This is a genomic window from Rhodococcus sp. LB1 (assembly GCF_001583455.1).
GTDB classification, from domain to species: Bacteria; Actinomycetota; Actinomycetes; order Mycobacteriales; family Mycobacteriaceae; genus Rhodococcus_F; species Rhodococcus_F opacus.
Window position 1 is genome coordinate 1 of sequence record NZ_LTCZ01000224.1, and the last position, 57,671, is coordinate 57,671.

Genomic DNA, 57,671 nt, shown 5'->3' on the forward strand with positions numbered 1-57,671 from the left:
GAAGGGCCAGGCTTCCTCTGTTTAATCCGGTGAACGCAATTCGCTGCTCCTCGCGGGCGGTTTCGCGCCCGCCTTCCCGGAGCATCGACTGTCGGATGTGCCGATGGCGTCGATCGCCGATGCCATCGGGAAGATCCTCACCGCGCATTCCCCGTACCCGGCGGTGGTCGTCGACCGGCACTGGAACATGGTGGACGCCAACGACGCGGTCGCGGTGCTGACCGAGGGGTGCGCCGCGGAATTGCTCGAGCCGCCCGTGAACGTCCTGCGATTGAGCCTGCACCCGGACGGCATGGCACCGCGCATCCTGGACCTGGCGCAGTGGCGGGGGCATCTCCTGCACCGGCTGCGGCATCAGATCGCGGTCACCGGCGACGACGGACTGCGTGACCTGCTGCGGGAGTTGGAGGGCTACCCCGGTGGCACCGTCGGCAGCGCCGAACTGCCGGGGTCGCTCGTCGTGCCGCTGCGTATCCGGCACCACGACACGGTGCTGGCGTTCCTCAGCACGACCACGATGTTCGGCACTCCCCTCGACGTGACGGTCGCGGAGCTGGCCATCAAATCGTTCTTCCCCGCCGACGCGGTGACAGCGGCTACCCTCCGCAGTAGCGTGAGCAGCGACTGAGGAGGTAGGTCTGATGGACTTGACAGCAATTGGTGTCGGTTTCGGCTACGTGGTCGTAGTCCTCACCATTCTTGTCGTCGTGGTCGGGGTGTCGGCACTGTTCGTGTTCTCGATCAAATCGGATTTCATTCCGCCGGAATCCCCGGGGACTCCCACGGGGCGGAAGCGGATCGGCAGGGCGGAATAGCCGCGTACGCACCGGAAGGCGGGCGGTTCCTCACGGAGGGGCTGCCCGCCTTCACGTATGGCCGGGCCGCCGGTTTCTGGATCGATTCCGCTGTGCGGGCGGGGCGAAGCAACGCTTACTGAGACGCTCGGGGACAAGGCGACTACCGTGACAGGAGTCGTCTATTTTTCGAGGAGCACGGAATGAGTATCAAGTCGGTTGAGTCACGCCGCCATCGCGTCGTGGTCATTGGATCCGGCTTCGGTGGGTTGTTCGGCACACAGGCGCTGAAGAATGCCGATGTCGACATCACCATGATCGCGCGCACCACTCACCATCTGTTCCAGCCATTGCTGTATCAGGTGGCGACCGGCATTCTCTCCGTCGGCGACATCGCTCCCGCCACCCGGTTGGTGCTGCGGAAGCAGAAGAACACCAAGGTTCTGCTCGGCGATGTCGACAAGATCGATCTCGAGGCGAAGACGATCACCTCCCGGTTCCTGGACCGGACCACCATCACCCCGTACGACAGCCTGATCGTCGCGGCGGGCGCGGGCCAGTCCTACTTCGGCAACGATCATTTCTCCGAGTTCGCGCCGGGCATGAAGACCATCGACGACGCCCTCGAACTGCGCGGCCGCATCCTGGGCGCGTTCGAGCAGGCCGAATTGTCGAACGATCCCGCCGAACGCGCCCGGCTCCTGACGTTCGTCGTCGTCGGCGCCGGTCCGACCGGTGTCGAGCTCGCCGGCCAGATCGCGGAACTGTCGCGGCGCACCCTGTCGGGGGCGTTCCGCAACATCGATCCTCGTGAGGCCCGCGTGATCCTGCTGGACGGCGCGGACGACGTGCTGCCCGTCTACGGCGGCAAGCTGAGCCGCAAGGCCCGCCAGCAGCTGGAGAAGCTCGGCATCGAGATCCAGCTGGGGGCGATGGTCGTCGACGTCGACGTCGACGGCCTCGTCGTCAAGGACAAGGACGGCACGCAACGCCGGATCGAGTCGCAGTGCAAGGTGTGGTCGGCCGGTGTGCAGGCGAGCCCGCTGGGCAAGCAGATCGCGGAGCAGTCGGACGCCGAGATCGACCGGGCCGGTCGCGTCCTGGTCAAGCCGGACCTGTCGGTGCCCGGCCACCCCGAGGTGTTCGTGATCGGCGACATGATGGCGCTCGACAAGTTGCCGGGTCTGGCGCAGGTCGCGATGCAGGGCGGCAAGTACGCGGCCAAGCAGATCAAGGCCGGGCTGAGCGGTCAGAAGCCGGAGGACCGGCCGCCGTTCAAGTACTTCGACAAGGGCAGCATGGCCACCATCTCGCGGTTCAGTGCGGTGGCGAAGGTCGGGAAGCTCGAGATCAGCGGTTTCATCGGCTGGGTGGCCTGGCTGGCGATCCACCTGATGTACCTGGTCGGGTTCCGCAGCCGGCTGTCCACTCTGCTGTCGTGGACGGTGACGTTCCTCGGCCGCGGGCGCGCGCAGATGGCGTCCACCGAGCAGTGGGTGTTCGCCCGCAACGCGATGGAGCAGCTGGAGCGGCACGAGCGGGAGAGAGAGGCCGAGAAGTCGTCCGGCGGCGCGCAGCGCAAAGCCGCGGGGTGACGCAGGCGCGCCCATGACGTGAACAGAGCGGAGGGGACGGACCTGTCGGGTCCGTCCCCTCCGCCGTGCGCGTGGGTGGTCGTCAGTTGCCGAGGCGTCCGGTGTCGGTGATGTTCGCGAGCCGGACCTGCCCCTTGGAGACGAGTCGATCCTGTTCGTCGGTGATCCGGACCTCCCACAGCTGCTGGGTGCGTCCGCGGTGAACGGGACTGGCTTCGGCGGTCAGCGTGCCCTCCCGCGTCGCGCGAAGGAAGTCGGTGTTGTTGTTGACACCGACGACGTGTCCGCGTCCGCCGAGCCACACCGTGCCCGCTGCGCTGGCCACCGATTCGATGACGGAGCAGTAGACGCCGCCGTGCTGGATTCCGGCCGGCTGCTGCAGGTCCGGGGTGACCGTCCATTGCGCTCGCACGCGGTCGGGTGAGAGTTCGGTGTATTCGAGCCCGATGAGGGCGTCGAAGCCCTTGCCCAGTTGATCGGCCAACGCGGCAGTGTCGATCCGCCCGTCACCGTTCGATGCCTGCTGTTCCCCGGAATCCACCATCACACTCTCCATCGGATCGCTGTGCGCTCTCGCGGCGCACCCGATCTCCTGCCTACACGACGGGAAGGGAGGCGGGAAAAGCAGGTGGGGCAAACGGATCGGCGGGCCTCACACTGTGTCAGCGTGAGGCCCGCCGTGGGATGGACCTGGGAGTCACTGCAGCCCTCAGGACTCCGGCGCGGTCCGGTAGTTCGGTTCTCGGCGCCGGCATTTCTGCTCGGCGCCTGGAACGAGTATAGGCAAGGCTGCCCTAATTAAGCAAGCGCTTCCTGGCTTGCCCGAGTCGGCCGCAGTGCGGGCGCGTGATCCGGCTCTTCGAGCGGACCGGCACCCCGGCGGCCACGAAGGCGTCCAGGATCCCCTGCCCGCGGCGCTGCGCGGCCGCCTCGCCGCCACCGGCGAGGATCGGCACGTACGTCGCGGCTCCGAGCACGGCCTCCCCCACGAGTCCCCAGAAGCGGGACGCGTCGATCGGCGTCAGCCGGGCGATGGCGTCGAACACCGCGTGCAGCGACGTGAGACTGCGGTGCACCGTCCAGAGCAGCAGCGCCCGCTCGCAGGGCACGGTGACCGTCCGGGGTGCGCCGGCGTACGGGTCGTCCGGCAGCACGCGCATGGTGTCGTCGGCGACACCCGCCCAGTCGATGCCCTCGTCGCTGTCCATGTGGATCCACAGGTTCTCGAGCCCCGGGTCCCACGCGCGGCCCTCCAGGACGACGAGCGCGGTGACGCGCCCGACCACGGCGTGTATGAGCGCGGTGGCCACCTGCATCGCGGCGACGTCCGGGTCGGTAACGTCCTCGAGCGAACGGGCCCACATCCGGGGCACCCGGTCGCCGCCGAGGTCGTCCGCCAGCGACCACCACCGGCGTTTACCCTCGTCTGCCATCGTCGCGACCGCGTACATGCGCGGATATTCGGCGTTCAGCGCGCGAAGTCGCGTGCAGGACACGTCCAGTGCGGTCGCGGGGGCGGACAGGGTCGAAGTCACCGTGCACTCCAATCGGTCGGGATGGAACACACCAAACATAGGTGAGCCTAACCAAATATCAAGACTTGACATCATGTGATGTGAGGCACCCCCGTCGACCGCAACGCCCGGGACGTCCCGCCGGATGTGGCATCAGAGATAGGGTTCCGTAACCTAAGTAGTTGAATTCGGTGCAGATCCGGTGCACAGGCACACACGTCAGGAGCTTCCCCCGCCAGTGACGACGACGAGACAGTTCGGCAGCGACATCCCGCACCTGCCGACCGACGAGCCCTACGGGAAGCGCGACGTCCCGCGCGGTCCCGCCCCGCTGTACCTCCGGGCACTCGCGGGACTGCTCGACATCGGGATAGTGGCCATCCCCCTCGTCCTCGGCTGGTACATCGTGGAGTCCCTCCGCGAAGACAACGGCGGCGGGCAGGCGGACCGGGTCGTGTTCGGCGGCGCCGCCGTCGCGATCGCCCTCGGACTGGCCCTGTGGAACCGCGGTTTCCGCGAAGGCAACACCGGCCAGAGTTCGGGGAAGGGCTGGGTCGGCCTGGTCACCCGCGACACCCACACCCAGGACGCGATCGGCCCGAAACGGTCGCTACAGCGGGTGTTCCGGCGTTCCGGAACCGAGGTCGTGCGGGAGAGCACCGCGTCCGACGAGGGCTTCACCGTCCGCGAGAAGGACGTGTCGGTCGCGGCGATCCGGCGACGTCGGCTCGTCGGGCTGGGCGTCCTCGTGGTCCTGCTCGGGTTGGTGCTCCTCGCCAGCGTCGCCGTCGGGGCGCGGCCGCTGTCGTTCGCGGAGATCTTCCATGCACTGTTCGACGCGGACGGTTCGCAGACCGACATCATCGTGCGCACACTCCGCGGCCCGCGCACCGCACTGGGACTCATCGTCGGAATGGCGCTCGGTGTCGCGGGCGCCCTCATCCAGGGGCACACCCGCAACCCGCTTGCCGACGCCGGCCTCCTCGGTCTCAACGCGGGCGCCGCATTCCTCGTGGTGCTGTCGATGTACCTGTTCGGGTTCAGCGCGCCCAGCGAATACCTGTGGTTCGCGTTCGCCGGGTCGTTCGCGGCGAGCGTGGTCGTGTTCGGGCTGTCATCGATCGGGAACGGGGCGGCGAGCCCGCTGAGCCTGGCCCTGGCCGGCGCCGCCGTCGCGTTCTTCCTGCAGGCGATGACCAACGCAATCATCATCGTCGACCAGTCCAGCCTCGACTCCTACCGCTTCTGGGTGGTCGGGTCCGTGGCCGGCCGCGGCTTCGACGTGCTGTGGCAGGTGCTGCCGTTCCTCGTCGTCGGACTGATCCTCGCCCTCGTCAGCACACCGGGCCTGAACGTCCTCAGCCTCGGCGAGGACGTGGCACGGTCGCTGGGCACGAACATCGCGGCCAGCCGCGCACTCGGCATCGTCGCGATCACCCTCCTCACCGGTGCGGCCACCGCGGCGTGCGGTCCGATCGCGTTCATCGGTCTCGTCGTCCCCCACGTCGCGCGGGCGATCACCGGCCCCGACTACCGGTGGCTGGTCCCCTACGCCGGGCTCCTCGGCGGCGTCATGCTCGTGACCGCCGACGTCATCGGACGCGTCGTCGTCCGGCCGGGTGAGTTGCAGGTGGGGATCGTGCTGGCCGTGTTCGGTGCACCGTTCTTCATCGCGTTGGTTCGGCGCAGAAAGTTGGCAAGCCTGTGAGCACTCGCGACGAAGTGCGCCCCGACCTCGGGGCCGCCCCGGCGTCCCGCGTCCCGGCCCGCCCCGCGTTCCGGCTCGGACCGATCTCGCTGGTCCTGCGCCCCCTCGGCATCGCCGTGAACGTGGCCCTGCTGGTGGCGCTGTTCCTGGTGCTGTGCCTCAACATCGGCCGCGGCGACTACCCGCTGTCGATCCCCGAGGTCACCCGGGTGCTGTTCGGCGGCGGCACGAAGGCGCAGAACTTCATCGTCATGGACCTCCGGCTGCCGCGGTCGCTGACCGGGGTGTTCATCGGCATGGCCCTCGGCTTGGCCGGCGCCATCACCCAGTCGATCGCCCGCAACGCCCTCGCCAGCCCGGACATCCTCGGCATCACGTCCGGTGCCAGCGCCGCCGCGGTCGCGCTGATCGTCCTCGGCGGCGGCGGCAGCTTCGTCGGCCTCCTCGCCACCCTGGGCATCCCGCTGGCCGCCCTGTTCGGCGGACTTCTCACCGCGCTGGTCATTTACCTGCTCGCGTGGCGCGGCGGGGTGGAGGGTTACCGGCTGATCCTGATCGGCATCGGCATCAACGCCATGCTGATCGCCGTCACCGGCTGGCTGCTGATCTCCGCGGACATCAACGACGCGTCGCGGGCCCAGGTGTGGCTCAACGGGTCCCTCAACGGCGCCGCCTGGAGTCAGGTGTGGCCCGTCACGATCGCCGTCGTCCTCGTCGGCGGCTACGCGGTGATCTCGTCGTTCACGATGGGCGCCCTCCGCCTCGGCGACGACAACGCGGTGTCGCTGGGTGTGCGGCTGCAGTGGTCGCAGGCCCGGCTCCTGCTCATGGCCGTCGCCCTGGCCGGCATCGCGACCGCGGCGGCGGGTCCGGTCGGCTTCGTCGCGCTCGCCGCGCCGCAGGTGGCGCTGCGGCTGGTGCGGTCCGCGGGACCGCCGCTCATCGCGTCGGCGCTGACCGGCGCCGTGCTCGTGGTGGGCAGCGACGTCGTCGCCCGCACGATCCTGCCCGTCGAACTGCCGGTGGGTATCGTCACCTCCGCACTCGGCGGTCCATTCCTGCTGTATCTGCTGGTGCGCAACAATCGGAAGGTCTCGGCATGACCGTGCAGACTGACTCTCGACTGATCGCCGAGAACCTGAGCCTCGGGTACGGCGACCGGGTCATCGTCGACCACCTCGACCTCGAGGTGAGGACCGGGGTGATCACCACCGTGATCGGACCGAACGGCTGCGGCAAGTCCACCCTGCTGCGCGCGCTGGGGCGGCTGCTGAGGCCGCGCAACGGTTCGGTGCTGCTCGACGGCAAGGCCATCGGCTCGATGCGCACCAAGGACGTCGCCCGCACACTGGGCATGCTTCCCCAGGCGCCGCTGGCCCCCGAGGGGCTCACGGTGGCCGACCTGGTGGCCCGCGGCAGGCACCCGCACCAGTCGTGGCTGCGGCAGTGGTCGTCCGACGACGAGGGCGAGGTCGCCGAGGCGCTCGCGCTGACCGGGGTGTCCGACCTCGCGGACCGCCCCGTCGACCAACTGTCGGGTGGTCAGCGTCAGCGGGCCTGGATCTCGATGGCCCTCGCGCAGGGAACCGACATCCTCCTGCTCGACGAGCCCACCACCTACCTGGACCTGGCGCACTCGATCGAGGTGCTCGACCTGGTGGACCGGATGCACGAGGAGTTGGGCCGCACCGTGGTGATGGTGCTCCACGACCTGAACCTCGCGATCCGCTACAGCGATCAGCTGATCGTCATGCGGGACGGCACCATCGTCGCGGCCGGCGCGCCGAAGGACATCATCTCCGCCGAACTCCTGCTCGAGGTGTTCGGTCTCGAGGCCGCGGTCATCGCCGACCCGGTGTCCGATCGCCCGCTGGTGGTGCCGATCGGCACCCGCCACGTGTACGGCGCGGTCGGCGGACCGGAGTCGAAGTAGCGGCCGTCAGCGTCGGCCGCCGATCATCGTCCGCACCAGGCGGTAACTCTGCCCCAGCGACACCGTCGGCAGGTACGCCCTGCCGACGGCGTTGCCGATGCTCGGCAGGGCCGCCGGGTCGGCGAACGTCATGTGCATGGCCACGTACCGGGGCTGGAACTTCGACTTGAACGCCAGCAGCGAACGGAACCCGTACACCGGTTCCAGGGTCCGGCCGAGCAGATCGAGGACGCTGTCCATCACCGCCGACAGGCTCGACGACTCCGACCGTTCCCGCTCGTCGGCGTCGCCGTCCGGTTGCTCGACCTTGGCGAGCGGGGCGCCGGACAGGCTCAGGAACTGCGCCCCCTCCTCCTCCAGTTTCAGCGCCGCCGACGCGATGAGGAACTCCATCGCCGGGCGGAACCCTTCCGAGCGCCGCCGCATGAAGTCGAGGGTCCAGCCGACCACCCGCCCGTCCTGGTACACCGGCAACCAGGACGTGACGCCGTGGACGGTGCGGTCCTCGTCGACGGCGACCAGGCAGCGCACCTCCGGGTCGTCGACCTCGTCGAGTCCGCCGAGCGTGAAACCCATTTCGGGCATCCCCTTGTCGGCCACCCATTCCTCGGAGATCGCCGTGATCTGGTCGGTGATCGACCGGGGGGCGCTGGGGAAGCTGACCCATTCCGCGGTGATCCCCGACTTCTTCGCCTTGTTCAGGGCGGTCCGGACGTCCTGGAACCGTTTGCCGGTGAACGCGATCTGCCCCAGATCCAGCACCGTCTCCTCGGCGACCTGGATGCCGCTCCAGCCGAGGGCGTCCGTGACGGCGCGGACCTCGCCGGTCACCGAGTAGAAGCACGGGATCCACCCGTTGGCGGCGGCGAATTCGGCGAAGTGTTCGACGTTGTCCCGCAACCGGTCCGGCGGGCCGACCGGGTCGCCGGTGGTGAGGGCGACACCGGCGAGGACCCGGTACGCGACGTAGCCGGTGCCGTCGGCGGAGAACCAGTAGTTGTTGCCGCGCCACGTCGTCATCCAGGACAGCGGGCTTCCGCTCCCCGACTTCAGCAGGGCGCGTGCGCGTTCGGCGGACTCCGAGTCCGATCCGATGGCGGGACTGAGGAACGTCGCGGCGACGAGCGCGCACGCCGCCACCCAGAACACCACCCCGGTCCACTCGTACAGCAGGGTCGCGGGGATGCTCACCGGCAGCAGCCGGGGGTCGAGCCACTGTAGGTACACGGGCGGGATGAGCCGCTCCGGGAAGTCGGCGACCAGCGTCGCCATGCCGGGCCTTGGGTCGAAACCGTTCCGCGCCCACAACCCGCCCAGCAGGTAGAGGACGGCGAGCCCGGCGAGGACGGACACCAGGACGACGGCCAGCCGCCGGTAGGTGCCGGCCGGGGCGGACACGTCGAAGAACCGCCGGGTGGCGAGCAGCACGATCAGGATCGCCAGCGGTGTCAGGAACGGCACCAGCGTCCGGTACAGGTTCGGGTCGGCGAGACCGTAGAACAGGGAGTCCTCGTCGAGGGAGTCGACGAACCGGACCGCGAAGTTCAGCAGCGACAGCACCAGCAGGATCACCTGGGCGATCACGGACGCGACCCACGCGAAGCGACGGCCCCGTCGGAGGCCGTCGCTGAGGGTGAGGAGGAACAGGGACGGCATCAGGCTCAGCAGGGTCGGTCCGACCCCGGACAGACGGAGTTCGAGCAGCCCGCGCCGGCATTCGGGGTCCGACGCCGACACCTCACACAGGTCGCGCACTTCGCCGGCCGTGTAGGGGATGCCGCGGAACAGGTCGCGGAGCACGGCGAGGGGACCGACCGCCTCCGCGGACAGCGCCGCGATCATCGGACCGATCGCGCTGGCCGCCACGATGATCGCGACGAGCACCCGGCCCTCACGCTGGGTGCCCGCGATCCGTTCGCCGCGCGCGGAACGGCCGACGATCCAGCGGCCGATCACCAGCCCGACCACGGCCGCGGCGAGCCGGACCACATCCTGCAGCGAACCACTGAACAGTGCCAGGGTGATGGTGAACACGAGGACGCCGACGCGGATCCGCCGACGCCACAGCGTGCCCATGTTCGAACTGGCCACCATCGCGGCACCGACGATCCACGTGCTCGGACCGACAGCCATGCCCACGTGCAGCCGGAAACCCCAGTTCGCGTCGACGACCTTCGCGACGGCGGCCACCGACAGTGCGAGCAGCCCGCCGAGCACCTGGGTGGCGACCGCCGCCAGCGCGAACCGCGCCGACCCCATGCGGCGTTCCAGCGGCGCGGCCACCACGAGGACGAGAACAGTCGTCGACAGGTACGCCAGGACGTCGTCGCCCCACAGCCCGGCGGTCAGCAGGGTCCACACCCAGCCGTTCTGGAACGCCCGGATCCCGATCGCGACGTGCTGGGACAGGTCGTGGGAGGGACCGCTGATCACACTGGACGTGGCGATCGCGAGGATCCAGATCACGACCAGCAGCGCGATGCTGACCGGCGCACCCCGCACCCCGCCCCAGACCCGTTCCGCCGCCCGCCCGGTCTGACCCTTGACCCTGGCCGCCGGACCGTGCCCGGTCGCCGCGCTGTCGTCGGTCTTCATCCGCCAGGTCCCCACTCTCCGCGATGTCGAGAACGAACGCTTGCCCGGCGGGTCGGCCGCTGCCAACCCGACCGTAATCCACCCGTTCGGAGTATGGCCAATACCACACGCCGTGACGCAGTTTTACTACTACCAGTAGTACGTATCTGCGTCGTCGTATCCGTAGAATCAATTTATGGCTGGACTCGGCGAACTCGAACGCGCAGTGATGGATCACCTGTGGTCCACATCGGAACCGCAGACGGTACGGCAGGTACACGAGGCACTGGCGGCACGCCGTGAACTCGCGTACACGACTGTCATGACAGTGCTCCAACGACTGGCGAAGAAGCACCTCGTCATTCAGCAGCGCGACGACCGCGCCCACCGGTACCTGCCGGTGCACCAGCGCGAGGAGCTCGTCGCGAGCCTCATGGTGGACGCCCTGCAGCAGGCTGACAAGTCCGGAAGCCGCGCCGCCGCACTCGTCCACTTCGTGGGGCAGGTCGGCGCCGACGAGGCCGACGCGCTCCGCGAGGCCCTCGCCGCGCTCGAGGCCAAGGAGCGGTCCACCGGAGACAATCAGTCGGGAACCGTTCGCGCCGGCTGACGTTCGTCATGCATGATGAGTAGGACATGGACGCCACCACCGCGCTGGTTTTCGGAGTACTCGCACTTCTTCTCGCAGGGCCTGTCCCTGCGCTGCTGAGTCGTGCCCGATGGCCGCATCGCGCCCCCCGAGCAGCCCTCGTGCTGTGGCAGGCAATCGCCCTCGCCGCAGTTCTGTCCGCGTTCAGTTCGGGTCTCGCGATCGCCAGCCAGCTGCTGGTCCCCGGACCGGACGGGCGCCCCACCACGGCACCGGTCGCCGAGATCGACGCCCTGGGCCTGCCCCTGTGGCTGCTGTACGTGGTGGTCTTCGCGCTCACCCTCCTCGTCGGCGCCAAACTGATCTTCTCGATCGTGCAGGTCGGGGTCCGCACCCGGCGCAGACGCGCCCGGCACCGCATGCTCGTCGACCTCCTCGACCGCTGCGACTCCTCGTCGCCCCTCGCCCGCACCCCCGACCTGCGGGTCCTCGACGTCACCGAGCCCATCGCCTACTGCCTGCCCGGTCTGCGCCAGCGGGTGGTGCTGAGCCAGGGCACGTTCACCAACCTCGACGACGCGGAGATCACCGCGATCCTCACCCACGAGCGGTCCCATCTGCGGGCCCGGCACGACCTCGTCCTCGAGGCGTTCACCGCCGTCAACGCCGCCTTCCCCACCGTGGTGCGCAGCAAATCCGCGCTGGGGTCGGTGCAGCTGCTGGTCGAGATGCTGGCCGACGACTCCGCCGTCCGCGCCACCGGGCCGACCGCACTGGCCCGCGCACTCGTCGCCTGCTCGGGGTCGATCGCCCCGAAGGGTGCCATGGCCGCGGGTGGTCCCAGCACCCTGCTGCGGGTGCAGCGCCTGGCCTCCTCGGAGGCGGGCACCCCGGTGGCTCTCGCCGCCTACGCCGCGTCGGTGGCCATCCTCGTGGTGCCGACCATCGCCGTCGCCGTCCCCTGGCTCACCGAACTGAGCCGGTTGTTCAGCGCCGTATAGTCACCCAGCTCACAACCCGCCGCATTCGATAACCGGGCGCCCCGTCGCGTACACTGGTCGACGGTCGCCACTGCGGCCCATCAACACTGAAACGGCACACAGCCCAATTCCCCGCACTTCCGCGAATGGATTGACCAGGTGACATGTGCCCTGGCTCGTCCCTTTGTGCGTGCTGCATGACAGCCCCCGCTCCGCGACGCGCCCTATGCCCGGAGAGGTATTTGCGTGACCAACGCTGTCCAGACGACGTCTGCCCCACTAGAGCAGACCGAGACCGAAACCCCTGATCAGAACGCCACCGTGACGTTCGCCGAGATCGGCCTGCCCGCCCCCCTGGTGCAGGCCCTCGCCCGCAACTCCATCACCGTCCCGTCGCCGATCCAGGCGCTGGCCGTCCCCGATGCGCTGGCCGGCACCAACGTCCTCGGCCGCGCACAGACCGGATCAGGCAAGACCCTCGCATTCGGCCTGCCGATGCTCACCCGCCTGTCCCGCCACGAGGACCGGCCCGCACCCAAGCGTCCCCGCGCACTGGTGCTCGTGCCCACCCGTGAACTCGCATTCCAGGTGGTCGACTCCCTCAACTCGTACGCCGGCGCCATGGGCCTGACCGTCCGCCCCGCCGTCGGCGGCACCCCGTTCTCCAAGCAGGTCGACCAGCTGCGCCGCGGCGTCGACATCCTCGTCGCCACCCCCGGCCGGCTGAACGACCACCTGCGTCAGGGCACCTGCATCCTCGACTCGATCGAGATCACGGCGCTCGACGAGGCCGATCAGATGGCCGACATGGGCTTCCTGCCCGAGGTCCGGGCCATCCTCGGTGAGACCCGGGCCGACGGCCAGCGTCTCCTGTTCTCGGCCACCCTGGACCGTGAGGTGCAGTCGCTGGTCCGCCAGTTCCTGCCCGACCACGTGCAGCACTCCACCGAGGACGGTCGCGCCAGCGTCGACACGATGGAGCACTACGTGCTGCTCGTCGACCGCGGCCAGAAGGACAACGTCCTCGCGGAAATCGGTGCCCGCGACGGCCGCACGATCATGTTCGCCCGCACCAAGCTCGGCTGCGAGGGCATCACCGACCGCCTCCGCGCGGTGGGCATCGCCGCCGAGGCGCTGCACGGTGGCAAGGCGCAGAATCAGCGCACCCGTGTCCTCGAGCGGTTCAAGAACGGCCGCACCCCGGTGCTCGTCGCGACGGACGTCGCCGCCCGCGGCATCCACGTCGACGGCATCGACCTGGTCGTGCACGTCGATCCGCCCGCCGACCACAAGGACTACCTGCACCGCGCAGGCCGGACCGCCCGTGCAGGTGAGAAGGGCACCGTCGTCGCGATCGTGCTCCCCAACCAGAAGCGCACGTTCCGCCGCCTGACCGGGATGGCCGGCGTCGACGCCACCGCCGTGCCCGTCACACCCGGCTCGGAGAAGCTGGCCAGCATCACCGGCGCCAAGGCGCCCAGCGGAGAACCGGTGCGCGACACCTACTCCCGCGGCGAGCGTGGCGGCGACCGCAAGTTCGGTGACCGCGGACCCCGCCGTGATGGCGGATACGCCGGCCGCGACGGCGGCGGCTACCGCGGCAATCGCAGCGACCGTGGTGAGCGCAGCTTCGGCGACCGTCCGTCGGGTGGTCGCAGCTTCGAGGGTCGTGGCCCGCGCCGCGACCAAACCGACAACCGGTCCGGCGGCTACCGGGGCGACCGTCCGCAGCGTGACGGTGACAACCGTGGCGGCGGTTACCGCGGCGACCGGGACAACCGGACGTTCACCGATCGGGCCCCGCGCCGCGACTTCGGTGACAGCGCACCCCGCCGCGAGTACGGCGGCGGCAACAGCGCACCGCGCCGCGACTTCGGTGACCGCGGCGACAGCCACCGCGGTACCGGCGAGCGCAGCTTCGACCGCAGCGCACCGCGCCGCGATTTCGGCGACAACCGCGGTGCGGCGGGCGGGTTCCGTCGCGACGACCGCCGTGACGATCGCCGCCCCGCGGCCGCGTCGGAGCGGCGCCCCGCGTCGACCGGTGGCGGGTTCCGCAGCCGCACGGACCGTCGCTCGTACGACGGTTTCGACGGCCCGCGGCGTGAGCGCCGCAGCTGATCGATCGCTGATCGGACAACCGAATAACGAAGTGTGAGAGAAGGCCGGCCGTCGCATGTGCGACGGCCGGCCTTCGTATGTTTGGCTTAGGCGGTTGAGGTTTTCGTAGCCGCCGATTTCACTACCGCCGAGCGAGAGGGAATGCTGTATCCATGACTATCGACAACACTGAGGGTGCCCGCGCCCAGATCGGCGTCACGGGACTGGCCGTCATGGGCTCGAACATCGCCCGCAACTTCGCCCGGCACGGTCACACGGTCGCGCTGCACAACCGCAGCATCGCCAAGACCGACGCCCTCATCGAGGAGCACGGCAGCGAGGGCGACTTCGTCCGCACCGAGACGATCGAGGAGTTCGTGGGCGCGCTGCAGAAGCCGCGCCGCGTGCTGATCATGGTCAAGGCCGGCGACCCCACCGACGCCGTCATCGAGGAACTCGCCGCGGCGATGGAGCCCGGTGACATCATCATCGACGGCGGCAACGCCCTGTACACGGACACGATCCGCCGTGAGGCCTCCCTCCGGGAGCGTGGCCTGCACTTCGTCGGCGCCGGCATCTCCGGCGGCGAGGAGGGCGCGCTCAACGGCCCGTCGATCATGCCGGGCGGACCGAAGGAGTCCTACGCGGCCCTCGGCCCGCTGCTCGAGTCGATCGCCGCGCAGGTCGACGGCACCCCCTGCTGCACGCACATCGGCCCCGACGGGTCCGGTCACTTCGTGAAGATGGTGCACAACGGCATCGAGTACGCCGACATGCAGCTCATCGGCGAGGCGTACAACCTGCTCGGATCCGCCCTCGGATACGACGCCGGGAAGATCGCCGACGTGTTCACCGAATGGAATGGCGGCGACCTCGAAAGCTACCTCGTCGAGATCACCGCGGAGGTGCTACGGCAGAACGACGCCAAGACCGGCAAGCCGCTCGTCGACGTGATCGTCGACGCCGCCGAGCAGAAGGGCACCGGCCGCTGGACCGTCAAGTCCGCGCTCGACCTCGGTGTCCCCGTCACGGGGATCGCCGAGGCCGTGTTCGCCCGCGCCCTGTCCGGGTCCCGCGAGCAGCGCAAGGCCGCGGTCGGGCTGGCGTCCGGCGTCCTCGCCGACAAGCCCACCGATGCCGCCCAGTTCACCGAGGACATCCGGCAGGCCCTGTACGCGTCGAAGGTCGTGGCCTACGCGCAGGGATTCGACCAGATCGCGGCCGGCAGCGCCGAATACGACTGGGACCTGCACCCCGCCGACCTCGCGACCATCTGGCGCGGCGGCTGCATCATCCGCGCCCGGTTCCTCAACCGCATCAAGGACGCGTACGACGAGAACCCGACGCTGCCGAGCCTCATCCTGGCCCCGTACTTCCGCGACGCCATCGAGACGGCCATCGACAGCTGGCGCCGGGTGGTCTCCACCGCCACGCTGCTCGGGATCCCGGTGCCGGCGTTCGCGTCGTCGCTGTCCTACTACGACGCCCTGCGCGCTGAGCGGCTGCCCGCGGCCCTGACGCAGGGGCAGCGCGACTTCTTCGGCGCCCACACCTACGAGCGGGTCGACGCGGAGGGCAAGTTCCACACCCTCTGGAGCGGTGACCGCAGCGAAGTGCAGGCCTGAGCTTCGCCGACCACCCGTCCCCGGCCGTGACGTACCGCGTGTACGTCACGGCCGAGGCGTCGGAGGCCCCACCGCGGAGGCGGTAGCCTTTCCGATATGCCCGACGACGAGTTCTCTTCGCCCGCACCGGTGGGTGAGACGTTCCTCGAGCTCGGTCTCCCCGCGGTGATGACCCATGCCCTCGCCCGCAGCGGCATCGGGGCGCCGTTCCCGATCCAGGCGGCCACCATTCCCGACGTCCTCGCGGGCCGCGACGTTCTGGGCCGCGCGCCGACCGGCTCCGGGAAGACCCTCGCGTTCGGCCTGCCGATGCTCGTGCGGCTCAAGGGCGCCGCGAGCAGGCGGGGCTTCCCGCGCGGCATCGTCCTGGTGCCCACCCGTGAACTGGCGTTGCAGATCGAGCGTGCGCTGGACGAGCCGGCGCTGTCCGTGGGGTTGCGGGTGGCGAACGTGGTCGGCGGGATTCCCATCAAACGTCAGGTCGAGATCCTGTCGCGCGGCGTCGACCTGCTGATCGCGACGCCGGGACGCCTCGCCGACCACGTGGCGCAGGGGTCGGTGTCGCTGGACGACGTGACGGTGCTGACGCTCGACGAGGCCGACCACATGGCCGACCTGGGGTTCATGCCGCAGGTCACGACGATCCTCGACAAGACCCCGGCGGACGGTCAGCGGCTGCTGTTCTCGGCGACCCTCGACGGGGAGGTCGACACCCTCGTCCGCCGGTACCTGCGGGACCCGGTCACCCACTCGACGGCGCCGGTCACCGCATCGGTGAGCACCATGCGCCACCACCTGCTGTTCGTCGACCGGGTCGACAAGAAATCCGTTGTGGCACATATCGGTTCACGTGCGGGACGCACCCTCATGTTCGTGCGCACCAAGTACGGGGTGGACCGGCTCGCGCAGCAACTCCACGAAGCCGGCATCTCCGCGGGCGCCCTGCACGGCGGCAAGGCGCAGAACAACCGCACCCGCACCCTCGAATCGTTCGCCGACGGCACCACCCCGGTCCTGGTGGCCACCGACGTGGCGGCGCGGGGCATCCACGTCGACGACATCTCGCTCGTCGTCCACGTCGACCCCCCGGCCGACCCCAAGGACTACCTGCACCGCGCGGGCCGCACCGCCCGCGCCGGCGAGTCCGGCGTGGTGGTCACCCTCGTCACCGAGGACGAACGCGCCGAGGTGGAGAAGCTGACCCGCAAGGCGGGGATCGAGGTGGACGGCGTGCGGGTGCGGCCCGGCGACACGGTGCTGGCCGAGATCACCGGCGCCCGCCGCCCCACCGGGAAGGCGGTCGCCGCGCCCGACACCCGGGCACCGGCGCAGGACACCCCGAAGAAGGGCAGGCAGGCGCACGACACCGGGGGTCGCCCGGCCCGCCGCGGCCGGCCCGGGGACGGCGGAGCACCGCGGGCCGGTGCCCGACGCGGCCGGAAACCCGGACCTGCGTCAACTCCGCACGGACACCGCAACCGCGGGGCACACTGAGAGGCATGTCCCTGCCGTTGGCGTCGATCGTGTGCGCGCTGATCGCGGCGTTGCTGTTCGCGTGCGCGTCGGTCGCCCAGCAGAGCGCGGCGTCCGCGGTCCCCGAGGACGCCGCGTTGATGACCACCCTGCTGCGCAGTCCCCGCTGGTGGGCCGGCTTCGTCGGGGACGGCGGCGGGTACGCGATGCAGGCGGTGGCGTTGGCGCTCGGGTCGGTGCTCGTGGTGCAGCCGCTGCTGGTGACGGCGCTGCTGTTCGCGTTGCCGTTGTCGGCGAAGTTCTCCGGGTACCGGCTCAGCCGCACCACCTGGGCCCTCGCCGTCGCACTGGCCGTCGCGCTCGCGGTCTTCCTGGTGATCGGCGACCCCACCGAGGGCAACATCGACGCCCCGTTCCGCGAATGGGTGGTGCCGCTCGGCATCCTCCTGGCCGTGGTGGCGGTCGCGGCCGCCGCGGGAATGTCGAAGATCGACCCCGGATGGCGGGCGCTGCTGCTCGGCGGGGCCGGCGGCATCCTGTACGGGGTGGCGGTCGCGTTCACCAAGTACGTCGTCGAACTGGTGCCCCGCGGGCTGTGGGCGGTGCTGAGCAGCTGGCAGGCGTGGGCGCTCGTCGCCGCCGGCCTGGTCGGGGTGTACCTGCAGCAGCGCGGCTTCCAGGTGGGACCGCTGTCCGCGTCGCTGCCCGCACTGACCATCGCCGAACCACTCGCCGCCGTCTTCCTCGGCATGACCGTCCTCGACGAGCGGCTGCGGGTCTCGGGCCCCGGACTGGTGGTGGTCGGCTGCGCGGTCGCGGTGATGCTGGTGGCCACGATCGGACTGTCCAGGTCGCAGGCCCAGCGGACATCCGGCACCACCGCAACTTCCCCGGTATCGTCGTGACATGTGCAGTTCCTCGACGGGCATCGCCCTCCCTATGACCTGACGTACGACGACGTGTTCCTGGTGCCGAACCGCACCGAGGTCACCTCGCGATTCGACGTCGACCTGGCCACCTCGGACGGGTCGGGCACCACCATCCCGATCGTCGTCGCCAACATGACGGCGGTCTCGGGACGCCGCATGGCGGAAACGGTCGCCCGCCGCGGCGGTCTGGTGGTACTCCCCCAGGACCTTCCGGCGCCCGCCGTCGCGGAGACCGTGTCGTTCGTCAAGAGCAGGCACCTGGTCGCCGACACCCCGGTCACGCTCGGCCCCGACGCCGCCGTGTCCGACGCCCTGGCGCTGCTGCCGAAGCGGGCGCACGGCGCCGTGGTCGTCGTCGAGAACAACCGCCCCGTCGGCGTCGTCACCGAGGCCTCCTGCACGGACGTCGACCGGTTCGCGCGACTGCGCTCGGTGGCGCTCACCGACTTCGTCACCGCCCCCGACTCCGCGTCACCGCGGGAGGTGTTCGAACTCCTCGAGGGCAAACACGACTCCCTCGCCGTGATCGTCCACCCCGACGGCACCCTCGCCGGGGTCCTCACCCGCACCGGCGCCATCCGGGACGGCATCTACCAGCCCGCCGTCGACGGCAACGGGAAGCTGCGGATCGCCGCGGCCGTCGGCGTCAACGGCGACGTCGCCGCGAAGGCCCGCGCCCTGGTGGACGCGGGGGCCGACCTGCTGGTCGTCGACACCGCGCACGGCCACCAGCAGAAGATGATCGACGTCCTCGGCGCACTGAAGAAGGCCGACCTCGGTGTCCCGCTCGTCGCCGGCAACGTCGTGTCCGCCGCCGGCACCCGGGACCTGATCGACGCGGGCGCCGACATCGTGAAGGTCGGAGTCGGACCGGGCGCGATGTGCACCACCCGGATGATGACCGGGGTGGGCAGGCCGCAGTTCTCCGCCGTCGAGGAATGCGCAACCCAGGCCCGCGCGATGGGTGCGCACGTGTGGGCCGACGGAGGCGTCCGTCACCCCCGCGACGTCGCTCTCGCCCTCGCCGCGGGCGCGTCGAACGTGATGATCGGGTCGTGGTTCGCGGGCACCTACGAATCCCCCGGCGACCTGCGGGTGGACCAGTCAGGCAACGCGTACAAGGAAAGCTTCGGCATGGCCTCCAAGCGTGCGGTCGCGGCGCGCACCGCCACGGACACCGCGTTCGACCGGGCCAGGAAAGGCCTGTTCGAGGAGGGTATTTCGAGTTCCCGGATGCGCCTGGACCCGGAACGTCCCGGCGTCGAGGACCTGATCGACCACATCTGTTCGGGTGTGCGCAGCACCTGCACGTACGCGGGCGCGCGGACGCTGGCGGAACTGCACGAGCGGGCCGTTCTCGGTGTGCAGTCCGCCGCCGGGTTCGCCGAGGGCCGCCCGCTGCCGGCCGGCTGGTGACGACCGCATCCTGATGTGCCGGTGGGTGTCCTGTTCCACGGAACCGGACATCCACCGGTATCATGGGTCGCTCAACCACACCAGTTCTCGGCGCCGGACCCGTCCGGGCCGTCGAGGCCGAACGAGAGGACTCCGGTGCCCGCGGCACCCACACACGAAGCAAGCGCCCCACCCGCCGTCTCCGGGAGTGCCGTCGCCTCCTGCTCCGTGGAATCGGACTCCGATTCCGCCGGTTCGGAGGGCTCCTCTAGCGAGCCGGGTGACAAACCCGGCGACCCCCGTTCCTCAGCTCGGCGGCGATGACACATGGAGATCGCGCTCAGCATTCTCGCTCTGCTCGGCTTTCTCGCCCTGACCGCGGGTACCGCGTTGTTCGTGGCAGCCGAGTTCTCCCTCACTGCCCTCGAACGCAGCACCGTCGACTCGCACGCCCGCGACGGTGACCGCCGGGCCCGGCAGGTGCAGCACGCCCACCGCACCCTGTCCTTCCAGTTGTCCGGGGCGCAGCTCGGCATCACCATCACCACGCTGATCACCGGTTACCTGTCCGAACCGGTCCTCGCCCGGTTCATCACCCCAGTGCTGTCCGCGATCGGGTTCAGCGAATCCGCTGCCGCGGCAACGTCGTTGGTGATCGCCCTCGTCCTCGCCACCTCGTTCTCGATGGTGTTCGGCGAACTCGTGCCGAAGAACCTCGCCATCGCCCACCCCCTGCCCACGGCACGTGCGACGGCCGGCATGCAGGCGGCGTTCTCACTCATCTTCAAGTGGGCCATCAACGGGCTCAACGGATCCGCGAACTGGCTGGTGCGACGCCTCGGCATCGAACCGGCCGAGGAACTGCGGTCGGCGCGGTCCCCGCAGGAGCTCGGGTCGCTCGTGCGGACGTCCGCGCAGCGCGGCGCCATCGACAAGGGCACGGCGCTGCTGGTGAACCGCTCGTTGCGGTTCGGGGAACGCACCGCGGAGGAACTGATGACCCCGCGCGTGAAAATCGAGACCCTGTCCACGACGGACACCGTCGCCGACCTGATCGACACCGCCTCCCGCACCGGGTTCTCCCGCTTCCCCGTCGTCGACGGGGACCTGGACGACGCCGTCGGCATCGTCCACATCAAGCATGCGTTCGCGGTGCCCGCCCACCGTCGGCGCACCGCCCGCCTCAACTCGCTCGCCCAGAAGGTCCCCGTGGTGCCCTCCAGCCTGGACGGTGACGCCCTGATGGAGCGGATCCGGTCCGACGGCATGCAGGTCGCGTTCGTCGTTGACGAATACGGCGGCACCGCCGGGATGGTCACGATGGAGGACCTGATCGAGGAGATCGTCGGCGACGTCCGCGACGAGCACGACGAATCCGAGATCGACGTCCAGCGGGTCGGTGACGGCTGGTCCTGCTCCGGGCTGCTCCGCGTCGACGAGGTCTCCGACACCACCGGCTACACCGCACCCGACGGTGAGTACGAAACCCTCGGCGGACTCGTCCTCACCGAACTCGGGCGGATACCCGACGAGGGCGACGAGGTGGAACTCCCGCTGCCCGAGGGCGCGCACGACCCCGGTGGCCGGTGGGTCGCCACCGTGACCCACATGGACGGCCGGCGCATCGACCGGGTCCTGCTCACCCCGAAACCCGACGAGACCGCCCACACCGACAGCGAGGAGGACGACGATGAGTGACCTCTTCGGTGTGCTGCTCACGTTCGTGCTGCTCGGGGGCAACGCGTTCTTCGTCGGCGCCGAGTTCGCGCTGATCTCGGCCCGCCGCGACCGGCTCGAGGCCCTGGAGTCGCAGGGCAAGAAACGCGCCCGCACCGTGATCACGGCGGGCGAGAACCTGTCGCTGATGCTCGCGGCCGCGCAGCTCGGCATCACCATCTGCTCGATCCTGCTCGGCAAGGTCGCCGAACCGGCGATCGCGCATCTCCTCGAGGTCCCGCTCCACGCGGTCGGCCTGCCCGCCGGGCTGCTGCACCCGGTGGCGTTCACGATCTCGCTGGCGCTGGTCGTGGTGCTGCACATCCTGCTGGGTGAGATGGTGCCGAAGAACATCGCACTCGCGGGCCCGGAGCGGACGGCCATGCTGCTGGTCCCGGTGCACCTGCTGTTCATCAAGCTGGCCCGCCCGCTGATCTCCTTCTACAACCTGTGCGCCAACCTGACGCTGCGGTTGCTGCGGGTGGAGCCGAAGGACGAACTCGACGTCACCGTGTCGGCGGTGGAACTGTCCGAGATGATCGGCGAATCCCGTTCCGAGGGACTGATCGACGCGGAAGAACACCGTCGGCTCACCCAGGCGCTGGAGACCACCGACCGCACGGTCAGCGAGGTGATGATCCCCCTCGACAAGGCCCGGACCATCCCCCTGTCGGAGGGCGGAACCCGGCTCGGCGCCATCGAGCAGGCCGTCGTCGAGACCGGGTACTCCCGGTACCCGGTGCGCGCCGACGACGGCTCACTGGTCGGGTACCTGCACCTCAAGGACGTGCTCGACGACATCCTCGACGAGGAGGCCGGACCCGACACCGTGATCCCGCGGTCGGACATCCGTCCGCTGCCGCGCATGTCGACCACCACCCCGCTCGCGGAGGCCCTGGCGAGCCTGCGCCGCGCCAGCTCCCATCTGGGGGCGGCGGCGGACCCGTCCGGGCAGATCGTCGGCATCGTCGCCCTCGAGGACCTCGTCGAGGAATACGTGGGCACCGTCCGCGACGGCACCCACCGCGTCAACGGCGTCAATCCGGGACAGCGAACGAGCTGATCGGATGGACGTTCTGGATGCGTCGGAGTGGATCCCTCGCCGCGACCGGCACCGGGCGAGGGTGTCCGCACTGATCGGACCGCACCTGGAGCGCCTGGAACGCAGCGAGACCCACCCGGTGATCGACTTCCTCTTCACCTATTACAGCTACCGGCCGAATCAGCTGCTGCGCTGGCACCCCGGGTGGGGAACGGTCCTCACCGGCGCGGACGAGTACGCCGAACTCCGCGGGTATCACCGCACCGACCGCGGGGTCACCGTCGACCCGGAGTTCCTGCAGCGCCGCTCGGACACGGTCGCCTTCACCGCACGACTGATGGAGGCGACCGCCGGGCGTCCCACCCACCTGGCCTGCTTCGGCCTGCACGAGTGGGCGATGGTCTACCGATCGGACGAGGTTCGGCACGGCGGCGTCCCGCTGCGGCTCGGGCCGGGCGGCACCGACTCCGTCGTGGAGTCGCTGCACCTGCGCTGCACCCACTACGACGCGTTTCGGTTCTTCACCCCCGCCGCCGAACCGCGGAACAGTGAGCCGTTGACCCGCGAAGACCAGCTCGGGCGGGAACAGCCCGGGTGCCTGCACGCGTCCATGGATCTGTACAAGTACTGCTACAAGCTGGCGCCGATGATCGACTCGGACCTGACCGTCGACTGCTTCGAGCTGGCGCTCGCCGCACGGGAACTCGACATGCGGGCCAGCCCGTACGACCTGACCGCCTACGGGTACACCCCGATCCCGATCGAGACCCCGCACGGCCGCGCCGAGTACGTCCGGGAGCAGTCGGCGCTGGCCGCCCGCGCGGCACCGCTTCGTGCCGTATTGCGCGACCGGTGCAACCGGTTGCTCGCTACCGTGAGCCCATGACTCTCACGGGCTACGACCGCTACTGTGCCGAGATCGTCACGCAGACCGAACTGTTGGCCGCCACCATCGATGGCGCAGCCATGACGGTGCCGGTGCCGGGATGATCCCCACCGTGATCGACTACGGCGACCCCGGCGACTATCTGGCGGCCCGCCTCCCCGTCCTCGCGTTGGCGGCCGGTTCGGTGGCCGCCCTCACCGGCGCCGTCGACCGGCTCGACGCCGTGCACGGGCGGGAACCCCGGTCGTGGCGGCTCGACCCGGAGCGGATCGCCGCGTCGTTCGCGAGCGACCGGCTGCTGCGGGTGTCGGGTTCCCCGGTGTCGGGTTTCGCGGAACTGTCGGGTTTCTTCGCGGCGTCGGACGGCTGGGTGCGGACCCATGCCAACTACCCGCACCACCGCGCGAGACTGTTGGCGGCACTCGACCTCTCGGCCGACGCCGGCCGCGACGCGGTGGCCGCCCGGGTCGGGAACCTGACCGCCGCCGACGTCGAGGACCGTGCCGCCGTAGCGCAGGCCATCGCCGTGCGCGTGCGGACCGCGGCGGAGTGGGCGGCGAGCCCGCAGGGTGCGGCCGCGGCGTCCGGCGACCTCGTGTCCACCGTCGTGCACGCCGAGAGCTCCCGTCCCGGGACACGGCAACGCTCCCGCCGGGAATCCGGCCGGGGGCCGTTGGCGGGGGTGAAGGTCCTCGACCTGACCCGCGTGATCGCCGGCCCCGTCGCCACCCGCACCCTGGCGCTGCTCGGCGCCGAGGTGCTGCGGATCGATCCGCCGTCCCTCCCGGAAATCGTGGTGCAGCACCGGGACACCGGGCAGGGCAAACGATCCGCGCTGCTCGACGTGCGGTCCGCGGACGGCAGGCTCGTGTGGGACAGCCTGCTCGCCGAGGCCGACGTGGCGGTCACCGGGTACCGTCCGGGCGCGCTGGACGGTCTACTCGACGACGCCCCCGACCATCTGGTGCGGGGACGGGTATGCGCGTGGGGCGGCTCCGGCCCCTGGGCGCACCGCCGCGGCTTCGACAGCATCGTCCAGGCGGCGTCGGGGATCGCGAGAATCGAGGGCCGCGACAACACCCCGGGCGCTCTTCCCGCGCAGGCACTCGATCACGCGACCGGCTACCTGCTCGCCGCCGGCATCGTCGACGCCCTCGCCGCGGGGCACGTCGACGGACGCGGCCGCTCCGTCGAGGTGTCACTCGCCCGCACCGGCGCGTGGCTGCTGACCGCGGACGGCCGATCCGAGGATCCGCCGCCGGCCGCGATGCCGGGGCTCCGGTGCCTCACCGCGCACGGCGACCTGGTGACCGCCCGTCCCGCCCTGGCCGAGTTCGACGACTACCCGTCACCGGCCCGGCCCTGGGGTGGCGACACCCCCGGCTGGTCCGGTGTCATACCGTCGCCGTGAACCGCGGGCTCGGTTCCCCCGTCAGATGTCCCGGCGGCACCCGGCGTCCGCACAGCACGAGGAGAAGGTCCTGGGCGGAACCGCGCAGCGGCGCGCCCGCACCGTAGGTCCAGGCGCGGTCGTCCGCCGTCAGCTGCACTCCCGCCAGGTCGGTGCCGAAGTACTTGACGTGCTTCGGGCCGACGCCGCCGAGGACCCGGTCGAGGCGGTCGTCCGGGACCCGCCTGCCCAGGCCGAGCGCCACCGACACGTCGAGACCGTGGATCACGTCGTGGGACAGTGCCCCCTCGAAGCCGCCGCCCGGCGGCTTCCACGGGTGCGCGACGTTCTCCTCCAGCGTGTGCAGCAGCGCGTCGGCGGTCAGGGTCCGTGCGTCCTCGCGGGCCTGCGCGTCCGACATCCGGTTGAAGTTGCCGCGCGCCTTCACCATCTTCAGCAGGATCCGCGGCGTCGACAGGCGGTACGGCATGGTGATGTGCGCGATCACCTCCCGGCTGCGCCACCCCGCGCACAGCGACGGCGCGTCCCATTGCTCCGGCGTCAGTCCCGCCAGCATCGACGCCAGGTCGCGCCGCTCCGCTGCGACCCAGTCCGGTGCCGTGTCCCGTGCCAGGTCCCGTGCCATGTCAGTCTCCTCCGGTCGCCGTGTCGTGCTCTACGTAGGCAGACCGTGCCCGCCGGCGAAACTCATCGCGCGGCCGTGAAGAATGGTCGGGTGAGCACACACGACTACACGCTGACGGTCACCTGGACCGGCAACCGCGGCGCGGGAACGTCGGGCCCGGACGCCTACGACCGCCACCACGTGATCGCGGCGGCCGGAAAACCCGATCTGCCGGGCAGCGCGGACCCGTCGTTCCGCGGCGACGCCACCCGCTGGAATCCGGAGGAACTGCTCGTCGCGTCGCTGTCGCAGTGCCACATGCTCTGGTATCTGGGCCTGGCCGCCGCGGCCGGTGTGGTCGTCGTCGACTACCGGGACGACCCGACGGGAACGATGGTCGAACACCCGGACGGGGCGGGCGAGTTCACCGAGGTCGTGCTGCATCCGACGGTGACCGTCGCGGATGCGGCGATGGCCGCGCGCGCCGAGTCGCTGCACGCCCGGGCGCACGCGAGGTGCTTCATCGCCCGGTCGGTCGCGTTCCCCGTGCACCACCGGCCGACGGTGGTGACGGCGTGAGCAGGCAGCGGCTGATCGTGGACGTCGACACCGGCATCGACGACTCCCTCGCCCTGCTGTACCTGCTGGCCAGCCCGGAGGCCGAGATCGTCGGCATCGCCAGCACCGCCGGCAACGTGCCCGTCGAGCAGGTCGCGGCGAACAACCTGAACTGGCTCGCCCTGTGCGGCGCACCCGACATCGAGGTGGCGCTCGGCGCCCGGGTGCCGCTGGACTGCCCGCTGCGCACCACCGAGGACACGCACGGACCCCAGGGCATCGGGTACGCCGTACTCCCCCTGTCCGGGCGGTCGCTGTCGGAGCGGGACGCCACCACCTTGTGGGTCGACCTGGTCCGCGCCCACCCCGGCGAGCTGACCGGGTTGGTGACCGGGCCGCTGACGAACCTGGCCCTCGCGATCCGCGAGGAACCCGCACTGCCCCGGTTGCTGCGGCGCCTGGTCGTGATGGGCGGGGCGTTCAACCACCCCGGCAACACCACCCCCACCAGTGAATGGAACGTGTCGGTGGATCCGGAGGCGGCCAAGGAGGTGTTCGACGCGTTCTCCGGGCTGCCGGAGGGCAGCCGTCCGATCCTGTGCGGACTGGACGTCACCGAAACGATCGAGATGACACCGGATCACGTCCGGCGGCTGGCGGAGGCGGCGGGAAGCGCACCCGCCGAGATCATCTCCCCCGACGACGGACCGCAGGTGCGCTCGACCGCGTCCAACCCGGTGATCCGGCACCTGTCCGACGCCATCCGGTTCTACATGGACTTTCACCGCACCCACGACCAGGGTTTCCTGGCGCACATGCACGACCCGTTCGCGGCGGCGGTGGCGCTGAACCCGGCGATCACAAGGACCCGTCCGGCCACGGTCGACGTCGAACTGCACGGCCGGCTCACCCGGGGCACCACGGTCGCCGACTGGGTGGGTCACTGGAACCGGGAACCCAACGTCGACATCGCGGTGAGCACCGACCCGGTCGCGTTCTTCGACGATCTCGTCGACCGGGTCGGGCGCTTCGCGAAATCAGTCGGCTGACGCGTCCGTGCCGTCGAACGCGTCGAGGATCTCGGCGGCGGCCAGCGCCGCCGTCAGGGAACCGTCCCGCACCCGCTGTTCGACGTCGCCGCGGATCGCCTTGACCCGGGTGTTGGACGCGAGCCGGCGCAGAAGCTGATCGTTGACCATCGTCCACGTCCAGTCCACCTGCTGGCGGCGGCGGTTCTCCTCGAACTGCCCGGCCGCGGTCAGCACCTCACGGTGCCGGCAGACGGTATTCCAGAAGTCCTCGAGACCGACACCCTCGAGACCGCTCATCGTGATCACCGGCGGCGTCCAGACGGCGTCGTGCGGGTAGATCAGCCGCAGCGCCCCTGCGAGCTCCCGGGCGGCGCCCTTCGCCTCCCGCTCGTGCTTGCCGTCCGCCTTGTTCACGGCGACGAGGTCGGCGAGTTCGAGGACGCCCTTCTTGATGCCCTGCAACTGGTCGCCGGTGCGGGCCAGGGTGAGGAAGCAGAAGCAGTCCACCATGTTCGCGACCGTCACCTCGGACTGCCCGACACCCACCGTCTCGACGAGGATCACGTCGAATCCGGCGGCCTCGAGCAGCACGATCGTCTCGCGGGTCGCCTTCGCGACACCGCCGAGGGTGCCCGACGTCGGTGACGGCCGGATGTAGGCGTCCTTCTCGACGGTCAGACGCGCCATCCGCGTCTTGTCACCGAGGATCGACCCGCCCGTGCGCGTCGACGACGGGTCGACGGCCAGGACCGCCACCCGGTGCCCCTGCCCGATCAGGTGCATCCCGAGCGCGTCGATGAACGTGGACTTCCCGACGCCGGGCACACCGGTGATCCCGACCCGGTGCGCCTTCCCCGATTCCGGCAGCAGCTCGAGCAGCAGCCGCTGCGCCGCCTCACGGTGGTCGGTCCGGGTGGACTCGACCAGGGTGATGGCCTTCGCCAGGCCGGCGCGCTGATTGGCGCGCACGGCCTGGGCGAGGGCATCGATGTCGACTGGAGGCCGCCCCATGCTATTCCGGGGTGCCCGTCAGGTCGTGGCCGAGCTGCGCGGCCAGCTTCTCGAGCAGACCGCTGGCGGCGTCTGCGATGACCGTCCCGGGCGGGAAGATCGCGGCGGCACCTGCCTCGTACAGTTCGGCGAAATCGCCGGGCGGGATGACGCCACCGACCACGATCATGATGTCGGGACGTCCCACTGCGGCGAGGGCTTCCCGGAGCGCAGGCACCAGCGTGAGGTGACCTGCGGCCAACGACGACACACCGACCACGTGGACGTCGTTGTCGGCCGCCTGGTTGGCGACCTCTTCCGGGGTCTGGAACAGCGGTCCCACGTCCACGTCGAATCCGATGTCCGCGAAGGCCGTGGCGATCACCTTCTGGCCGCGGTCGTGGCCGTCCTGTCCCATCTTGGCGATGAGGACACGGGGACGCCGGCCCTCCTCCTCCGCGAACTTCTCGACGAGTTCCGTTGCCTTGTTGATGTTGTCGACCTTTCCGGCCTCGTCCCGGTACACACCGCTGATGGTCCGGATCTCGGCCTGGTGACGCCCGTACACCTTCTCGAGCGCCTCGGAGATCTCGCCGACCGTCGCCTTCGCGCGGGCCGCATCGATCGCCAGGGCCAGCAGGTTGTTCTCCATCGAGACATGACCCGTCGCTTCGCTCGCCCCGGCCTCGGTGGTGGCCGCGGCGCGGCTCAGTTCGGCGAGCGCCGCCTCGACGGCGTCCGAGTCGCGGTCGGCGCGCAGCCGGTCCAGCTTCTCGAGCTGCTCCTTGCGGACCCGCGAGTTCTCGACCTTGAGGACCTCGATCTCGTCGGCCTCGTCCGGCACGTACTTGTTGACGCCGACGAGCGGCTGCCGGCCGGAGTCGATGCGGGCCTGCGTGCGGGCCGCGGCCTCCTCGATCCGCAGCTTCGGGATGCCCTCGCTGATCGCCTGCGCCATGCCGCCGGCCTCTTCGACCTCGGCGATGTGTGCGCGGGCCCGGTTCGCCAGCTGGTGGGTGAGCCACTCGACGTAGTGCGATCCGCCCCAGGGGTCGATGGGACGGACGGTCCCCGACTCCTGCTGCAGCAGCAGCTGGGTGTTGCGGGCGATGCGGGCGGAGAAGTCCGTCGGCAGGGCGAGGGCCTCGTCGAGGGCGTTGGTGTGCAGCGACTGGGTGTGCCCCTGCGTCGCCGCCATCGCCTCGACGCATGTGCGGGCCACGTTGTTGTAGACGTCCTGCGCGGTCAGCGACCAGCCCGACGTCTGCGAGTGGGTGCGCAGCGACAATGATTTCGCGGACTTCGGTTCGAACTTCGCGACCAGTTCACTCCACAGCAGGCGACCCGCCCGCAGCTTCGCGACCTCCATGAAGAAGTTCATGCCGATCGCCCAGAAGAACGACAACCGGGGCGCGAACTTGTCGATCTCCATGCCGGCGTCGAGGCCGGCGCGGATGTACTCGACACCGTCCGCGAGGGTGTACGCCAGCTCCAGGTCGGCGGTGGCCCCGGCCTCCTGGATGTGGTAGCCGGAGATGGAGATCGAGTTGAACTTCGGCATCTTCGCGCTGGTGTACGCGAAGATGTCGGAGATGATCCGCATCGACGGCTTCGGCGGATAGATGTAGGTGTTGCGGACCATGAACTCCTTCAGAATGTCGTTCTGAATGGTTCCGGCCAGCTGCTCCGGGGCGACACCCTGCTCCTCGGCGGCCACGACGTACAGCGCGAGGATCGGCAGCACCGCACCGTTCATGGTCATCGAGACGCTGACGCTGTCGAGCGGGATGTGGTCGAACAGCTGACGCATGTCCAGGATCGAGTCGATCGCCACCCCGGCCATGCCGACGTCACCCTGCACCCGAGGATGGTCGGAGTCGTAACCGCGGTGCGTCGCCAGGTCGAACGCCACCGACAGACCCTTCTGCCCGGCCGCGAGGTTGCGGCGGTAGAAGGCGTTGGATTCGGCGGCGGTGGAGAAGCCCGCGTACTGGCGGATCGTCCACGGCTGGTTCACGTACATGGTGGGGTACGGTCCGCGCACGAACGGTGCGGCGCCGGGGAAACTGCCCACCGGGTAGCCCTCGGCCTCGGCGGCGTCACGGTCGGCCTTGGTGAAGACCGGTTTGACGTCGATGCCCTCGGGCGTGGACCACACCACCTGTTCGGGGCTGTAGTGGTTGGCGGCCGCGGCGGATGCGATCAGCTCGTCCGTCTGCTCCGGGGTCGGGGCGGACGGCTGCGGAAACTGCGGATCCTCCAGTGGCACGTCGGCGAAGCTGCCGATCGCGTGCTTGACCTCGCGAGTAGTCACTTCTTGCTCCCTGTGTCGCCCGAGGAGTCACTCGAGCTCTCGATGGTGTCGAGCAGGCCGGACAGGACCGAGACTGCGTCGATACGGGCGGTGACGAATCCGTCGGGCCGGGCGGAGCCGTCCGCGTCGGCGACGACCTTCTCGGGGCCGGCGAGCAGCACGGTGCCGACACCGGCCGCGCGCAGTTCCTCCACGGCGGCCGTGGCCTCGGCGGCGTACCGCTTGTCGGTACCGCAGATCACCGCGATGCCGGCGCCGGAGTCCTTCGCGGCGGCGGCGATGCTGCCGTCACCGATGGCGAGGGGACCGGGGTTGCGGGCTTCGATGCCGCCCGATGCCAGCAGGTTGGTGCTGAACGTGGTCCGCACGTTGTGCTCGGCGACGGGGCCGAGCGGGGCCAGGAAGACGGCGGGTCGTGCACCGTGTGCCGCCAGGAAGGTGTCGGAGCGGTCCCGCAGCGCCTCGAACGCCGCGGCGTACCGGGCGACGCTCCCGGTCTCGGCGGCGCCCGCGGGCAGCGGCGCTTCCGCGAGGTTGGGGAACTCGTTGACCCCGGTGACGGTGGTCTTGCGGTGCGCGATGTCCGAATCACGTTGGGCGCGGGTGGACGCGATCCGGTCGCCGATCAGGCCGGCATCGAGCGCGGCGAGGTAGCCGCCTGCCGCCTCGATCTGCTGGAAGAACTCCCACGCCTTGGCCGCCACCTGCTGGGTGAGGTCCTCGACGTACCACGAGCCGGACGCCGGATCGAGCACCCGGCCGAGATGCGACTCCTCGAGCAGCAGCAGCTGGGTGTTGCGGGCGATGCGGGCGGCGAAGGTCTTCGACACACCCAGCGCCCCGGCGGGTAGTGCGGCGTCGAACGGCAGCACCGTGACGGCGTCCGCGCCGCCGACACCGGCGCCGAACGCGGCGAGCGTCGTGCGGAGCATGTTCACCCACGGATCGCGTTGCGCCATCATCGCGGCCGAGGTGACCGCGTGCTGGGGAGCGCCGCCGAAGTCGGAGGCGCCGCACACCTGGGCGATCCGCGCCCACACCAGCCGCGCCGCCCGGAACTTGGCGATGGTCTGGAACTGGTCGTCGGTGGCCGAGAACCGGAAACCGAGCTGCCCGAGCGCCTGCCCGATGGTCAGGCCGCTCTCGGTGAGGGCCCTCAGGTATTCGAGGCCCGCCGCGATCGCCGCGCCGAGTTCCTCGGCGTCGGACGCGCCGGCGTTGTGAAACACGGTGCCGTCCACGGTGATTGCCCGCACGCTCTCCGAGCGCGCCGCGGACTCGGCCGCGAGGGCCACCGCGTCGCCGAGCTCCACGTCGGCGACACCGGAGAACGCGCTCGTGAGCGGGGCGGTCCCGAGGTCGACGCGGACTGCGGTGCGGTCGGTGACCCCGTCACCCGCCGCGGCACGCGCGTCGAGCAGCGCGAACAGTGCTCGCGCCGCGGGTGGTGCGTCCGTTCCGGCGTCGAGGGTGAGCGGGGCCAGGTCGAGGAGCACCCCGTCGAGCGCCGTCTCCAGCGACCGGATCGGAAGGTCGGCGCCGCCGACGGCGAGCCACAGCGCGCTGACACCGTTCTCCAGCGCGTCGAGGACGGAGCGGTTGACGTCCGCCGCCTCCGCGCCCTCGCCGAAGCGGGCGCTGACCAGCCAGCCCGCGTTGACGTCCCGGGTGGCGTCCGCGCCACGCACATAGGGGAAGGTGCCGGGCAGGGGCTGTTCCGGACGCTCGTCGCGCGGGCTGTACAGCGGCGCGACGGTGACACCGTCGTAGGTGACGGTCTCGAGGAGCTTCTGGGGTTCCGGACCGAGTTCCGCGGCGTCGATCCGACGCGACTTCGCGAGGACTCCGGCCACGGAGTGCTGCCAGTCGGCGTACGCCCGCGCAGCTTCCTCGGCTTCTGAAGCTAATGACACGGTGTCGGCTTCCTCTCCCTGATGAGCGATCGATCAATACGTTGTGTGACTGTGATGCTAGCCGCAGTTCGGCGCCCCCTATCGTGAGGATCACCACACGATGCATAACCTCAGGTCATGAGCATTGCGCACGAACCGGTGGTCACCGATCGCACCGCCACTCAGCGGTTGTTCGGTCTCGGCGCGCCGGCCCGGGACGTCGACGACCGCGGCGAACCCCTCAATCGTATGAGCATGGAGATCGGCGCGCTCGCCCCGAATACCGCCCGGACCGCCTACGGCGGCGTCCTCGCCGTGCTGCTCGACGATCTCCTCGGATTCACCGTCTGGGACCGGCGCGGAATCCGCGACGGCCTGGTCACGGCCGAGCTGTCGGTGGACGTCGTGACACCCAGGCGGTGGCAGGGACCGACGCTGAGGGCCGAGAGCCGGCTCCTCGCACTCACCGCCGACGGCGGCACCTCGACCGCCCGCGTCCACGACTCGGCGGGCACCCTGATCGCCACCGGCACCCTGTGGGGCAACTTCGTGGACCTGCCGGCGCCGGGCGCGGACGGGTCGGCCCTCCCCGACTTCCCGGAACCGGGGGTCGCGCCGCTCGACTGGATCGGTGGGCGGATCGAGGACGGACCCGGCGTGCGGGTCGTGGTGCCGGCCAACCCGCTGGTCGCGAACAAACTCGGGTTCATGCACGGCGGCGTCCAAGGCTGCGCGATGATCTCGCGGCGAACGCGGCCCTGAGCCGGGACGGCGCGGACATGGACACGGCGTCTGTGCGGATCAACTATTTCCGCCCGATTCCCCTCGACCGCGACACGACGTTCACCGCGGACGTGGTCAGGGCGGGCCGCTCGGTTGCGGTGGCCCGGGTGGCCGGGACCTCGGGCGGACGGATCTGCGTCGAGGCGACCGTGACCGGGCGCCGACGCCTGTCCTGACCGGCGCTCGCGACGCCCCGCACCGGTCACCCGGGTAGCCTGGTGCCCTGTGAAGAGACGCCTCGGGGACCGCAGGGTGATCGGCGTCGCCGTACTGGCAGTCGCGCTGGTCGTCGTGGCGCTGCTGGCCCCGCACCCGTCCGTGCCGCAGGTGCGGGAATGGGCGCGGTCGGTCGGGCCGGCGTTCCCGCTCGTCTTCTTCGCCGTGCACGCGCTCGTGACGGTGTTCCCGTTCCCCCGCACGGTGTTCACGCTGAGTGCCGGTCTGCTGTTCGGTGCGTGGCTCGGCATCGCGATCGCGGTGCTGGCATCGACGGTGAGTGCCGTGCTGGCCCTCTACCTGGTGCGCGCCGTCGGCCGGGACGTGGTGTGGCAGCGCATCTCCAATCCGACGATCCGCCGGGTGGACGAGCGGATCGCCCGGCGCGGCTGGCTCGCCGTCGGTTCGCTGCGACTGATCGCGTTCGTCCCGTTCTCCGTGGTGAACTACTGCGCCGGGGTGTCCTCGATCCGGCTGGTCCCGTACGTGCTGGCCACGGTGGTCGGTGTGCTGCCGGGGACCGTCGGCATCGTCGTTCTCGGCGACGCCCTCACCGGGGAGACGAAGCCGGGACTTCTCGTGCTGTCCGCGGTGTGCATCGTCGCCGGAATCGCCGGGCTGGTGGTGGACTCCCGGCGGCCGCTGGACAGTTCCGGCGACACGATGCCGGACGTGGCCGTCGACCGCCCCGCCGAGGACGAGTCAATAGCGCAGCCTTGAACCCAGCTAGTCAAGCGTTGAGTCTTGACATCTTGGTATCCAGTTTCTAACCTTGACCCATGTTCGTGTTGACGGTCGACCAGCGCGGAAGCCGCCGCGACGTCGACCGCGTCGCCCAACTCCTCACCGAATTCGCGAACCGTGACCTCGTCCGACCGTTCCAGCGGACCGCCGGCGACGAGGTCCAGGCCGTGGTCGCGGACCCGGCCACCGTCGTCGACCTCGCACTCGACCTCGTCGGACGCGAACATTGGAGCATCGGCATCGGCACCGGACCCGTCGAAGAACCCCTCCCCGCCGAGACCCGGGCCGGGCGCGGCCCCGCGTTCGAATCCGCACGAGTCGCCGTCGACCGCGCCAAGAGCGCCCCCGGCCGGGTGGCCGTCGAAGGCTCCGACACCGAGAGCGCCGCCGACGCCGACACCGCCCTCACCCTCGTCGCGGTCCTCGTCGCGCGCCGCACCGAGGAGGGCCGCGAGGCCGTCGAACAGATGCGGCACGGATCCACCCAGACCGAGGCGGCCCACGCGCTGGGCATCAGCAAACAGGCAGTCTCCCAACGACTCTCCACCGCGGGCTGGCACGTCGAGACCGCCGGACGACGACTGGCCGAACGACTCCTACGCAAGGCGGACACGTGACGACCCTCGCACTCATCGCCCTCGGCGTCGCCGCCGTCGCACCCCTGATCCTCGCGGCGCCCCGCAGCCCCCGCTGGATGTCGCAGTGGGCGGCGCCGATCGTGGTCGCGCTCGCCCTGGCCGTCGCCGCGCTCGCCGCCTCCGCCACCACACCGGTCACGGGCTTCGCGCTCGCCGCGACCCTCGTCCTGTGCGTCGCGGCCGCCACCACCGGCGGGGCACCCCTCGTACTCGCCGCGTTCCGCATCGCGCGCCGCCAGCCCGACGCCGGGTCCGACCCGCGGCCCGACGCCGGGCCGCTGCGCGGCGGACGGATCATCGGACTCCTCGAGCGTGCCGCCGTCGCGGCCTCGATCCTCGCGGCCTGGCCGGAGGGCATCGCCGTCGTCCTGGCGGTCAAGGGACTGGCCCGCTACCCCGAACTCCGCGAACCGCACGCGTCGGAACAATTCATCATCGGCACGTTCACCAGCGTGCTCTGGGCGATCGCGGTGTGCGGAACGGGACGCGCCCTCATCACCTAGCCGTCCCCGCCACCGGTGCGGGACATTCACCCCCGGGGGTGCACAGAACCAGCCCTGGGGGTGGTGGGATCGCTGCCCGATGCGGACGAGAGTCGTACTCGTCCGCATCGAGGGAGAAAAGTTTCGTGCCTACCGATTTCGTGTCACACGTCCGCGCCCAGGTCGCCACGTACGGCGACGACCGGTACTACACCTACCACCGTGAGGTCGGCCGCGAACTCGTCGCCGAGGAAGTGACCTACCGCGACCTGGATCGGGACGCCCGCGCGCTGGCGGTGTGGCTGTCGACCCGGCCCGAGGCCGAACATCCGGTCATGCTGCTGTACGTCGACGGAATCGATTTCCTCCGCGCGTTTCTCGGGTGCCTCTACGCCGGGGTGGTTGCCGTCCCCGCCCCCGTCCCCCACGACGTGCGCAGCATGCAGCGGGTCGCCACGATGTTCGCCGACGCCGACGCACGCCTCGTCCTCACCACCGCCGCGGTCGCCGAGCCGCTCGACACCTGGATCCGCGACTCCGGGCTCGCCGGCACGGTCTCCGTCGCCGCGACCGACACCACCGAACCGGCCGATCCCGACGACTGGCGGCTCCCCGACCTCGACGGCGACACCCTGGCCTTCCTCCAGTACACCTCCGGTTCGACCAGCGAACCGAAGGGGGTGATAGTGACCCACGGAAACCTGCTGCACAACGCCGCGGCCATGACCCGCGCCAACGGCGCCGACGACACGGTGACCGGCGCAGGCTGGCTCCCGCACTTCCACGACATGGGCCTGATCGGGATGCTGCTGCTGCCGATCTACTTCGGCGGCAATCTCGTGTTCATGTCGCCGATGTCCTTCCTCAAGCGGCCGGTGCGGTGGCTGCAGCTGATCGACCGGTACCGCGCCGACATGACCCTCGGCCCGAACTTCGCATACGACCTCGTCGCCCGCCGGATCTCCGACGATCAACTGGCCGGGCTGGATCTCTCCTCGGTGCGGGTTGCGCTGAACGGGGCGGAACCCATCCGGCCACGCACCCTCGACGCAGTGACCGACCGGCTCGCACCCTTCGGCTTCCCTGCGGGCGCATTCTTGACCGCGTACGGGATGGCCGAGGTGACCCTGCTCGCGACCGCGAGCGAGGTGGGCTGCGCCCCAAGGTATCTCGACGTCGACGCCGACGCGCTGGAGCGCCACGAGCTCACCCCGAGCGCCGGTGGTGTCCGGCTGGTCAGCAGCGGCCGGCCGTTCGGGTGCGACATCCGCATCGTCGACCCGCACACCGGCCGGGAGCTGCCGCACGGCCGGGTCGGGGAGATCTGGATCTCCGGCGGCAGCGTCGCCGCCGGCTACTGGAACCGGCCCGACGAGACCGAGGAGAAGTTCCGCGCCACCCTTGCCGGCGACGGACCGTACCTGCGCACCGGCGACCTCGGCGTGACCGACGACGACGGTCACCTCTACGTCACCGGCCGACTGAAGGACCTGCTGATCGTCAACGGCCGCAACCTCTACCCGCAGGACGTCGAGGAGGCCGTGCGGGAGCTGCATCCGGCGCTCACCGGTGCCGCCGGGGTGGTGTTGTCGATGGATACCGGACAGCACGAGCGGCTGCTGGTGATCCACGAGGTCAAGACCGCGCTGATCGACGACCTGACGCTGCCCGGCCTCGCACGCCGGATCCGGCTCGCCGTCGCCCGGGACTTCGACGTCCACGCGCCGAGCGTGGTGCTCGTCGACCGGCACGGAGTGCACCGCACCACGAGCGGGAAGGTCCAGCGCAGATCGATGCGCGCGTCGTTCCTGCAGTCCCGCGTCGACGCGGTGCTCCACGAGGAGATCGACCCGACGGTGCAACGCCTCCGGGCCACCGCCGTCGCAGCCCCCGCCTGACCCCCGATCACCGACCCGAGAGAACCCCGATGCGTATCCCCGAAAAGAGCACCCCGCGCGACCACGCACCCGTCATCGACTGGCTCGCCGGACGGGTGGCCTTCCACACCGAACAACCGGTGCGCGAGATCGACCCCCACCTGCCCCTCGCCGAAATGGGAATCGAATCGGTGTCCGCGGTGAGCCTGTGCGGCGAGATCGAGGACCGCTGGAACCTCGAACTCGATCCCACCGTGGTGTTCGACTATCCGACGATCGCCGAGATGGCCGTCTTCGTCGTCGGCGAAGCAGCCCGGTACCGGACGGCCTCATGACCGACGTCGCCGTCGTGGGCCTCGACTGCCGCTTCCCGCAGGCTCCCGACGCCGACGCGTTGTGGCGGCTGCTGATGGGCGGCGGCGACGGAATCACCGGCGTCCCCGCCGGGCGATGGAACGCGGACGACATCTACGACGCCGCCGGCGGTCCCGGCTCGGTGAACAATCGCAGCGGCGGGTTCCTCGCCGACGCGGACGCGTTCGACCACGAATTCTTCGGCATCGCGCCCCGCGAGGCCGCGGCGATGGACCCGCAACAGCGGCTGCTGCTGCAGGCGGCGTGGCGGGCCTTCGAGGACGCCGGCCTGGACCCGTGGGCGCAGGCCGGGTCGAACACCGGCGTGTACGTCGGCGTCATGGCCAACGAGTGGAATCTCCAGATGCGTGACGCCTCGCGCATCACCCCCCAACTCGGCAGCGGTAACGGCTATTTCATGACCGCCAACCGGGTGTCCTACCACCTGAACCTGCAGGGCCCGAGCATGGCGATCGACACCGCCTGCTCGTCGTCCCTCGTCGCCGTCCATCTGGCCTGCGCGGCACTGCGGTCCGGGGACTGCGATCAGGCCCTCGCCGGAGGCGTCAACCTCACCCTGACCCCCACGGTGAACGTCTTCTACACCCAGGCCGGGCTGTCCGCGCCGGACGGCCGGTGCAAACCGTTCAGCGGAACGGCCGACGGCATCGGTCGCGGCGAAGGTGTCGCGGTACTCGTGCTGCGCCGGCTCGAGGACGCGCAGGCCGAAGGCCTGCCGGTCTACGCGGTGATCAAGGGCAGCGCCGTCAACAACGACGGCCGCAGCAACGGGATCACCGCACCCAACCGGTGGGCCCAGCAGCAGGTCGTCCAGACGGCCTACCGCCGTGCGGGTGTCACGCCCGCCCAGGTCGCGTTCGTCGAGGCCCACGGCACCGGAACGGTGCTCGGCGACATGATCGAGAGCAAGGCCCTCGGTCACGTCCACGGGGTGACCCGGCCGCAGCCGTGCGCGATCGGATCGATCAAAGGCAATCTCGGCCACACCGAGGGAGCGGCCGGCGTGGCCGGTCTGATCAAGGTGGCCCTGTCCCTGCACCACCGCGTGGTACCGCCCAGCCGCTACGCGGAGGACGCGAACCCGCGACTCCGCCTGGCGGACAACGGCCTCCGACTCCTGTCCGAGCCGATGACGCTGCCCGGCGGTGATGTGCACGGCGCCGTCAGCAGTTTCGGGCTCGGCGGCACCAACGCCCACATGCTGCTGGCCTCCGCGCCCGCCACCGACCCCGCCGCGGCGAGCGCCGGCGGCGGCGTGCTCACCCTGTCGTCGAACAACCGGGAAGGCCTCGCCCGCAACGCCGCCGTCCTGGCCGACGATCTCGCACGTCCCGGCGTCGACCTGGGCCGGGTGTGCTGGACCACCAACACGGTCAAGGCATCCGGTCGCCACCGCCTCGCGCTCACCGCGCACGACCGGGACGAGGCCGTCGCGGCGCTGCGCGCGGTCGCGGACGACGAAGACCTGCTCGAGTCGCTGTCCGGCGCGACCCGCCCCGTGAGCATCGGCTGGTTCTTCACCGGTCAGGGCGCGCAGTACCCGGGAATGTCCCGCGCACTGCACGAGCACCACGGCGGCTACCGGCGCGCACTGTCCGACGTGGACGAACGGATGACGCCGCATCTGGGCCGCTCGGTGCGGGAGATGCTGTTCGATGCCGGTGACGAGATCCATCGGACCGAGTTCGCGCAGCCCGCCCTGTTCGCGGTCGAATACGCGCTCGCCCGGACACTCGGCGAGTTGGGTGTCGAACCGGCGTGGCTGGTCGGTCACAGTGTCGGCGAGTACGCGGCCGCGGCGCACGCCGGAGTGTTCGGCCTGGACGACGCGTGCCGGCTGATCGTCGCGCGGGGACGGCTCATGCAGCAACTGCCCGCGGGCGGCACGATGCTCGCAGTCCGGGCCACCCCGGACGAGGTCGCCGACTTGCTCGCCGGCGAACCCGCGGCCGCGCTGGCGGCGGTGAACGGGCCGCGCGACGTGGTGCTGTCGGGGGCGGCCGACGTGCTCGAACGCCTCGGCGCCGCACTGACCGCGACCGGATTCCTCGTCCGCCGGCTGACCCTGTCGCATGCCTTCCACTCCCCCGCCATGGCGCCGATGCAGGATGCGTTCGCGGAGGTCGCCGCCGACTGCGCGTACCGGCCGCCCGAGATCCCGATCTTCTCGACCACACGCGGGCGGCTGCTCGACGTCGACGAGCCGATGGACGCGGCCTACTGGACCGACCACATCACGGCGGCCGTGCGGTTCGCGGACGCCGCCGCGGCCGCCCTGACCTGCGATCCGACCCACCTGATCGAGGTGGGCCCCGCACGAATCCTGTTGCCGCTGACCGCCCGCGCCCATCCCGACTCGCCCGCGCGGCACCTGGCGCCGTGCCCCGGCCCGGCCGCCACCGGCACCGAACTCCCCGACACCCTCGCCGCCCTGTACCGGGACGGACTGGGCCCCGCGTGGGATGCGCTGTACGAGCCGGAGGCCCGAGTACGCCGACGGCTCAGCGGGTACCGGTTCGCGACCACCTCCCGGTTCTGGACACCCGACGACGCACCCTCCGCCGTGGTGCAGACCGCCGACACCGCATCGCCCACCGTCACACGAGAACCCGAGGACACCACCATGGACCAGCTGATCGCGCTCTTCCGGGAACAGGCCGCCGTTCTCGCCGCTGCCGCCAACGGCGTACCCGCGGTAGCCCTCCCCGCCCCGGCGACGCCGGACGCCGTGCCGGGTCCCGGGACAGCGGTCGGCGACGTCGCGACCAGGGTGCGCACGGAAGTCGCACGGGTCAGCGGATTCCCCGCGGCCGCACTGAAGGTGACACAGACGATCGTCGGCGACCTCGGATTCGACTCGATCATGATCACCGACCTGTTCGGCGGGGTGAGCCGGGCATTCCCCGGTCTCGTCGTCGAACCGAACTGGTTCTCACCGAGCCGCACGCTCGGCGATGTGATCGAGCACGTGACCGCGCACCACGCACCCGGCTCGCGCCGCACAATGGGGGTCGTCCCGGAACCGGAACCCACCGTGGCACCCGAGTCCCGTATCGCGGAGTTCCCGGAGGTTCAGGCGCTGGCCGCCCGGCTGACCTCGGCCGAGGGGCTCGGGGTCACCAACCCGTACTTCCTCGTCAACGACGGCGTCACGCGGGATACGTCGACGATCGGGGGCGCGGAGGTCGTCAACTTCTCCAGCTACAACTACCTCGGCATGTCCGGGCACCCCGCCGTCGTCTCGGCGGTGCAGGACGCGGTCGCCCGCTACGGCAGTTCCTGCTCGGCCAGTCGCGTGCTGTCCGGGGAGAAGCCGGTACACCGCGAACTCGAGGCCGAACTGGCCGGCCTGCTCGGCACCGAGGACGCGATCGCCCTCGTCAGCGGGCACGCCACCAACGTGACGGTCATCGGTCACCTGCTCGGGGAGGGTGACCTGGTGATCCACGACAGCCTCGCGCACGACAGCATCCTGCAGGGCTGCGCACTGTCCGGCGCCACCCGACGCCCCTTCCCGCACAACGACCACGCCGCGCTCGACGCCCTCCTCACCGCCATCCGATCGCAGTACCGGCGGGTCCTCATCCTCATCGAGGGCGTCTACAGCCAGGACGGCGACATCCCCGACCTGCCCGCGATGATCGCGGTGAAGAAGAAGCATCAGGCACTGATGATGATCGACGAGGCGCACAGCATCGGGGTGCTCGGCGCCACCGGCGGGGGCATCGGCGAGCACTTCGCCGTCGACCGCGACGACGTGGAACTGTGGTCGGGCACGATGTCGAAGGCCCTGGCCGGCTGCGGCGGCTACGTCGCGGGCAGCGCCGCGCTCATCCGCTTCCTGAAGTACACGACACCCGGTTTCGTCTACAGCGTCGGGATGACGCCGATGAATGCCGCGGCGTCCCTGGCCGCGATCCGGCAGCTGCGCGCCGAACCCGAGGCGCTCGACCGGTTGCGTCGCAACTCCCGGCTCTTCCTGCAGCTCGCCACGGACGCCGGAATCGATACCGGGGACACCGAGGACACCCCCGTCATCCCGTGCATCGTCGGGGATTCACTCCGCACCCTCGCACTGTCCAACGCCCTGCTCCGGCGCGGCATCAACGTGAACCCGATCCTCTACCCGGCCGTGCCCGAAGACCTCGCGCGGTTGCGCTTCTTCGTCACCTCGTGCCACACGGAGGACCAGATCCGGTCCACGGTGGCCGCTCTCGCCGAAGAACTCGCCACGCTCGTCGCGGCGGCGTAGCGCCGTGCCCGGCACCCTCCGGCTGTTCTGCTTCCCCCACGCCGGCGGCGGATCCTCGACGTACCGCCACTGGCACCGCGCCCTGAGCCCGCACGTGTCGGTGTGGCCCGTGCAGCTGCCCGGACGGGAGAGCCGTGCCGGGGAGGCCGGGTTCACCGACGTCGAGTCCCTCGTCACCGCACTCGACTCCGAACTCGCCGAACACCTCACGGAGCCGCACGTCTTCTTCGGGCACAGCATGGGTGCGTTGGTGGCGTACCGGCTCGCGTGCCGCCGGCGCGCGGCCGGGCAGCCGCTCCCTCGGGCGCTGCTGCTCTCCGGGTACTCGGCGCCGCACCTGCCCTCGCCGCTGCCACCGGTCGACGACCTGGACGACCCGGCACTGATCGAGTTGCTGCGCATCACGGGCGGTCTGCCCGCCGACGTCCCGGCCCGGCCGGCGTGGCGGGACCGCTGCCTCCCCGCGCTGCGGGACGATCTCCGCCTCTGCACCGGCTACCGCGATCCGGGCGACCCGCCGCTGCCCTGTCCGGTACATGTGCTCGGCTCGGACGCCGATCCGCTGGTCGGCGAGCGGGATCTGCACGCCTGGACTCGGCACACCAGCCGGCTGCGCGAGGTGCACATCATGCCGGGCGATCACTTCTACCTCGAGCACACACCCGAACAGCTCTTCGGCGTCCTCCGCCCGTTGCTGCGCCGCTACGCCGCGTCGGAGTCGGTCAGTGACCCGGCGGGGTGACGGGCGGCGGCAGCTGGCCGGGCGCTCCACCCGGATCCAGCGGCGCATGCTCGTCGGCGCCACCGGACTTCGCGAGCGGTCCCGGCCCGTCGACGGGACGACGTGCCTCGACCTCCGCGGCGCGGACAGCCTGCGCGATCGCCGGGTCGGACTTGGTCTCGAACCAGTCGGCGACCTCCTCCGAATCGTCCTCGGGCTTGGGCAGATCCTCCTCGGCGGTGGACGGCTCGTACCGGAACACCCCGTCCTGGCCCTGCGCGCCGAGGGTCTTCGCGAACCCCTTGAGGGCGTCACCGAAGTCGCTGGGCACCAGCCACACCTTGTTCGCGTCGCCCTGCGCCATCTGCGGCAGCGTCTGCAGATACTGATAGGCGAGGAGTTCGGGGGTGGGCTTGCCGGATTTGATTGCGGCGAACACCTTTTCGATCGCCTTCGCCTGCCCCTGCGCCTGCAGGTACTTCGCGGCCCGGTCACCCTGCGCCCGCAGGATGCGGGACTGCCGCTCCCCCTCCGCCGTGAGGATCGACGCCTGCTTCGCGCCCTCCGCGGCGAGGATGCGGGACTGCTTGTCGCCCTCCGCGGTCTTGATCGCCGACTCCCGGTGACCCTCGGCGGTGAGAATGGTGGCCCGCTTCTCGCGGTCCGCCTTCATCTGCTTCTCCATCGACTCCTGGATCGACGGCGGCGGATCGATGCTCTTGAGTTCGACCCGGGCGACGCGCAGACCCCACCGTCCGGTGGCCTCGTCCAGAACGCCGCGCAGCTGCCCGTTGATGGAGTCACGCGAGGTGAGCGTCTCCTCCAGCGTCATGCCGCCGACGACGTTGCGCAGCGTGGTGGTGGTCAACTGCTCGACACCGACGATGTAGTTGCTGATCTCGTACACCGCGGCCTGCGGGTTGGTGACCTGGAAGTACACGACGGTGTCGATGTTCAGCGTCAGGTTGTCCTGGGTGATCACGGGCTGCGGCGGGAACGACACCACCCGTTCACGCAGATCCACCTTGGCCCGGATGCGGTCCGCGAAGGGGATCAGGAACGTCAGCTGGCCCGACACGGTCCGCGCGTACCGGCCGAGTCGCTCGATCACCGCGGCCTCGGCCTGTGGCACCAGTGCCACCGATTTGGCCACCACCAGGGCGACGAACAACACGAGCACGATCAACACGATGAGCGCTGCCATCTACGGTCCCCTCCATACGACGGCGGTCGCGCCGTCAATTTGCATTACCGTCACGGTCGTTCCCGGTGGATACACTTCCGTGCTGTCGAGCGGGCGGGCCGTCCAGACGTCGCCGCCGAGCTTGATCTGCCCCGCATGTTCGGCGACCTCCTCGAGCACCAGGGCCTGCTTGCCGGTCAGCGCCTCGATCCCGGTCGGGGTCGGCGGCGGGGTCTCGAACTTACGCAACAACACCGGACGCACCCCGAGGATCAGGGCGAGGGACAGCACGCCGAAGATCACCGCGTCGACCCAGACCGGGAAGTCGGTGATCGCGGTGACCCCGGCCGTGGCCAGCGCACCGCCCGCCAGCATGAGGAGGAAGAAGTCCCCCGTCAACGCTTCCGCGGCGGCGAGCAGCACCCCCGCTACCAGCCAAATCAATGCAGCCACAACACCATCTAACCAGAATCTCCGGAACCGACGGTGACGAAGTCGACCAGCTGTTCGACCGCCCCGATCAGCGGTGCCTCGAGGTCGCGGAACGTGTTGACGGCCGAATAGACCCGGCGCCAGCCGTCGCGCGGTGTCCCCCACCCCAATTCGCGGCACACCCCGGTCTTCCAGTCCTCACCGCGCGGGATCTTCGGCCACGCCTCGATGCCCACCGCCGACGGGCGGACCGCCTCCCACACGTCGATGAACGGATGCCCGGTCACGAGCACGTCCGGTCCGAGCCCCTGGGTCAGCTGGGTCTCCTTCGATCCGGTGACGAGATGATCGACGAGGACACCGACGCGCCGTCCGGGGCCGGGCCGGAATTCGGCGAGCCGCTCCCCGAGATTGTCGAGACCCTCGAGGTGCTCGACGACGACACCTTCGACGCGCAGGTCGTGCCCCCACACCCGTTCCACGAGGGCGGCGTCGTGCACACCCTCCACCCAGATCCGGCTCGGCAGCGCCGTCCGGGCCCGCAACCCCTCCACCTTGGTGGATCCCGACGCCGATCGGGTGGTTGCCGGACCGGCCGGCTTGGCCGCCGGCCGGACCAGGGTGACCGGTTTGCCGTCGATCAGGAACGCCGCCTCCCGCATCGCGAACAACCGGGTGCGCCGCGCCCCGTCCTCGAGCCGGACGAAATCGCCGTCGTAGGTGCGCTCGAACCCCACCACTGCCCCGCAGAAACCGGTGCCCGCGTCCTCGACCACCAGGTCCCGCTCGGCCGGGACGGTGGACGTCACGGGCTTCCTCGCGCGTGGGTGTCCGGAAAAGATGTCGCCGTATCTGTCGCCTCCGCTCACGGGCGCTGACGCTATGCGAGCGGTGCCGTTACGCACACTCCGCCACGCCGACATATGCTCGTTTATCGTGACTTCACCCAGCGCCACTCTCACCGTGTGGGCCAGTTCCTGGCTCGCCGGGAACAGTGCACCCGACGACGTCATCGACGCCCTCCATGCGTGGGCGCCGATGCATCTCGCCTGCGCGGAGGATCCGGTGACGGCCGGGCGCACCGGACTGCCGTGGCCCGACCCGCAGGACGCCGGGGTGACGGCGCTGCTGCAGACGATGCGGCGCGCCGTGTCGCAACCCGAGACCGAGATCCGGCTGGTCCTGCCCGGGCCGGGGGACGTGCGCGGGCTTCCGGCGGGCACCGAGTTCGCGTCCGCCGCGATCAGCGCGGGCGAGGGTGTGCTCGTCGGACCGCCCGGCCGGTCCGGAACGGGGCTGGTCCCGCACGTCGAGGGTCCGGACGTGCTGCGCTGGACGGTGTCGACGATCGAGCGGCTTCCCCTCGACGCCCACCACACCGGACTGGGTGAGGCCGAGTTCTCGATGCGGCAGGCGGTGCGGGACGCCGCGGCCGCGCTCGAGGCACTGCACATGCTCGATTCCGGTTTCGGCGCCGACCCGCGCGCGCTGATCGCCGACGCGCTGGCGCAGTCCGCACGGCACCGGTATCCGACGACGATCGCCCCGCGGGCGCTGCGGATCCTGGACTCGGCCGATCAGGTGGCCGCGATCCTCACGGTCGCCGAGCAGATGGCCCCCGCGCGCACCGTGTCCGCGTCGGGTGCGGCCACGCTCGAGGATCTGCTGCGGCCCCTGCGTTCCGCGGTGCGCTCGGCGCGCACCGCCGCCGTCAATGCGTGTGCGCGGGACGGCCTGACGGCCTGACCACGGCCTTGCAGCAGTCGACCGCGCAGGACTGTCCATCCAGCATCGAACCGAGCAGCGGCTCGGACCCGAGCCGCTCGGCGGGCATGCCGGCCCGTTGCTCGGTCACGAGTGCGACGACGAGTTCCGCGAACCGCCGATCCGTTCCGGGGGTGGCCGCACGCACGAAGTCGATGCCGAGTTCGGCCGCCTTGTCCCGGGCCTCGGTGTCGAGATCCCACACCACCTCGAGGTGGTCGGACACGAATCCCACCGGGCACACGATCACCGCGCCCACACCGCGGACGGCGAGGGCGTCCAGGTGGTCGCAGATGTCCGGTTCGAGCCACGGCACCTGGGGTGGCCCGGACCGGGACTGCCACACCAGGTCGAAGTCGTCGAAGCCGGCGGCGCGGGCGGTGAGCCGGGCCGCCTCGGCCACCTGCCGGCTGTAGAGATGACCGCCCTCCGCGGGCGGTCCCGCGTTGACGTCCGCGGACACCGGCACCGAATGCGCGGTGAACACCAGCCGCGCGTCGGCCCGGCGCTCGGCGGGGAGCTGCGCCGCGGCCTCGCGGACGGCGTCGGCGAACGCCCCGATCAGCAGTGGGTGGTCGTAGTACTGGCGCAGCTTCAGCAGGTGCGGTGCACCGTCCCCGGCCGCGGCCCGCGCCCGGGCGACGTCCTCGTGGTACTGCCTGCAGCCCGAGTACCCGCCCCACGCCGACGTCGGGAACACGAGGGCGGACTGCACCCCGTCCTCGCCCATCCGGGCGACGGTGTCCTCGACCATCGGATGCCAGTTCCGGTTACCGAAGTAGACGGGCAGATCCATTCCGGCGCCGGCCAATTCGGATACGACGCGGGAGATGATGTCGCGATTCAAGGCGTTGATCGGCGACACGCCCCCGAAGTGCAGGTAGTGCTCGGCGACCGCGTCCAGACGTTCGGGCGGCACCCCCCTGCCCCGGGTGACGTTCTCCAGGAACGGGCGCACGTCGGCGGGCTGCTCCGGACCCCCGAACGACAACACGAGAAGGGCATCGAATTGGGAACCGGAACGGTCCGTCGACTTCGCAGCGATCATGATCCCCATCTTCCGTGGTGCCGTTCGGGGCGCACTCCCCGGGTAGTGCGCTAGCCGGCCATCGCGTGGGCGCCACCGTCGACGTAGATGATCGACGCGGTGGTCCCGGGCAGCCAGTCGGACAGCACGGTGCACACGGTCTTCGCGACCGGCTCCGGGTCGTCGACGTTCCAGCCGATGGGCGCCCGCTCGTCCCACGCCGTGTTGAGTTCGTTCATCTGCTTGGCGTCGTCGGTGGCGGTACCGGCGATGGCCTTGGCGGCAAGGGTCTTGATCGGGCCCGCCGCGACGAGGTTGGAGCGGATACCCCGTTCGCCGACCTCCTTGGCGACATACCGGTTCACCGACTCGAGGGTGGCCTTGGCGACACCCATCCAGTTGTAGAACGGAACCGCGCGCGCGGGATCGAAGTCCATCCCGACGATCGACGCGTTGTCGTTCAGCACCGGCAGCAGCGCCTTCGACAGCGACGCGTACGAGTAGGCGGAGACCTCGAACGCCACTCCCACATCGGACCACGGTGCGTCGAAGAACGGGCTGCCCAGGCAGGACCGCGGCGCGAACGCGATGGAGTGCACGACGCCGTCGACGCCCTCGGGTGCGATCTCCCGGATGCGGTCGGCAAGGCTCGCGAGGTGCTCCGGGTTCTGCACGTCGAGTTCGAGCGCGGGCGGCACCGGCTGCGGCAGGCGCTGCGCGATGCGGTCGATCAGCCGGAGACGGTCGAAGCCGGTGATGATCACCTTGGCGCCCTGTTCCTGGGCGACCTTGGCGACGTGGAACGCGATGGACGCGTCCGTGATGATGCCGGTGACGAGAATGGTCTTACCTTCGAGCAATCCGCCCATGAGGTGTCCTCCTGTGAAGAAAAAGTCCGGGAAGTGGGAGTGAGGAGAGCTAGTGGCCCATGCCGAGGCCGCCGTCGACGGGGATCACCGCGCCGGAGACGTAGGCGGAATCGTCGGAGGCCAGGAAGCTCACCACCGCGGCGACCTCCTCGGGCTTGCCCTGCCGCTGCAGCGGGACGGCGCCGGTGATCATGTCCTTGTACTTGTCGTCGAGGACCGCGGTCATGTCGGTGTCGATGAATCCCGGGGCCACCACGTTCGCGGTGATCGAACGGGAACCGAGTTCACGGGTCAGCGACCGCGCGATGCCGACCACACCGGCCTTCGACGCCGCGTAGTTCACCTGGCCGGGACCGCCGGCCAGACCGACGACGGACCCGAGGAACACGAACCGGCCGAACCGCGCCCGCAGCATCGACCGGGTCGCCCGCTTCGCGACGCGGAACGCGCCGGTCAGATTGGCGTCGACGACCGAGGTGAACTGCTCCTCGGTCATCCGCATGATCAGCGTGTCGTCGGTGATGCCGGCGTTCGCGACGAGAACCTCGACGGGACCCTGGTGCGCTTCGACCTCCTTGAAGGCGCGATCGACCGACTCGGTGTCGGTGACGTCGCACTGGACGCCGAACAGGCCGTCGGGCGCACCCGAACCGCGGTGCGTGACCGCGACCTTGTGGCCGTCCGCCGCGAGGCGCTGCGCGACAGCGAGGCCGATCCCGCGGTTGCCGCCGGTGACGAGCACCGACCGAGGAGTGGACACCGCCCTAACTGACGCGTCAGTAGTTTGTGGGGTAGACATGGGGATCAACCTATCTGTTCAGATGTGCAGGAGTGGAAGCGCGGGGCCGCGGTGGAACGCAGATCACGGCAGCCGTTGACGCAGGACCAGCGCGAGGATCAGGCCCGCCGTGGCGGACAGGACACCCAGCACGAGCCAGGGGCGGCTGGCGTCGCCGCGGGTGGTCTCGAACCCGATCTGCTCCTCGAGGGTGTCGTAGACGTCGCGTAGTTCCTCCAGGCTCGAGGCCGTGAAGAAGCTGCCCCCCGAGAGATTCGCGATCTCCCGCAGCGACGGATCGTCGACGGGCACGGGGATGCGTTCGTCCTCGATCTCGACCTTGCCGTAGCTGGTGCCGAACGAGATCGTCGAGATGGGGACGTCCTTGTCCTTCGCCTGCCGGGCCGCGGTGAACCCGCCGCGCGGATCGTCCGGGTTCTCGGGCACCGTCTGCTTGCCGTCCGAGAGCAGCACGATGCGGGCGGGCGGCGCCTGATCACTGCCCCCGAGCACCGCGGCCAGTGTGTCGATCGACTGCAGCGACGTGAAGATCGCCTCACCGGTGGCCGTCCGCTCGCTCAGCTGCAGATTGTCGATCGCGACCTTCGACGCCTCCCGGTTGGTGGTCGGCGACACCAGCACCGACGCTGTGCCGGCGAACGCGACGAGACCGAGGTTGATGCCGGGGGTGAGCCCGTCGGCGAACGACTTCGCGGCGTCCTGCGCGGCGGCCAGCCTGGTCGGTTCCACGTCGGTCGCCTTCATCGACAACGACACGTCGATGACGAGGATCACGGTCGCCCGGTTCCGCGGAACCCGCTTGTCCTCCGTCGGACCGGCCAGCGCCACACTGAAGAACACCAGCGCCAGCACCATCAGCAGCGCCGGAATGTGCCGAGCCCGGCCCGGTCGCGACGGCGCGACCTTCTCGAGGAGCGCGAAGTTGGTGAACCGGAGGGTGTGCTTCTGCCGCTGACGCTGCACCCACACGTATCCCGCGACCAATGCCACGACGATCAGGAGGAAGAGCAGCCACCACGGTGAGGTGAACTGGGAAAGGCTCACCGGCGGGACCTCTGGTTCGTCGCGGTCCCGTAACTGTGCTTCCGGGCGGACACGAACCGCACGACATCCGAGATCCAGTCCCGGTCGGTCCGCAGACTGAGCAGCGGGGCGCCGCAACGCCGCAACGACTGCTCCACCTGCAGGCGGTGCTCGTCCGCGGCCCGCGCGAAGTCGGCGCGCAGTTGCGGTGTGGTCGTGAACTCGCGGGTCCGTCCGGACTCCGGATCGTGCAGCACTACATCCCCTATGTCGGGTAATTCCAGATCTCGCGGGTCGAGCACCTCGACACCGAGTACGTCGTGGCGGCCCGAGATCGCCCGCAGCGACCGCTCCCAGTCGATCGGTCCCAGGAAGTCACTGATGACGACGGCCAGACCGCGGCGACGCTGGGGGCGGCGCAACGACTCCACCGCACCCTGCAGGTCTCCCCGCACCCCGTCCGGGGCGTGCGGGGTGGTCGCGATCTGACGCAGCATCGCCTGCGCGTGGATGCGGCCACCGCGGGCCGGGATCCGGGTGGTCTGGGCGCCGGTCGAGACGATCGCCCCGATCCGGTTCCCGCCGCCACTGGTCAGGTGCGTGACGGCGGCGGCCGCGGCCACCACGAGGTCCCGCTTCTCGCAGCCGGCGGTACCGAAGTCGAGGCTCGACGACAGATCGACGACGAGCCACGTCTCGAGTTCCCGGTCGGCCACCGACTGCCGGACGTGCGGGTGCGTCGTCCGGGCGGTCACCGACCAGTCCATCTGACGCACGTCGTCGCCCGGCTGGTACTCGCGCGCATCACCCGGTTCGGAGCCCGGCCCCGGGATCAGGCCCAGATGGTCGCCGTGCAGGACGCCGTCGAGGCGGCGGCGGACGGTCAGCTCCAGCGTCCGCAGCGCGGCGGACAGTTTGGGATCACGGAGTTCGCCGGAGCGAAACGACGGCGGCGGGCCGGAGCTCTGCGCACCGGCGGTACGCGCACTCACCGTGGCTGGCTCATCGCCGTCGGTCCGGGCACCGACGTGGATGGGACGGGCGGTCCGTGGTGACCGGCGGGAGCGGCCGGGACCGTCGTCGGCTGTGCGGCGATCTGCGGCAGACCCACGGTCTGCAGCACGCGGGAGATGACGTCGTCCGGGGTGACCTCGTCGGCGAGAGCGTCATAGGACAGCACGAGACGGTGACGCAGCACGTCCGGGATCACCTCGAGCACGTCCTGCGGCACCACGTAGTCACGCCCGCGCAGCAACGCCAGCGCCCGGGCCGAGGAGATGATGCCCAGCGTCGCGCGCGGCGACGCGCCGTACGCGATCCAGCCGTCGACCTCGGGGAGACCGACTTCGGCCGGCGTGCGCGTGGCCGCGATGACCCGGACCACGTAGTCGACGAGCGCATGGTGCACGAAGACACCGCTCGCGACCTTCTGCAGGCGGACGAGCTCCTCGGGATCGAGGACCTGGTGGGGTTCCGGCGCATCGACACCCATCCGGTAGACGATCTCGCGCTCCTCCTCCACCGTCGGGTAGTCGACGAGGATCTTGAACAGGAACCGGTCGCGCTGCGCCTCCGGCAGCGGGTACACACCCTCGTTCTCGATCGGGTTCTGCGTCGCCATCACCAGGAACGGGTCGGGCATGTGGTACCGCTTGCCGCCGATCGAGACGTGCCGCTCGGCCATCACCTCGAGCAACGCCGACTGCACCTTCGCCGGCGCGCGGTTGATCTCGTCGGCGAGCACGAAGTTCGCGACGACGGGACCGAGCTCGGTGTCGAACTCCTCGCGCCCCTGCCGGTAGATGCGCGTACCGATCAGGTCGGTAGGCACCAGGTCGGGGGTGAACTGGACACGCGAGAAGGATCCGCCGACCACCTTCGCGAACGTCTCGACAGCCAGGGTCTTCGCGACACCCGGCACACCCTCGAGCAGCACGTGCCCTTTCGCGAGCAGACCGACCAGGATCCGCTCCACGAGCCGGTCCTGCCCGACGATCACGCGCTTGACCTCGTAGATCGCGCGTTCCAGCGTCTGGACGTCGGCGGCGAGATTGGGCGCGACCGTCTTCGTCGTCGCGCTCTGCGTGCCCGTGTTCGGTGAGGGTGCATTCGGCGCGGTGACGTTCTGGGGACCCGATCCGTTGGCCGCACCCCCGTTCTTCACACCTTCGGGAGCAGCCTTCGCGGGCGACTCCTTCCGGGCTGCACCCTCCGATACCGCATCATCACGTGAGGTCACCAAGAATCCACCGCTTTCACCTAGATCGTTCCGCCCGTTCACGTACTTGCTCAACTATTCCAGGTGCAAGCAACCCCCGCCGCAACCAAGCACGATCCGCACTGCGGACTACTTCATCGACATCATGGATCACGACACCATACGGACAGCGTAAGGGGTCATGCCGTCCCATCGCACCGGGGAGATCTTGACGACGTCCCCCGACTCGGGAGCCTCGAGCATCTGGTCGTCTCCGAGGTACAGAGCGACGTGCTGGCTGGCGTTCGGGCCCCAGAAGATCATGTCGCCGCGCTGCATCTCCTCCGAGGGGACCTGCTCGCCGGCGGTGTACTGATACCCGGTGTAGTGCGGCAGGGAGATGCCGATCCCGGCGAACGCGTAGATCATCAGACCGGAGCAGTCGAAACCGACCTTGTTGAAGTCGCCGTAGCTGTCGGCGACACCGCCGTCGCGGATGCCGAGGGTGGGACCGTTCTCGTCGCCGCCGCCCCACGCGTACTCGACACCGATCTGCGACAGTCCCCGGTCGATGACGGTCTCGATGGCCTCGCTGCCGGTCAGGTCCTCGCCGCTGGTCGACGGTTTCGACTTGGGGGTGGACTTCGGTGTGGTCGTCCCGCCGTCGGTCGAGGAATCCTCGTCCTCCGAGTCCTCCTCGATCGTGGTGTGCGCGCGCTGCCCCGCGGCGAGTTCCGCGGCGCGCTGTCGAGCCGCCTCGTTGGCGGCGACCCGCGCCGCGGCCTGCGTCGCGGCCTCCCGGGCCGCGGCGGCGATGGCAGCCTTCTGCGCGTCCTCGGCGCGTTTCTGCTCCTCCCACGTCGCGTACGCCTCACGCTGCCCCTGCAAGCCCGCGACGTTCCCGCGGGCGGCGTCGAGCTGGGCCTGGGCGGCCGCGCGGTTGCTCTCGATCTGCGCCTTCTTGGCCGCCTGGTCCTGCAGCGCCGACCGGGCGATCGCGATCGCCTGCTCCGCCAGCGACTTCTTCGACGCGGCCTGGTCGGCGGCCACGTCCGCCTGCTGCTTCGCCTCGCGTGCCGCGGAGTCCTTGTTGGCCTGCGCGGTCCGCGCCCGCTGCAGCCCCTCGAGCACCGCGTTCTGACTGGTGGCCAGGAGTTTCAGAACCTGCGCGCGATCCAGGACGTCGCCGGGCCCCTGGGCGCCCAGGTACGTCGAGATCGAGGAGACGTTGGTGCCCTGCGTGTAGCTCGACCGGGCGTACTTGTCGAAGTCTTTCTGCGCGAGTTCGATCTGCGCCCCGGCGTCGCGCAGCGCCTGCTGTGAGGCCCCGACCACGCCGGCCGCCAGATCGGCAGCGCTGCGGGCGTTCTGCAGATCGACCAGAGCACGGTTCACGTCCTCGCGCTTGATGGCGACCTCGTTGTCGAGCTGAGCGAGCTGCTGATCCGCGGAGGCGACCTGGTTGATCAGTTCGCTGACCTGCCCGAGGCCCGCCGACACCTGGGTCTGGGCCTGCGCGATGTCGTTGTCGGACGGATTCGGCGGCGGCGGTGGCACCGCTGCGGCCAGGCCGGGCGTGCTGCCGATCAGGGCTCCGACGATGCCCAATCCGATCAGGAGGCGCGCCGTGCGAGTGTGCCCGCGGGAGAAGCTACGGTGCCCCACTCCAGCTCGTGCTTGTCGCTTCACAACTCTCTCCCTCGGTTCTGCACCGATCACGCACACCGCGCCGTGCCCGTCGTGGGGAGAAATTTGCGGCAGCCCACACCTTCCCGCGCGTCGGCGACACCGACATACACCGGATCGCCGTCACTCTGGACGTCAATCACCAGCCTGCGACACTTCTTCCCCAAGAGCGCCAAATGCACCGTACGACACTTCCGGACTCTATGGAAACTTTAGTCACAAATAACACATGAGTAATTTGACCAGCGGAAATGTCGAACTGTGAATCGTCGGCGCTATTTACGCGCATCGACGCAGGCAGCGGCCACGCTCGGGAGAATCGTGAAATTGCCGCCGAGTTATCCCGGGAATTCGGGGAGAGTCAGGGCTTCTGTCGCTCGTACGACGTGCCGGCCCCCGAAGCGCTGTCGCCCTTTTCTGCCGTGTCGCCACGAGATACGGACGCCCGGCGCGATTTCGCGAAGAACGTGGCAGCCGACGCGATCACGACGATCGCGACGATGAGGGCGGTGAACAGGGCCCACGNNCACTTCGTCGACGAAGTGATTCGCGGAGACCACCGCATCGCCGGTGTAGGTGCGGTCCTGACCCGATTCGAGCAGGACCCGGCTGATCGAATCGCTGTATGTGCCGACCCAGCTGGGACTCAGCACCAGAACGGTGCCGCCCTCTTCCGTCCCGACCTCGGTGGCGAGGTCGCGCAGCTGCGAATCGCGGCCGGGATCCTCGTCCAACACCACGATGCTCAGCTTGATCCCGTGCTCGGCCGCGCGATCGACCACGGCGGCGAGTTCACTCGCCTCGTCGGACGGCGCCGACACGCCGTCGTCGGACACGTCCGCGACCACGTCGGAGACGTCGATGTCTTCCGGAAGGTCCGTCGACAACGGGAGGGCCGAATGGACGGGGAGCATGACACTGGCAGGAAGTGCGGTGGCGATAGGGGCAGGCATCTCTCATCCGGGTTTGCTGTAGGAACGTAAGCCTCGCGTGAACACTACGTGAGGAGTCCCCGAAGTTCCGTTCCGTCCGCGCGCGTCCCGCGTCGGGTCGAGGAGAATCGCCGAGGGGTACACGCTCGATTCCCCCCGAATTCTCACAGGACAAGCGTACTGTTAGACTATCGGAGGTACCGCGGTAGGGGCCGATTCCGTCATCGCTAGCACGACAGCGACACGGATCAGCCGTGCCCGCAGTGCCTGCAGCCGTCGACACAGCCCCGTCGGTGGCGACCCTCACATAGACGAGTGGAGCTGACGTGAGCACCAGTATTGATTCATTCGGAGCAAAGGGAACCCTCGAGGTCGGTGAGAACTCCTACGAGATCTTCCGACTCGCGGCCGTCCCCGGCACCGAGAAATTGCCTTACTCCTTGAAGGTTCTCGCCGAGAACCTTCTCCGCACCGAAGACGGAGCCAATATCACCGCGGATCACATCCGCGCAATTGCAGGCTGGGATCCCTCGGCTCAGCCGAGCATCGAAATCCAGTTCACGCCGGCTCGCGTGATCATGCAGGACTTCACCGGCGTTCCCTGTGTCGTCGACCTCGCCACCATGCGTGAGGCTGTCACCACCCTCGGCGGCGACCCCAACAAGGTCAACCCGCTCTCGCCTGCCGACATGGTCATCGACCACTCGGTCATCCTCGACATCTTCGGCCAGGCCGATGCACTCGAGCGCAACGTCGACCTCGAATACGAGCGCAACGGCGAGCGTTACCAGTTCCTCCGCTGGGGCCAGGGCGCATTCGACGACTTCAAGGTCGTCCCCCCGGGAATGGGCATCGTTCACCAGGTCAACATCGAATACCTGGCTCCGACCGTCATGGCACGTAACGGCCAGGCGTACCCCGACACCTGTGTCGGCACCGACTCGCATACCACCATGGTCAACGGCCTGGGCGTGCTGGGCTGGGGCGTCGGCGGCATCGAAGCCGAGGCTGCCATGCTCGGCCAGCCGGTCTCCATGCTCATCCCCCGCGTTGTCGGCTTCAAGCTCTCCGGTGAGATCAAGCCCGGCGTCACCGCGACCGACGTCGTGCTCACCGCCACCGAGATGCTCCGCAAGCACGGCGTCGTCGGAAAGTTCGTCGAGTTCTACGGCAAGGGTGTTGCCGAGGTTCCGCTCGCGAACCGCGCAACCCTGGGCAACATGAGCCCCGAATTCGGTTCCACCGCAGCGATCTTCCCAATCGACAGCGAGACGATCGACTACCTGCGCCTGACCGGCCGCAGCGACGAGCAGCTCGCCCTCGTCGAGGCCTACGCCAAGGAACAGGGCCTGTGGCACGATCCCGACAAGGAGCCCGTCTTCTCCGAGTACATCGAGCTCGATCTGGGAACCGTCGTTCCCTCGATCGCCGGCCCGAAGCGCCCGCAGGACCGAATCCTGTTGTCGGAGTCGAAGACCGCGTTCCGCAAGGACATCCACAACTACGTGGAAGAGCACCTTCCGACCGAGCACACTCAGCTCGACGAGGCTGTCGAGGAATCCTTCCCGGCGTCCGACCCCGCAGTTCTGTCGTTCGCCGATGACGGAGCAGTCGACGTTCTCTCCGCCGCCAACGGCGCAGAAGGCCGCCCGAGCAAGCCGGTTGTCGTCAAGTCCGACGCAGGCGAGTTCGTTCTCGATCACGGCGCCGTCGTCGTTGCCGGCATCACTTCCTGCACCAACACGTCCAACCCGTCGGTCATGCTCGGCGCTGCGCTGCTTGCACGTAACGCCGTCGAGAAGGGCCTCGCCACCAAGCCGTGGGTCAAGACCAACATGGCACCCGGTTCGCAGGTTGTCACCGACTACTACGAGAAGGCCGGCCTCTGGCCGTACCTCGAGAAGCTCGGCTACTACCTCGGCGGCTACGGATGCACCACGTGCATCGGCAACACCGGCCCGCTGCCCGAGGCAGTCTCCAAGGCCATCAACGACAACGACCTGTCGGTCACCGCGGTGCTCTCGGGCAACCGCAACTTCGAGGGACGCATCTCCCCCGACGTCAAGATGAACTACCTGGCCTCCCCGCCGCTCGTCATCGCCTATGGCCTTGCGGGAACCATGGACTTCGACTTCGAGACCGACTCGCTCGGCGACGACACCGACGGCAACCCCGTGTTCCTGAAGGACATCTGGCCGTCCACGCAGGAGATCGAAGAGACCATCAAGACGGCGATCAGCCAGGACATGTTCCGCAAGTCCTACGCAACGATCTTCGCGGGCGACAGCCGCTGGCAGAACCTCTCGACCCCAGAGGGTGACACCTTCGAGTGGGACGTGAACTCGACCTACGTCCGCAAGGCTCCGTACTTCGACGGCATGCCGAAGGATCCGGCACCGGTCAAGGACATCAAGGGCGCTCGCGTCCTCGCCCTGCTCGGCGACTCGGTCACCACAGACCACATCAGCCCGGCAGGTCCGATCAAGTCCGGCACCCCCGCCGCGCAGTACCTCGATTCCCACGGCGTCGAGCGCAAGGACTACAACTCGCTCGGCTCGCGTCGCGGCAACCACGAGGTGATGATCCGCGGAACGTTCGCGAACATCCGTCTGCGCAACCAGCTCCTCGACGACGTCTCCGGTGGCTACACCCGCGACTTCACGCAGGAAGGTGCACCGCAGGCATTCATCTACGACGCGTCGCAGAACTACCAGGCAACCGGCATCCCGCTGGTCGTCCTGGGCGGCAAGGAGTACGGCTCCGGATCGTCGCGTGACTGGGCCGCCAAGGGCACCAGCCTTCTCGGCGTCAAGGCCGTCATCACCGAGTCGTTCGAGCGCATCCACCGCTCCAACCTCATCGGTATGGGCGTCGTTCCGCTGCAGTTCCCGGCCGGCGAGTCGGCTGCATCGCTGAAGCTCGACGGCACCGAGACCTTCGACATCGAAGGCGTCGAGAAGCTCAACGACGGTGTCACCCCGAAGACCATGAAGGTCACGGCAACGCGCGAGAACGGCGAGAAGGTCGTGTTCGACGCAGTCGTACGCATCGATACCCCTGGTGAGGCGGATTACTACCGCAACGGCGGCATCCTGCAGTACGTGCTCCGCAACATGATCAAGGGCTAGGGCGCAATCGCGCCTGCGAGCAGTTTCCGCTCGCAGGCGCTACGCACCTGTGAGTGTTTTCGGCCATGACAGGCACGAAGCGCGCACGACCAGTTTCAGGGGAGCTTCGCCGCTGTCCCGATCGAGGTGGTCGTGCGCGCTTCGTGCTTTCGGTGGCCCTCACATGTCGAGGGCCGACAACACTCACAGGCCGACGAAGGAGGCACTTTGCCCAAGGTCAGTGAAGACCATCTCGCGGCACGGCGCAGTCAGATCCTCAGCGGCGCCCGCCGTTGCTTTGCCGAATACGGCTACGACGGCGCCACCGTCCGCCGGCTCGAAGAAGTGACCGGACTGTCACGCGGGGCGATCTTCCATCACTTCAAGGACAAGGACGGTTTGTTCCTGGCGCTCGCCCACGAGGACGCGACCAGGATGGCCGACGTGGTCGCCCACGAGGGCCTCGTCCAGGTGATGCGGGACATGCTCGCCCAGCCCGAACAGTTCGACTGGCTGGGAACCCGGCTCGAAATCGCCCGACGGCTGCGGAACGATCCCGACTTCCGCAGAAGCTGGTCACAACGGTCGGCGGAACTCACCGAGGCGACCATGGCGCGTCTCGCGCGGCAGAAGTCCGCGGGCCGCCTCCGCGACGACGTGCCGACCGACGTCCTGATCGGCTACCTGGACCTGGTTCTCGACGGCCTCGTCGCACGTATCGCTTCCGGGCACGCCGGCGACAACCTGTCGGCCGTCCTCGACCTCGTCGAGGAATCCGTCCGACGCCGCGACTGACACCCGCACTCCCCCACCGACACCCGTCAGGTCTTGCGACGGTGAGCTCCGCCCCGTCCGCGGAGCTCCACCTCGGATTCCGCGAGGATGTTGCGGACGAATCCGTACGATCTCCC

At 69.8% G+C, this 57,671-nt stretch carries 48 protein-coding genes and 2 pseudogenes (1 of these 50 running past the window's edge); 31 read left to right on the forward strand and 19 right to left on the reverse strand.

The genetic code is table 11. The features are described from left to right. Window positions 1-31 precede the first annotated feature (31 nt). The 3 genes and pseudogenes from AZG88_RS26615 to AZG88_RS26625 all read left to right on the forward strand — a co-directional run. Window positions 32-628, forward strand: a pseudogene (locus AZG88_RS26615) (MmyB family transcriptional regulator); the annotation flags it as partial. Window positions 629-641: 13 nt separating this feature from the next. Further along, complete coding sequence (locus AZG88_RS26620; protein WP_009480519.1) at window positions 642-815, forward strand: hypothetical protein; 174 nt, start codon at window positions 642-644, stop codon at window positions 813-815. A gap of 182 nt (window positions 816-997) precedes the next feature. After that, the gene (locus AZG88_RS26625) at window positions 998-2,389 is read left to right on the forward strand and encodes an NAD(P)/FAD-dependent oxidoreductase (RefSeq protein WP_061044132.1); all 1,392 of its coding nucleotides are present in this window, start codon (window positions 998-1,000) and stop codon (window positions 2,387-2,389) included. A gap of 82 nt (window positions 2,390-2,471) precedes the next feature. On the opposite strand, the gene AZG88_RS26630 is transcribed toward AZG88_RS26625, so the two are convergent. Further along, entirely contained in the window at window positions 2,472-2,933 is a 462-nt protein-coding gene (locus AZG88_RS26630; RefSeq protein WP_005255099.1) for a PaaI family thioesterase, read from the reverse strand. Between the two features lie 250 nt (window positions 2,934-3,183). Further along, entirely contained in the window at window positions 3,184-3,963 is a 780-nt protein-coding gene (locus AZG88_RS26635) for a hypothetical protein (RefSeq protein WP_061044133.1), read from the reverse strand. Window positions 3,964-4,141: 178 nt separating this feature from the next. On the opposite strand from AZG88_RS26635, the gene AZG88_RS26640 reads away from it, so the two are divergent. Genes AZG88_RS26640 through AZG88_RS26650 form a run of 3 tightly spaced genes read left to right on the forward strand, consistent with a single transcriptional unit; the run spans window position 4,142 to window position 7,544 of the window. After that, on the forward strand, window positions 4,142-5,611 hold the full coding sequence (locus AZG88_RS26640; RefSeq protein WP_197436281.1) for a FecCD family ABC transporter permease: 1,470 nt from the start codon (window positions 4,142-4,144) through the stop codon (window positions 5,609-5,611). Continuing rightward, on the forward strand, window positions 5,608-6,714 hold the full coding sequence (locus AZG88_RS26645; RefSeq protein ID WP_025432557.1) for a FecCD family ABC transporter permease: 1,107 nt from the start codon (window positions 5,608-5,610) through the stop codon (window positions 6,712-6,714). The genes AZG88_RS26640 and AZG88_RS26645 overlap by 4 nt, the downstream gene beginning before the upstream one ends. Further along, a complete protein-coding gene (locus AZG88_RS26650; RefSeq protein WP_061044134.1) occupies window positions 6,711-7,544 on the forward strand; it encodes an ABC transporter ATP-binding protein in 834 nt (277 codons plus the stop codon). Before AZG88_RS26645 ends, AZG88_RS26650 begins: the two co-directional genes overlap by 4 nt. A 6-nt stretch (window positions 7,545-7,550) precedes the next feature. Here AZG88_RS26650 and AZG88_RS26655 read toward each other — a convergent pair whose 3' ends face one another. Next, on the reverse strand, window positions 7,551-10,139 hold the full coding sequence (locus tag AZG88_RS26655) for a phosphatidylglycerol lysyltransferase domain-containing protein (RefSeq protein ID WP_061044135.1): 2,589 nt from the start codon (window positions 10,137-10,139) through the stop codon (window positions 7,551-7,553). A gap of 175 nt (window positions 10,140-10,314) precedes the next feature. On the opposite strand from AZG88_RS26655, the gene AZG88_RS26660 reads away from it, so the two are divergent. The 11 genes from AZG88_RS26660 (at window position 10,315) to AZG88_RS26715 (ending at window position 24,264) form a co-directional block, all read left to right on the forward strand. Continuing rightward, window positions 10,315-10,728, forward strand: coding sequence for a BlaI/MecI/CopY family transcriptional regulator (locus AZG88_RS26660; RefSeq protein WP_005246077.1), 414 nt, complete (start codon window positions 10,315-10,317; stop codon window positions 10,726-10,728). Between the two features lie 26 nt (window positions 10,729-10,754). Next, entirely contained in the window at window positions 10,755-11,708 is a 954-nt protein-coding gene (locus tag AZG88_RS26665) for a M56 family metallopeptidase (protein WP_005246076.1), read from the forward strand. 225 nt (window positions 11,709-11,933) lie between these two features. After that, window positions 11,934-13,808: a DEAD/DEAH box helicase gene (locus AZG88_RS26670; protein WP_061044136.1), complete on the forward strand. Its 1,875-nt coding sequence runs from the start codon at window positions 11,934-11,936 to the stop codon at window positions 13,806-13,808. A 152-nt stretch (window positions 13,809-13,960) separates the two neighbouring features. After that, window positions 13,961-15,412 carry an NADP-dependent phosphogluconate dehydrogenase gene (gene gndA / locus AZG88_RS26675; protein WP_005246074.1) on the forward strand — a complete coding sequence of 484 codons (1,452 nt, stop codon included), beginning with the start codon at window positions 13,961-13,963 and terminating at the stop codon, window positions 15,410-15,412. A 96-nt stretch (window positions 15,413-15,508) separates the two neighbouring features. After that, the gene (locus AZG88_RS26680) at window positions 15,509-16,906 is read left to right on the forward strand and encodes a DEAD/DEAH box helicase (protein WP_061044137.1); all 1,398 of its coding nucleotides are present in this window, start codon (window positions 15,509-15,511) and stop codon (window positions 16,904-16,906) included. 5 nt (window positions 16,907-16,911) lie between these two features. After that, entirely contained in the window at window positions 16,912-17,790 is an 879-nt protein-coding gene (locus tag AZG88_RS26685; protein WP_061044138.1) for a DMT family transporter, read from the forward strand. A 3-nt stretch (window positions 17,791-17,793) separates the two neighbouring features. Next, the gene (locus AZG88_RS26690) at window positions 17,794-19,230 is read left to right on the forward strand and encodes a GuaB1 family IMP dehydrogenase-related protein (RefSeq protein ID WP_005246071.1); all 1,437 of its coding nucleotides are present in this window, start codon (window positions 17,794-17,796) and stop codon (window positions 19,228-19,230) included. A 306-nt stretch (window positions 19,231-19,536) separates the two neighbouring features. Next, the gene (locus tag AZG88_RS26700) at window positions 19,537-20,907 is read left to right on the forward strand and encodes a hemolysin family protein (protein WP_005246070.1); all 1,371 of its coding nucleotides are present in this window, start codon (window positions 19,537-19,539) and stop codon (window positions 20,905-20,907) included. Continuing rightward, a complete protein-coding gene (locus tag AZG88_RS26705) occupies window positions 20,900-21,988 on the forward strand; it encodes a hemolysin family protein (RefSeq protein WP_061044139.1) in 1,089 nt (362 codons plus the stop codon). Before AZG88_RS26700 ends, AZG88_RS26705 begins: the two co-directional genes overlap by 8 nt. 4 nt (window positions 21,989-21,992) lie before the next feature. Continuing rightward, window positions 21,993-22,853, forward strand: a complete 861-nt coding sequence (locus AZG88_RS26710; RefSeq protein WP_061044140.1) for a hypothetical protein — start codon at window positions 21,993-21,995, stop codon at window positions 22,851-22,853. Between the two features lie 100 nt (window positions 22,854-22,953). Next, a complete protein-coding gene (locus AZG88_RS26715) occupies window positions 22,954-24,264 on the forward strand; it encodes a CoA transferase (RefSeq protein WP_061044141.1) in 1,311 nt (436 codons plus the stop codon). Here the strand turns inward: AZG88_RS26715 and AZG88_RS26720 are convergent. Beyond that, window positions 24,248-24,877 (reverse strand): maleylpyruvate isomerase family mycothiol-dependent enzyme, encoded by a 630-nt coding sequence (locus AZG88_RS26720; RefSeq protein WP_025432553.1) that lies wholly within the window; start codon window positions 24,875-24,877, stop codon window positions 24,248-24,250. The two genes, AZG88_RS26715 and AZG88_RS26720, sit on opposite strands and share 17 nt — an antisense overlap. Before the next feature lie 102 nt (window positions 24,878-24,979). Here AZG88_RS26720 and AZG88_RS26725 point away from each other — a divergent pair, with 102 nt between their 5' ends. After that, entirely contained in the window at window positions 24,980-25,447 is a 468-nt protein-coding gene (locus AZG88_RS26725) for an OsmC family protein (protein WP_025432552.1), read from the forward strand. After that, entirely contained in the window at window positions 25,444-26,475 is a 1,032-nt protein-coding gene (locus AZG88_RS26730) for a nucleoside hydrolase (RefSeq protein WP_061044142.1), read from the forward strand. Before AZG88_RS26725 ends, AZG88_RS26730 begins: the two co-directional genes overlap by 4 nt. Here AZG88_RS26730 and meaB read toward each other — a convergent pair. The 3 genes from meaB to mutA are packed head-to-tail and all read right to left on the reverse strand — an operon-like array spanning window position 26,464 to window position 31,674. Next, on the reverse strand, window positions 26,464-27,468 hold the full coding sequence (gene meaB, locus AZG88_RS26735; protein WP_005246064.1) for a methylmalonyl Co-A mutase-associated GTPase MeaB: 1,005 nt from the start codon (window positions 27,466-27,468) through the stop codon (window positions 26,464-26,466). The two genes, AZG88_RS26730 and meaB, sit on opposite strands and share 12 nt — an antisense overlap. 1 nt (window position 27,469) lies before the next feature. Further along, window positions 27,470-29,761 carry a methylmalonyl-CoA mutase gene (scpA, locus tag AZG88_RS26740; RefSeq protein WP_005246063.1) on the reverse strand — a complete coding sequence of 764 codons (2,292 nt, stop codon included), beginning with the start codon at window positions 29,759-29,761 and terminating at the stop codon, window positions 27,470-27,472. Beyond that, window positions 29,758-31,674, reverse strand: a complete 1,917-nt coding sequence (gene mutA / locus AZG88_RS26745) for a methylmalonyl-CoA mutase small subunit (RefSeq protein ID WP_061699663.1) — start codon at window positions 31,672-31,674, stop codon at window positions 29,758-29,760. The genes scpA and mutA overlap by 4 nt, the downstream gene beginning before the upstream one ends. Before the next feature lie 117 nt (window positions 31,675-31,791). Here mutA and AZG88_RS26750 point away from each other — a divergent pair, with 117 nt between their 5' ends. From AZG88_RS26750 to AZG88_RS26785, 9 genes are all read left to right on the forward strand, one after another. Further along, complete coding sequence (locus AZG88_RS26750; protein WP_231914209.1) at window positions 31,792-32,415, forward strand: PaaI family thioesterase; 624 nt, start codon at window positions 31,792-31,794, stop codon at window positions 32,413-32,415. A 17-nt stretch (window positions 32,416-32,432) separates the two neighbouring features. Then, on the forward strand, window positions 32,433-32,612 hold the full coding sequence (locus AZG88_RS54205) for an acyl-CoA thioesterase domain-containing protein (protein WP_231914210.1): 180 nt from the start codon (window positions 32,433-32,435) through the stop codon (window positions 32,610-32,612). Window positions 32,613-32,661: 49 nt separating this feature from the next. After that, window positions 32,662-33,372: a TVP38/TMEM64 family protein gene (locus AZG88_RS26755; RefSeq protein ID WP_005247281.1), complete on the forward strand. Its 711-nt coding sequence runs from the start codon at window positions 32,662-32,664 to the stop codon at window positions 33,370-33,372. Window positions 33,373-33,431: 59 nt separating this feature from the next. Then, the gene (locus AZG88_RS26760; protein WP_061044144.1) at window positions 33,432-34,013 is read left to right on the forward strand and encodes a hypothetical protein; all 582 of its coding nucleotides are present in this window, start codon (window positions 33,432-33,434) and stop codon (window positions 34,011-34,013) included. Continuing rightward, window positions 34,010-34,537, forward strand: coding sequence for a hypothetical protein (locus tag AZG88_RS26765; protein WP_025432547.1), 528 nt, complete (start codon window positions 34,010-34,012; stop codon window positions 34,535-34,537). The genes AZG88_RS26760 and AZG88_RS26765 overlap by 4 nt, the downstream gene beginning before the upstream one ends. A 125-nt stretch (window positions 34,538-34,662) precedes the next feature. Then, window positions 34,663-36,414 carry a fatty acyl-AMP ligase gene (locus tag AZG88_RS26770; RefSeq protein WP_061044145.1) on the forward strand — a complete coding sequence of 584 codons (1,752 nt, stop codon included), beginning with the start codon at window positions 34,663-34,665 and terminating at the stop codon, window positions 36,412-36,414. Between the two features lie 29 nt (window positions 36,415-36,443). Continuing rightward, complete coding sequence (locus tag AZG88_RS26775; RefSeq protein ID WP_061044146.1) at window positions 36,444-36,728, forward strand: acyl carrier protein; 285 nt, start codon at window positions 36,444-36,446, stop codon at window positions 36,726-36,728. Further along, on the forward strand, window positions 36,725-41,020 hold the full coding sequence (locus AZG88_RS26780) for a type I polyketide synthase (RefSeq protein WP_061044147.1): 4,296 nt from the start codon (window positions 36,725-36,727) through the stop codon (window positions 41,018-41,020). The genes AZG88_RS26775 and AZG88_RS26780 overlap by 4 nt, the downstream gene beginning before the upstream one ends. Before the next feature lie 4 nt (window positions 41,021-41,024). Beyond that, entirely contained in the window at window positions 41,025-41,762 is a 738-nt protein-coding gene (locus AZG88_RS26785; RefSeq protein ID WP_061699664.1) for a thioesterase II family protein, read from the forward strand. Here the strand turns inward: AZG88_RS26785 and AZG88_RS26790 are convergent. The 3 genes from AZG88_RS26790 to AZG88_RS26800 are packed head-to-tail and all read right to left on the reverse strand — an operon-like array spanning window position 41,743 to window position 44,225. Then, window positions 41,743-42,945, reverse strand: coding sequence for an SPFH domain-containing protein (locus tag AZG88_RS26790; protein ID WP_025432545.1), 1,203 nt, complete (start codon window positions 42,943-42,945; stop codon window positions 41,743-41,745). The genes AZG88_RS26785 and AZG88_RS26790 overlap by 20 nt on opposite strands. Beyond that, on the reverse strand, window positions 42,946-43,377 hold the full coding sequence (locus AZG88_RS26795; RefSeq protein ID WP_005241863.1) for an NfeD family protein: 432 nt from the start codon (window positions 43,375-43,377) through the stop codon (window positions 42,946-42,948). A gap of 8 nt (window positions 43,378-43,385) precedes the next feature. Then, the gene (locus AZG88_RS26800; RefSeq protein WP_005241862.1) at window positions 43,386-44,225 is read right to left on the reverse strand and encodes a DUF3097 domain-containing protein; all 840 of its coding nucleotides are present in this window, start codon (window positions 44,223-44,225) and stop codon (window positions 43,386-43,388) included. Window positions 44,226-44,292: 67 nt separating this feature from the next. On the opposite strand from AZG88_RS26800, the gene AZG88_RS26805 reads away from it, so the two are divergent. Continuing rightward, the gene (locus tag AZG88_RS26805) at window positions 44,293-45,102 is read left to right on the forward strand and encodes a hypothetical protein (protein WP_025432544.1); all 810 of its coding nucleotides are present in this window, start codon (window positions 44,293-44,295) and stop codon (window positions 45,100-45,102) included. On the opposite strand, the gene AZG88_RS26810 is transcribed toward AZG88_RS26805, so the two are convergent. The 8 genes and pseudogenes from AZG88_RS26810 to AZG88_RS26845 form a co-directional block, all read right to left on the reverse strand. Then, window positions 45,068-46,177, reverse strand: coding sequence for a ferrochelatase (locus AZG88_RS26810; protein WP_061044148.1), 1,110 nt, complete (start codon window positions 46,175-46,177; stop codon window positions 45,068-45,070). The genes AZG88_RS26805 and AZG88_RS26810 overlap by 35 nt on opposite strands. A 41-nt stretch (window positions 46,178-46,218) precedes the next feature. After that, window positions 46,219-47,016, reverse strand: a complete 798-nt coding sequence (inhA, locus tag AZG88_RS26815) for an NADH-dependent enoyl-ACP reductase InhA (RefSeq protein WP_005241845.1) — start codon at window positions 47,014-47,016, stop codon at window positions 46,219-46,221. 49 nt (window positions 47,017-47,065) lie between these two features. Then, window positions 47,066-47,815: a 3-oxoacyl-ACP reductase FabG1 gene (gene fabG1, locus AZG88_RS26820; protein WP_061044149.1), complete on the reverse strand. Its 750-nt coding sequence runs from the start codon at window positions 47,813-47,815 to the stop codon at window positions 47,066-47,068. A 63-nt stretch (window positions 47,816-47,878) separates the two neighbouring features. Continuing rightward, window positions 47,879-48,859, reverse strand: a complete 981-nt coding sequence (locus AZG88_RS26825) for a VWA domain-containing protein (protein ID WP_005241841.1) — start codon at window positions 48,857-48,859, stop codon at window positions 47,879-47,881. Continuing rightward, window positions 48,856-49,830 carry a DUF58 domain-containing protein gene (locus AZG88_RS26830; RefSeq protein WP_011598892.1) on the reverse strand — a complete coding sequence of 325 codons (975 nt, stop codon included), beginning with the start codon at window positions 49,828-49,830 and terminating at the stop codon, window positions 48,856-48,858. The genes AZG88_RS26825 and AZG88_RS26830 overlap by 4 nt, the downstream gene beginning before the upstream one ends. Next, on the reverse strand, window positions 49,827-51,002 hold the full coding sequence (locus tag AZG88_RS26835; RefSeq protein WP_005241837.1) for an AAA family ATPase: 1,176 nt from the start codon (window positions 51,000-51,002) through the stop codon (window positions 49,827-49,829). Before AZG88_RS26835 ends, AZG88_RS26830 begins: the two co-directional genes overlap by 4 nt. A gap of 204 nt (window positions 51,003-51,206) precedes the next feature. Next, window positions 51,207-52,700: an NlpC/P60 family protein gene (locus tag AZG88_RS26840; protein WP_025432542.1), complete on the reverse strand. Its 1,494-nt coding sequence runs from the start codon at window positions 52,698-52,700 to the stop codon at window positions 51,207-51,209. A 382-nt stretch (window positions 52,701-53,082) separates the two neighbouring features. Then, window positions 53,083-53,674 (reverse strand): annotated as a pseudogene (locus tag AZG88_RS26845) (Rv1476 family membrane protein). A 305-nt stretch (window positions 53,675-53,979) separates the two neighbouring features. Here AZG88_RS26845 and acnA point away from each other — a divergent pair. Next, window positions 53,980-56,781, forward strand: coding sequence for an aconitate hydratase AcnA (gene acnA / locus AZG88_RS26850; RefSeq protein ID WP_061699665.1), 2,802 nt, complete (start codon window positions 53,980-53,982; stop codon window positions 56,779-56,781). A 207-nt stretch (window positions 56,782-56,988) separates the two neighbouring features. Continuing rightward, the gene (locus AZG88_RS26855) at window positions 56,989-57,555 is read left to right on the forward strand and encodes a TetR/AcrR family transcriptional regulator (protein ID WP_005241827.1); all 567 of its coding nucleotides are present in this window, start codon (window positions 56,989-56,991) and stop codon (window positions 57,553-57,555) included. Window positions 57,556-57,581: 26 nt separating this feature from the next. Here the strand turns inward: AZG88_RS26855 and AZG88_RS26860 are convergent, their stop codons facing one another. Next, window positions 57,582-57,671, reverse strand: partial view of a helix-turn-helix domain-containing protein gene (locus tag AZG88_RS26860; RefSeq protein WP_005255033.1) — the end only. Its footprint extends 126 nt past the window's final position; 90 of the gene's 216 nt are visible here — the last part of the coding sequence; the start codon falls outside the window, past its right edge — the gene reads right to left on this strand; the stop codon is at window positions 57,582-57,584.

What these genes read in the sequence shown, in the direction of transcription:
- AZG88_RS26620 (WP_009480519.1), top strand. Translation starts at nt 642, where the DNA reads ATGGACTTGACAGCAATTGGTGTCGGTTTCGGCTACGTGGTCGTAGTC.
- AZG88_RS26625 (WP_061044132.1), top strand. Translation starts at nt 998, where the DNA reads ATGAGTATCAAGTCGGTTGAGTCACGCCGCCATCGCGTCGTGGTCATT.
- AZG88_RS26630 (WP_005255099.1), bottom strand. Translation starts at nt 2,933, where the DNA reads ATGGTGGATTCCGGGGAACAGCAGGCATCGAACGGTGACGGGCGGATC.
- AZG88_RS26635 (WP_061044133.1), bottom strand. Translation starts at nt 3,963, where the DNA reads ATGTTTGGTGTGTTCCATCCCGACCGATTGGAGTGCACGGTGACTTCG.
- AZG88_RS26650 (WP_061044134.1), top strand. Translation starts at nt 6,711, where the DNA reads ATGACCGTGCAGACTGACTCTCGACTGATCGCCGAGAACCTGAGCCTC.
- AZG88_RS26655 (WP_061044135.1), bottom strand. Translation starts at nt 10,139, where the DNA reads ATGAAGACCGACGACAGCGCGGCGACCGGGCACGGTCCGGCGGCCAGG.
- AZG88_RS26660 (WP_005246077.1), top strand. Translation starts at nt 10,315, where the DNA reads ATGGCTGGACTCGGCGAACTCGAACGCGCAGTGATGGATCACCTGTGG.
- AZG88_RS26665 (WP_005246076.1), top strand. Translation starts at nt 10,755, where the DNA reads ATGGACGCCACCACCGCGCTGGTTTTCGGAGTACTCGCACTTCTTCTC.
- gndA (WP_005246074.1), top strand. Translation starts at nt 13,961, where the DNA reads ATGACTATCGACAACACTGAGGGTGCCCGCGCCCAGATCGGCGTCACG.
- AZG88_RS26680 (WP_061044137.1), top strand. Translation starts at nt 15,509, where the DNA reads ATGCCCGACGACGAGTTCTCTTCGCCCGCACCGGTGGGTGAGACGTTC.
- AZG88_RS26685 (WP_061044138.1), top strand. Translation starts at nt 16,912, where the DNA reads ATGTCCCTGCCGTTGGCGTCGATCGTGTGCGCGCTGATCGCGGCGTTG.
- AZG88_RS26700 (WP_005246070.1), top strand. Translation starts at nt 19,537, where the DNA reads ATGGAGATCGCGCTCAGCATTCTCGCTCTGCTCGGCTTTCTCGCCCTG.
- AZG88_RS26705 (WP_061044139.1), top strand. Translation starts at nt 20,900, where the DNA reads ATGAGTGACCTCTTCGGTGTGCTGCTCACGTTCGTGCTGCTCGGGGGC.
- AZG88_RS26710 (WP_061044140.1), top strand. Translation starts at nt 21,993, where the DNA reads ATGGACGTTCTGGATGCGTCGGAGTGGATCCCTCGCCGCGACCGGCAC.
- AZG88_RS26715 (WP_061044141.1), top strand. Translation starts at nt 22,954, where the DNA reads ATGATCCCCACCGTGATCGACTACGGCGACCCCGGCGACTATCTGGCG.
- meaB (WP_005246064.1), bottom strand. Translation starts at nt 27,468, where the DNA reads ATGGGGCGGCCTCCAGTCGACATCGATGCCCTCGCCCAGGCCGTGCGC.
- AZG88_RS26750 (WP_231914209.1), top strand. Translation starts at nt 31,792, where the DNA reads ATGAGCATTGCGCACGAACCGGTGGTCACCGATCGCACCGCCACTCAG.
- AZG88_RS54205 (WP_231914210.1), top strand. Translation starts at nt 32,433, where the DNA reads ATGGACACGGCGTCTGTGCGGATCAACTATTTCCGCCCGATTCCCCTC.
- AZG88_RS26760 (WP_061044144.1), top strand. Translation starts at nt 33,432, where the DNA reads ATGTTCGTGTTGACGGTCGACCAGCGCGGAAGCCGCCGCGACGTCGAC.
- AZG88_RS26775 (WP_061044146.1), top strand. Translation starts at nt 36,444, where the DNA reads ATGCGTATCCCCGAAAAGAGCACCCCGCGCGACCACGCACCCGTCATC.
- AZG88_RS26780 (WP_061044147.1), top strand. Translation starts at nt 36,725, where the DNA reads ATGACCGACGTCGCCGTCGTGGGCCTCGACTGCCGCTTCCCGCAGGCT.
- AZG88_RS26790 (WP_025432545.1), bottom strand. Translation starts at nt 42,945, where the DNA reads ATGGCAGCGCTCATCGTGTTGATCGTGCTCGTGTTGTTCGTCGCCCTG.
- AZG88_RS26810 (WP_061044148.1), bottom strand. Translation starts at nt 46,177, where the DNA reads ATGGGGATCATGATCGCTGCGAAGTCGACGGACCGTTCCGGTTCCCAA.
- inhA (WP_005241845.1), bottom strand. Translation starts at nt 47,016, where the DNA reads ATGGGCGGATTGCTCGAAGGTAAGACCATTCTCGTCACCGGCATCATC.
- fabG1 (WP_061044149.1), bottom strand. Translation starts at nt 47,815, where the DNA reads ATGTCTACCCCACAAACTACTGACGCGTCAGTTAGGGCGGTGTCCACT.